58 protein-coding genes (2 of these 58 only partly in view) are annotated in these 55,836 nt (G+C 56.5%); 38 read left to right on the forward strand and 20 right to left on the reverse strand.

All coding sequences use genetic code 11. The annotated features are described in order from the left end of the window. The 3 genes in view from flgA to ACR0KC_RS21000 are tightly spaced (at most 11 nt apart) and all read left to right on the forward strand, a layout consistent with a single transcriptional unit that may run on beyond the window. On the forward strand, positions 1-17 hold the 3' end of the coding sequence (gene flgA / locus ACR0KC_RS20990; protein WP_480571223.1) for a flagellar basal body P-ring formation chaperone FlgA. 397 nt of this gene lie to the left of the window's left edge; only the last 17 of its 414 coding nucleotides appear in the window; its start codon lies off the left edge, out of view; its stop codon occupies positions 15-17. Continuing rightward, entirely contained in the window at positions 17-748 is a 732-nt protein-coding gene (flgH, locus tag ACR0KC_RS20995) for a flagellar basal body L-ring protein FlgH (protein WP_480707597.1), read from the forward strand. Before flgA ends, flgH begins: the two co-directional genes overlap by 1 nt. A gap of 11 nt (positions 749-759) precedes the next feature. Further along, positions 760-1,254, forward strand: a complete 495-nt coding sequence (locus ACR0KC_RS21000) for a flagellar basal body-associated FliL family protein (RefSeq protein ID WP_170408681.1) — start codon at positions 760-762, stop codon at positions 1,252-1,254. A gap of 11 nt (positions 1,255-1,265) precedes the next feature. Here ACR0KC_RS21000 and ACR0KC_RS21005 read toward each other — a convergent pair whose 3' ends face one another. The 7 genes from ACR0KC_RS21005 to ACR0KC_RS21035 form a co-directional block, all read right to left on the reverse strand. Further along, on the reverse strand, positions 1,266-1,625 hold the full coding sequence (locus tag ACR0KC_RS21005) for a hypothetical protein (protein ID WP_480437394.1): 360 nt from the start codon (positions 1,623-1,625) through the stop codon (positions 1,266-1,268). Positions 1,626-1,648: 23 nt separating this feature from the next. Further along, positions 1,649-2,737 carry a flagellar type III secretion system protein FlhB gene (flhB, locus tag ACR0KC_RS21010; RefSeq protein WP_480587506.1) on the reverse strand — a complete coding sequence of 363 codons (1,089 nt, stop codon included), beginning with the start codon at positions 2,735-2,737 and terminating at the stop codon, positions 1,649-1,651. Beyond that, positions 2,734-3,507: a flagellar biosynthetic protein FliR gene (locus ACR0KC_RS21015; protein ID WP_480707570.1), complete on the reverse strand. Its 774-nt coding sequence runs from the start codon at positions 3,505-3,507 to the stop codon at positions 2,734-2,736. The genes flhB and ACR0KC_RS21015 overlap by 4 nt, the downstream gene beginning before the upstream one ends. After that, entirely contained in the window at positions 3,504-5,591 is a 2,088-nt protein-coding gene (flhA, locus tag ACR0KC_RS21020) for a flagellar biosynthesis protein FlhA (RefSeq protein WP_480707571.1), read from the reverse strand. Before flhA ends, ACR0KC_RS21015 begins: the two co-directional genes overlap by 4 nt. Before the next feature lie 9 nt (positions 5,592-5,600). Beyond that, positions 5,601-6,269, reverse strand: a complete 669-nt coding sequence (locus tag ACR0KC_RS21025) for a lytic transglycosylase domain-containing protein (RefSeq protein ID WP_480707572.1) — start codon at positions 6,267-6,269, stop codon at positions 5,601-5,603. A gap of 72 nt (positions 6,270-6,341) precedes the next feature. After that, complete coding sequence (locus ACR0KC_RS21030; protein WP_480707573.1) at positions 6,342-6,770, reverse strand: Lrp/AsnC family transcriptional regulator; 429 nt, start codon at positions 6,768-6,770, stop codon at positions 6,342-6,344. A 56-nt stretch (positions 6,771-6,826) separates the two neighbouring features. Continuing rightward, a complete protein-coding gene (locus ACR0KC_RS21035; protein WP_480772279.1) occupies positions 6,827-8,146 on the reverse strand; it encodes an MFS transporter in 1,320 nt (439 codons plus the stop codon). Between the two features lie 143 nt (positions 8,147-8,289). Between ACR0KC_RS21035 and ACR0KC_RS21040 the strand changes: the two genes are divergently transcribed. From ACR0KC_RS21040 to ACR0KC_RS21070, 7 genes are all read left to right on the forward strand, one after another. Next, positions 8,290-8,904, forward strand: a complete 615-nt coding sequence (locus ACR0KC_RS21040; RefSeq protein WP_480707575.1) for a ribonuclease D — start codon at positions 8,290-8,292, stop codon at positions 8,902-8,904. After that, positions 8,901-9,863, forward strand: a complete 963-nt coding sequence (locus ACR0KC_RS21045; protein WP_170395309.1) for a KpsF/GutQ family sugar-phosphate isomerase — start codon at positions 8,901-8,903, stop codon at positions 9,861-9,863. The genes ACR0KC_RS21040 and ACR0KC_RS21045 overlap by 4 nt, the downstream gene beginning before the upstream one ends. A 4-nt stretch (positions 9,864-9,867) precedes the next feature. Further along, positions 9,868-10,476: an LPS export ABC transporter periplasmic protein LptC gene (locus ACR0KC_RS21050; protein WP_170408672.1), complete on the forward strand. Its 609-nt coding sequence runs from the start codon at positions 9,868-9,870 to the stop codon at positions 10,474-10,476. 3 nt (positions 10,477-10,479) lie between these two features. Continuing rightward, the gene (locus ACR0KC_RS21055; protein ID WP_255611996.1) at positions 10,480-10,971 is read left to right on the forward strand and encodes an LptA/OstA family protein; all 492 of its coding nucleotides are present in this window, start codon (positions 10,480-10,482) and stop codon (positions 10,969-10,971) included. Beyond that, a complete protein-coding gene (lptB, locus tag ACR0KC_RS21060; RefSeq protein ID WP_170395315.1) occupies positions 10,971-11,729 on the forward strand; it encodes an LPS export ABC transporter ATP-binding protein in 759 nt (252 codons plus the stop codon). The genes ACR0KC_RS21055 and lptB overlap by 1 nt, the downstream gene beginning before the upstream one ends. Positions 11,730-11,981: 252 nt before the next feature. Further along, positions 11,982-12,545: a ribosome hibernation-promoting factor, HPF/YfiA family gene (gene hpf / locus ACR0KC_RS21065; RefSeq protein ID WP_039541074.1), complete on the forward strand. Its 564-nt coding sequence runs from the start codon at positions 11,982-11,984 to the stop codon at positions 12,543-12,545. A 59-nt stretch (positions 12,546-12,604) separates the two neighbouring features. Next, positions 12,605-13,069 carry a PTS sugar transporter subunit IIA gene (locus ACR0KC_RS21070; RefSeq protein ID WP_170395318.1) on the forward strand — a complete coding sequence of 155 codons (465 nt, stop codon included), beginning with the start codon at positions 12,605-12,607 and terminating at the stop codon, positions 13,067-13,069. Positions 13,070-13,138: 69 nt separating this feature from the next. On the opposite strand, the gene dalA is transcribed toward ACR0KC_RS21070, so the two are convergent. Continuing rightward, a complete protein-coding gene (gene dalA / locus ACR0KC_RS21075) occupies positions 13,139-13,654 on the reverse strand; it encodes a divisome-associated lipoprotein DalA (protein ID WP_255611997.1) in 516 nt (171 codons plus the stop codon). Between the two features lie 169 nt (positions 13,655-13,823). On the opposite strand from dalA, the gene ACR0KC_RS21080 reads away from it, so the two are divergent. Together ACR0KC_RS21080 and ACR0KC_RS21085 are read left to right on the forward strand one after the other, a co-directional pair. Further along, positions 13,824-14,423 (forward strand): L,D-transpeptidase, encoded by a 600-nt coding sequence (locus ACR0KC_RS21080; RefSeq protein ID WP_170395325.1) that lies wholly within the window; start codon positions 13,824-13,826, stop codon positions 14,421-14,423. Between the two features lie 139 nt (positions 14,424-14,562). After that, entirely contained in the window at positions 14,563-14,745 is a 183-nt protein-coding gene (locus tag ACR0KC_RS21085; RefSeq protein ID WP_010442520.1) for a hypothetical protein, read from the forward strand. Positions 14,746-14,821: 76 nt separating this feature from the next. On the opposite strand, the gene hemH is transcribed toward ACR0KC_RS21085, so the two are convergent. Continuing rightward, positions 14,822-15,871, reverse strand: a complete 1,050-nt coding sequence (gene hemH / locus ACR0KC_RS21090; protein ID WP_480772280.1) for a ferrochelatase — start codon at positions 15,869-15,871, stop codon at positions 14,822-14,824. A gap of 55 nt (positions 15,872-15,926) precedes the next feature. Further along, entirely contained in the window at positions 15,927-16,757 is an 831-nt protein-coding gene (locus ACR0KC_RS21095) for a methyltransferase domain-containing protein (RefSeq protein WP_480772281.1), read from the reverse strand. A gap of 28 nt (positions 16,758-16,785) precedes the next feature. On the opposite strand from ACR0KC_RS21095, the gene ACR0KC_RS21100 reads away from it, so the two are divergent. Genes ACR0KC_RS21100 through ACR0KC_RS21120 form a run of 5 tightly spaced genes read left to right on the forward strand, consistent with a single transcriptional unit; the run spans position 16,786 to position 19,808 of the window. Next, the gene (locus ACR0KC_RS21100; protein WP_480707598.1) at positions 16,786-17,502 is read left to right on the forward strand and encodes a double zinc ribbon domain-containing protein; all 717 of its coding nucleotides are present in this window, start codon (positions 16,786-16,788) and stop codon (positions 17,500-17,502) included. A gap of 37 nt (positions 17,503-17,539) precedes the next feature. After that, a complete protein-coding gene (gene grxC / locus ACR0KC_RS21105) occupies positions 17,540-17,797 on the forward strand; it encodes a glutaredoxin 3 (protein WP_170395334.1) in 258 nt (85 codons plus the stop codon). Continuing rightward, positions 17,797-18,627 (forward strand): carbon-nitrogen hydrolase family protein, encoded by an 831-nt coding sequence (locus ACR0KC_RS21110; RefSeq protein WP_170515687.1) that lies wholly within the window; start codon positions 17,797-17,799, stop codon positions 18,625-18,627. The genes grxC and ACR0KC_RS21110 overlap by 1 nt, the downstream gene beginning before the upstream one ends. Positions 18,628-18,641: 14 nt before the next feature. Beyond that, positions 18,642-19,082, forward strand: coding sequence for a MarR family winged helix-turn-helix transcriptional regulator (locus tag ACR0KC_RS21115; RefSeq protein ID WP_170395340.1), 441 nt, complete (start codon positions 18,642-18,644; stop codon positions 19,080-19,082). 36 nt (positions 19,083-19,118) lie between these two features. Beyond that, positions 19,119-19,808 carry a hypothetical protein gene (locus ACR0KC_RS21120; protein WP_480772282.1) on the forward strand — a complete coding sequence of 230 codons (690 nt, stop codon included), beginning with the start codon at positions 19,119-19,121 and terminating at the stop codon, positions 19,806-19,808. A gap of 71 nt (positions 19,809-19,879) precedes the next feature. Here ACR0KC_RS21120 and ubiG read toward each other — a convergent pair whose 3' ends face one another. Continuing rightward, positions 19,880-20,626 (reverse strand): bifunctional 2-polyprenyl-6-hydroxyphenol methylase/3-demethylubiquinol 3-O-methyltransferase UbiG, encoded by a 747-nt coding sequence (gene ubiG / locus ACR0KC_RS21125; RefSeq protein WP_480707579.1) that lies wholly within the window; start codon positions 20,624-20,626, stop codon positions 19,880-19,882. A gap of 48 nt (positions 20,627-20,674) precedes the next feature. Here ubiG and pip point away from each other — a divergent pair, with 48 nt between their 5' ends. From pip to infB, 6 genes are all read left to right on the forward strand, one after another. After that, complete coding sequence (gene pip / locus ACR0KC_RS21130; RefSeq protein WP_170734143.1) at positions 20,675-21,652, forward strand: prolyl aminopeptidase; 978 nt, start codon at positions 20,675-20,677, stop codon at positions 21,650-21,652. Further along, positions 21,649-22,461 (forward strand): ABC transporter substrate-binding protein, encoded by an 813-nt coding sequence (locus ACR0KC_RS21135; RefSeq protein WP_170734142.1) that lies wholly within the window; start codon positions 21,649-21,651, stop codon positions 22,459-22,461. Before pip ends, ACR0KC_RS21135 begins: the two co-directional genes overlap by 4 nt. Positions 22,462-22,621: 160 nt before the next feature. After that, positions 22,622-23,212 carry a ribosome maturation factor RimP gene (gene rimP, locus ACR0KC_RS21140; RefSeq protein WP_010442531.1) on the forward strand — a complete coding sequence of 197 codons (591 nt, stop codon included), beginning with the start codon at positions 22,622-22,624 and terminating at the stop codon, positions 23,210-23,212. After that, positions 23,212-24,825: a transcription termination factor NusA gene (nusA, locus tag ACR0KC_RS21145; protein WP_223117459.1), complete on the forward strand. Its 1,614-nt coding sequence runs from the start codon at positions 23,212-23,214 to the stop codon at positions 24,823-24,825. Before rimP ends, nusA begins: the two co-directional genes overlap by 1 nt. Positions 24,826-24,847: 22 nt before the next feature. Beyond that, complete coding sequence (locus ACR0KC_RS21150) at positions 24,848-25,471, forward strand: RNA-binding protein (protein ID WP_170395356.1); 624 nt, start codon at positions 24,848-24,850, stop codon at positions 25,469-25,471. 8 nt (positions 25,472-25,479) lie between these two features. Beyond that, a complete protein-coding gene (infB, locus tag ACR0KC_RS21155; protein WP_480707580.1) occupies positions 25,480-27,957 on the forward strand; it encodes a translation initiation factor IF-2 in 2,478 nt (825 codons plus the stop codon). Positions 27,958-28,016: 59 nt separating this feature from the next. Here infB and ACR0KC_RS21160 read toward each other — a convergent pair whose 3' ends face one another. The 5 genes from ACR0KC_RS21160 to ACR0KC_RS21180 form a co-directional block, all read right to left on the reverse strand. Beyond that, a complete protein-coding gene (locus ACR0KC_RS21160; protein WP_170395361.1) occupies positions 28,017-28,847 on the reverse strand; it encodes an alpha/beta hydrolase in 831 nt (276 codons plus the stop codon). A 3-nt stretch (positions 28,848-28,850) separates the two neighbouring features. Continuing rightward, entirely contained in the window at positions 28,851-29,726 is an 876-nt protein-coding gene (locus ACR0KC_RS21165; protein WP_170515673.1) for a tryptophan 2,3-dioxygenase, read from the reverse strand. Positions 29,727-29,789: 63 nt separating this feature from the next. Beyond that, entirely contained in the window at positions 29,790-30,818 is a 1,029-nt protein-coding gene (gene tdh / locus ACR0KC_RS21170; RefSeq protein WP_480707599.1) for an L-threonine 3-dehydrogenase, read from the reverse strand. 14 nt (positions 30,819-30,832) lie between these two features. Beyond that, positions 30,833-32,017: a glycine C-acetyltransferase gene (locus tag ACR0KC_RS21175; protein ID WP_480772283.1), complete on the reverse strand. Its 1,185-nt coding sequence runs from the start codon at positions 32,015-32,017 to the stop codon at positions 30,833-30,835. A 109-nt stretch (positions 32,018-32,126) separates the two neighbouring features. After that, on the reverse strand, positions 32,127-32,690 hold the full coding sequence (locus tag ACR0KC_RS21180) for a helix-turn-helix domain-containing protein (protein WP_170395365.1): 564 nt from the start codon (positions 32,688-32,690) through the stop codon (positions 32,127-32,129). Positions 32,691-32,802: 112 nt separating this feature from the next. Here ACR0KC_RS21180 and ACR0KC_RS21185 point away from each other — a divergent pair, with 112 nt between their 5' ends. Continuing rightward, entirely contained in the window at positions 32,803-33,978 is a 1,176-nt protein-coding gene (locus tag ACR0KC_RS21185; protein ID WP_480707583.1) for an acetyl-CoA C-acyltransferase family protein, read from the forward strand. A 97-nt stretch (positions 33,979-34,075) separates the two neighbouring features. Here ACR0KC_RS21185 and ubiB read toward each other — a convergent pair whose 3' ends face one another. Next, entirely contained in the window at positions 34,076-35,605 is a 1,530-nt protein-coding gene (gene ubiB / locus ACR0KC_RS21190; protein ID WP_480772284.1) for a 2-polyprenylphenol 6-hydroxylase, read from the reverse strand. After that, entirely contained in the window at positions 35,606-36,358 is a 753-nt protein-coding gene (gene ubiE / locus ACR0KC_RS21195; RefSeq protein ID WP_480707584.1) for a bifunctional demethylmenaquinone methyltransferase/2-methoxy-6-polyprenyl-1,4-benzoquinol methylase UbiE, read from the reverse strand. A gap of 86 nt (positions 36,359-36,444) precedes the next feature. Between ubiE and mutM the strand changes: the two genes are divergently transcribed. From mutM to recF, 6 genes are all read left to right on the forward strand, one after another. Then, a complete protein-coding gene (gene mutM, locus ACR0KC_RS21200; RefSeq protein ID WP_480772285.1) occupies positions 36,445-37,296 on the forward strand; it encodes a bifunctional DNA-formamidopyrimidine glycosylase/DNA-(apurinic or apyrimidinic site) lyase in 852 nt (283 codons plus the stop codon). Between the two features lie 66 nt (positions 37,297-37,362). Beyond that, entirely contained in the window at positions 37,363-38,139 is a 777-nt protein-coding gene (locus ACR0KC_RS21205; protein ID WP_170395375.1) for an enoyl-CoA hydratase, read from the forward strand. 227 nt (positions 38,140-38,366) lie between these two features. After that, positions 38,367-38,630 carry a 30S ribosomal protein S20 gene (gene rpsT / locus ACR0KC_RS21210; RefSeq protein WP_010442545.1) on the forward strand — a complete coding sequence of 88 codons (264 nt, stop codon included), beginning with the start codon at positions 38,367-38,369 and terminating at the stop codon, positions 38,628-38,630. Between the two features lie 543 nt (positions 38,631-39,173). Then, a complete protein-coding gene (dnaA, locus tag ACR0KC_RS21215) occupies positions 39,174-40,556 on the forward strand; it encodes a chromosomal replication initiator protein DnaA (RefSeq protein ID WP_170395377.1) in 1,383 nt (460 codons plus the stop codon). A 225-nt stretch (positions 40,557-40,781) separates the two neighbouring features. Next, entirely contained in the window at positions 40,782-41,903 is a 1,122-nt protein-coding gene (dnaN, locus tag ACR0KC_RS21220) for a DNA polymerase III subunit beta (RefSeq protein WP_480772286.1), read from the forward strand. Positions 41,904-41,942: 39 nt separating this feature from the next. Further along, complete coding sequence (gene recF, locus ACR0KC_RS21225) at positions 41,943-43,040, forward strand: DNA replication/repair protein RecF (protein ID WP_170515653.1); 1,098 nt, start codon at positions 41,943-41,945, stop codon at positions 43,038-43,040. On the opposite strand, the gene ACR0KC_RS21230 is transcribed toward recF, so the two are convergent. Further along, complete coding sequence (locus tag ACR0KC_RS21230; protein ID WP_170423365.1) at positions 43,037-43,603, reverse strand: carboxymuconolactone decarboxylase family protein; 567 nt, start codon at positions 43,601-43,603, stop codon at positions 43,037-43,039. The genes recF and ACR0KC_RS21230 overlap by 4 nt on opposite strands. 99 nt (positions 43,604-43,702) lie before the next feature. Here ACR0KC_RS21230 and ACR0KC_RS21235 point away from each other — a divergent pair, with 99 nt between their 5' ends. The 8 genes from ACR0KC_RS21235 to ACR0KC_RS21270 all read left to right on the forward strand — a co-directional run bounded on the left by ACR0KC_RS21235 (position 43,703) and on the right by ACR0KC_RS21270 (position 54,399). After that, a complete protein-coding gene (locus ACR0KC_RS21235; protein WP_480707585.1) occupies positions 43,703-44,275 on the forward strand; it encodes a TetR/AcrR family transcriptional regulator in 573 nt (190 codons plus the stop codon). 102 nt (positions 44,276-44,377) lie between these two features. Further along, positions 44,378-46,795 (forward strand): DNA topoisomerase (ATP-hydrolyzing) subunit B, encoded by a 2,418-nt coding sequence (gene gyrB / locus ACR0KC_RS21240; protein WP_170395385.1) that lies wholly within the window; start codon positions 44,378-44,380, stop codon positions 46,793-46,795. Positions 46,796-47,230: 435 nt separating this feature from the next. Further along, positions 47,231-48,115 (forward strand): MBL fold metallo-hydrolase, encoded by an 885-nt coding sequence (locus ACR0KC_RS21245; protein WP_480791484.1) that lies wholly within the window; start codon positions 47,231-47,233, stop codon positions 48,113-48,115. Positions 48,116-48,252: 137 nt separating this feature from the next. After that, entirely contained in the window at positions 48,253-49,929 is a 1,677-nt protein-coding gene (locus tag ACR0KC_RS21250; RefSeq protein ID WP_480772287.1) for an adenylate/guanylate cyclase domain-containing protein, read from the forward strand. Between the two features lie 190 nt (positions 49,930-50,119). After that, a complete protein-coding gene (locus ACR0KC_RS21255; protein ID WP_480707588.1) occupies positions 50,120-51,376 on the forward strand; it encodes an adenylate/guanylate cyclase domain-containing protein in 1,257 nt (418 codons plus the stop codon). Between the two features lie 170 nt (positions 51,377-51,546). Further along, entirely contained in the window at positions 51,547-52,782 is a 1,236-nt protein-coding gene (locus tag ACR0KC_RS21260) for an adenylate/guanylate cyclase domain-containing protein (protein WP_480707589.1), read from the forward strand. Between the two features lie 98 nt (positions 52,783-52,880). Beyond that, positions 52,881-53,807: a DMT family transporter gene (locus ACR0KC_RS21265; RefSeq protein ID WP_480707590.1), complete on the forward strand. Its 927-nt coding sequence runs from the start codon at positions 52,881-52,883 to the stop codon at positions 53,805-53,807. A 175-nt stretch (positions 53,808-53,982) separates the two neighbouring features. Then, positions 53,983-54,399 (forward strand): c-type cytochrome, encoded by a 417-nt coding sequence (locus tag ACR0KC_RS21270; protein WP_170515595.1) that lies wholly within the window; start codon positions 53,983-53,985, stop codon positions 54,397-54,399. Positions 54,400-54,553: 154 nt separating this feature from the next. On the opposite strand, the gene ACR0KC_RS21275 is transcribed toward ACR0KC_RS21270, so the two are convergent. After that, positions 54,554-55,836, reverse strand: the 3' portion of a protein-coding gene (locus tag ACR0KC_RS21275) for an alkaline phosphatase family protein (protein ID WP_480772288.1). It continues 421 nt past the right edge of the window; the window shows 1,283 of its 1,704 coding nt (coding positions 422-1,704); its start codon lies off the right edge, out of view — the gene reads right to left on this strand; its stop codon occupies positions 54,554-54,556.

The following is a 55,836-nucleotide window of genomic DNA, read 5'->3' on the forward strand; positions in this document are numbered from 1 at the left end:
AAATTGAGGTTAAATGATGCCGAGCCTTTCGAAACCCCTGCTACTTGTCGTTCTGAGTGTTGCGGCGTGTGGACGATTGGACCACCTTGGCAAGCCGCCCAGCCTGACACCAAACACGGAATCGCCTGAGCATGTTGCGATGCTGTGGCCCGGACTACCTTTGCACAGCCAGCCTCAGCGAACCGTTGATCAGTCATCATTGTGGAGTGGCGGTCAGCATTCCTTGCTTGGTGATCAACGGGCGATGAAAAAAGGGGATATTCTGACAGTCGTGATCGAGCTGGATGAAAAGGCCGAAATATCCAACGACACCAACCGGTCGCGGGCCGGGTCAGAAAGTCTTGCGGTGCCGGAACTCTTCGGCCTTCCTCAGCGCGCAGGTGAACGACTACCTGAAGGGGCCTCACTTGATGATGCCGTTTCAATTGACTCGGCTTCGGTCAGCAAAGGCAAGGGATCGGTCAAACGCAAAGAAAAATTGACCTTGCGCGTGGCGGCAACGGTCGTCGACGTGTTGCCAAACGGTGTGCTTTCGATTTCTGGATCGCAAGAACTGCGGGTGAATTTCGAACTTCGGGAACTGCTGGTCTCGGGCTATGTCCGCCCCGAAGATATCTCGCGCCAGAATGAAATCACCTATGACAAGATCGCGTCAGCGCGGGTGTCTTATGGTGGCCGCGGGCAGATCACGGATGTGCAGCAACCACGCTATGGACAACAGATACTTGATACCTTGCTACCGTTCTGAGGGCCGCTCTGATGGGAAAACTACTACCGATCGTTTTTCTAGTTTTCGGCCTGGCTGCCGGTGCGGGCGCCCGGATCCTATTGTCCCCGTCCGGGGAAGCTGAAGATCTTGCGGAGGCTGGGCAAAAACCCAATGAAGACAAGAAAAACAAAACTAAACCCGGCAAAGATGATCAATCAGAAACACATGAGTATTTGAAACTCACCAAACAGTTCGTGGTCCCCGTGGTTTCCGAGGACGAGATATCGGCGCTCGTCACCATGTCCCTCAGCCTTGAGGTGAGGCCGGGGATTGCCGAAGCGTTTTATGAGATCGAGCCAAAATTAAGGGACCGGTTTCTGCAAGTTCTGTTTGATCACGCCAATATCGGCGGGTTTGACGGCGCATTCACGCGGTCAGACAACCTGACGGCTTTGCGCAATGCGTTGCTGGAGGTTGCGAGAAAGGATCTGGGCGAAGATGTCTCGCAAGTTCTGATCATGAGTGTCAGCCGACAGGATACCTGAACGGGTTGGGGTTACGATTCCTGAGCTTTAGATTGTCGCACGCGTCGCTTGTGTTCCTGCAGGCGGCGCGACAGATCGGCAACGGCCAGTTTGCGCCCAAATGCCCCACGCAATTCTTCCATTGCCGCAAGCTTTTGTGATCGCAGGCGCGCCAACTCGGTGTTCAGGTTGCGCCGTGTCAAAGATTCCCAGCCGTGCCACAACAGGTCTGCGCCGGTGACCTGATAGCCATCCGACTGTGAACTCGTCGATTTTACTTCGGCTAATTGAGAATCCAGACGCGTCAATTGCTGAAGCAACTGGGCTTCGCGCTGCAACAAAGGGTGCAATTTTTGGTGTTCCCGTTGATAAACAGCTTCGGCGACGGTCAAAAGGTTGCCCATGCGATCTTGCGTCATCCGACCTGACCCTTCGCTCGTTTGCGCATGGCTTCGGCAAACCGAATAGCAGCTGCAACGGGTCGGTAGTATTCTTCGGTAATTTCCTGTCCGATCCCGACGGTCGCGTGCAATGCGCGTGCTGTTGGTGGATCGGAATGAATAGGAATGCCTGCGTCTCCGGCCGTGGCCCTGATTGTTGCCGCGATTTCATCTACTCCTTTGGCGACGCAAACCGGAGCGCTGCCACTTGCACGCGACCATTTCAGCGCCACCGCATAATGCGTCGGGTTGACGATCACCACATCGGCCTTGGGCACATCCGCCATCATCTGATTGGTTGCTATGTCCTGCGCGCGTTGGCGACGCTGCTGTTTGACGTGCGGATCACCCTCGGAATCCTTGGTTTCATCCTGAATTTCTTTGCGTGACATTCTGTTTTTGCGAAGGTGTTCGGCATGTTGCCACAGATAGTCGATCACGCCGATCGCCAGCGCGATCATTATGGCGATAAACAGAAATTGGCTTAGTAAGTTCATCATCAACAGAATTGAGGATCTCGGAGCGGCTGCACTAGCTGTCAGAATCTCTGGCAGGTGGACGTGTAAAAATAGGGTCAGGCATGTTCCATAGATCAACAATTTAACAAAGCTCTTGGCGAATTCGAACAACCCGCCCCTGCCAAACTTGTTCTTTGCGTTTGAGACGATCGAGATGCGTGAACCGCGTGGTTTCAGCTTTTCCGGCGCGAAGATCAGTGCGCGCTGGGCGATCAGGCTGAGCAACACCGCGACTGCCGGTACGATAAACAACGCGGCGATTGGTGCCATAGTTGATCTCAGAATCCCAGCGACGGTGGATGTCGCGGGTCCGACGGTCAGCAAGCTTGCGAATTGATCTGATTGGTCGATCAAGACCACGAACACAGTCCCCAGATGCTCTGCCGTGAATTGCCCCGTGAGCAAAAGTGCGACGAGCAGTCCCATGTATGCAGCCACAACCGACAGATCATTGGACTTCGCCACCTCGCCTTTTTTGCGGGCTTTTTCCAGCTTTTGCGGGGTCGCCTCAAATGACTTATCACTGTCGTCGTCTGATGCGCTCATCGCAGCCCTCCAAGCGGGTTCTGGAGAAAGGTGAACAAAGCGTCAGACCAGGTTGCCAAGATCAATGGTGCCCCGGCGAAAAGCAGGAAAAGGCCTGCGAAAGTGATTGCTGGGGCACCGACAAAAGCGACCATGAGCCGCGGCATGGCGCGGTTAATTACGCCCAGTGCGAGGTTGTAGATCAGCGATGCGATGACAAAGGGCGTCGCCAGCGCAAAGGCCAGTCCAAAGCTGCGGGCGACTTGCGCAACGCCCCATTGCGACAGATCAGGCGCAGTTGGAAGCGCGCCCATCGGAAACAGCATATAGCTGTGGATCATGAACTGCGCTGCACGGATATGAAGGCCAAGCAATACCGCCAGCGCCAAGCCGGCCAGCGTCAGCAGATACCCCATCGCCGGGACAGGTTCTGCGGCCGCTCCGCCCAGGATCTGAGACAAGGATGTCGCTTGCGCCGCGATTGAACCTGCAGTTTGTAATGCAAGGACAAAAAGGCGCAACCCGATGCCGAGCATAAGACCGATCAAGACTTCGATGGTGATTAATCCAATCATTTTGTGAAAGCCCGGCATAACACCCGATGCGGGTATGGCGGGAATGACAATCATTGTGAAAGCAACTGCCACGCCCAGTTTGACCCGCACAGGGACGCTGCGTTCACCAAAGGCCGGTAGCAGCGAAACCAATGCGGACACACGAAGAAATACGGCGAACAGATGCCACAGGTTTTGCCCCAGATGTGGCAAAAGCTCTGACGGGACTGAGATCACGCGGGCACCGTTCCGACCAAGGCGGGGCGCGCCTCAAGCCCGATCTCTTCAAAAGACAGGACGGGGTTGGCGACGCCGCGCGCGTGCATAATGGTCCTGAGCAATCTGCGTCGGCGGGTCGTGGTTACGACCGCCGGGAACAACCCGTGATCTGCTGATTTTGCGACGCTATCGACAACTCCATCGGCCAGCTTATTGAACAGGTTGGGCGGTAGTGCCACGTCGATACCTGCGTTCGCGGCGTCGATCTGGTAGGTGGCAAATGTGTCCTCCCATTCCGGCGCGAGTTGGATCAGAGGGATCGAGCCGTCCTCGCGCTTCATGTCGGCAACCAGTTGAAAGCCCAGCCGCTGGCGGACCAGTTCGCAGATCCCTTCGGGCTGGGTGGTGGTCAATCGTGCTTCGGCCATGCTTTCAAGGATCAGCGCCATGTTTCGGATCGAGACCCGTTCGTCTAGCAACAGCCGCAGAACAGCATGCAGTGTGTCGATCGGCACCTTGTCTGGGATCAATTCGTCCAGCATTTTGCGGTTGGCTTCGGCTCGGGTCGGATCGCTGAGCCGCGTCATCTCGGACAGCAGGCGGCGAAGGGATTTCAGGGTCAAAAGGCGCGAGAAATTCTGTTTGATGATCTCCAGCAGATGGGTTGCCAGAATTTCAGGAGGGGTGACGATGGTGGCCCCATTCAGTGCGGCGACCTCCTGGTCCTTGGGCAATATCCAGCGCGCCGGGGCACCGTAGACGGGTTCGGTCACATCGGTGCCATCAGGTAGAAAGTCGTGCCCGTCCTGTACCAGTGCGAGCACGAGTTCAGAATTCAGAACACCACGCGCCTGTTCGACCCCTTGTACTTTGATCACATAAGTTCCGGTCGGAAGATCGGCGCGGTCAGTCAATCGAATTTCGGGCAGGATAAGCCCAAAGCTTGAGGCGACATAGGTCCGCATGTTGGCGATCCGCGCGTCAAGGCCGGTACCGGGGTTCAGCACCATGCTGACCAGATCAGGGGCGAATTCCAAGTGAACGTCGTCGAGGTCCAGGATATCACCGATAGCCTGCGAGACCGGAGTATCAGACTCGGCCTCGGGGGTCTGAGCCTCTGCCTCGCTGGCGTTGCGTTGTCTGAGGCCTGAATAAGCCGCATAGCCCAGCACCCCCGCCCCAAGAATGAACGGTAAGAACGGCAAACCGGGCACCAGGGCGAACAGCACCATCAGAACCGCTACGGTGCCCAACGCCGCCGGGTGGCGTCCAAGCTGCGAGAAGATCGCATTGTCGGTTGCACCCTGCGTACCGCCACGCGCCAACAGCAAGGCGGACGCAATCGAGATGATCACTGCTGGTATCTGCGATACCAACCCGTCCCCAACGGTCAGGATTGCATAGGTTTCGAAGGCGGACGATACCGGCATCCCATGCACGATGACCCCCATGACCAATCCCATCACGAGGTTGAGAAGTGTGATCAGCAACCCGGCAATCGCATCGCCTTTGACGAATTTCGACGCGCCGTCGAGCGAACCAAAAAAGGTGGTTTCCTGCTGCTCGCGCTCGCGCCGTTCTTTGGCTTGCTGGTGATCGATGGCTCCAGCCGACATGTCACTGTCGATGGCCAACTGTTTGCCTGGCATCCCGTCCAGCGCGAACCGGGCACCCACTTCGGCCATGCGGGCCGCACCCTTTGTGATGACCATGAAGTTCACGATCAGCAGAACGCCAAACACCACAAGGCCCAGAAAGATGCTGCCGCCCATGACAAACTGGGCGAAACCTTCGATCACGTCACCAGCGGCGTTGGTGCCGGTGTGCCCCTGACCGATGATCAGCTTGGTTGAGGACACGTTAAGCGACAAGCGCAACATCAGTGAGGCCAGCAGGATCGTCGGGAAGGATGAGAAATCCAGTGGCCGTTCGATGAACAGCGTCAATGTGAAGATCAGAATCGCCAGCGCAAAGGATGCCGCCAGCCCCACGTCCAGTACCCAGGCTGGCATGGGCAGGATCATCATCACGATGACCGCCATCAGCGCCAGCGCCAGCAGTATGGTCGGAGAGAACAAGGTGCGGGGATCGATACGGGGCACTATCTGCTCCTAATTGAAAGCGATAAAGGCGGTGGCTGTAGAGGTTTCGGGAACCAGTGACCCCAGCGCGTTCTGGCCGACCGGATGAGCGTTCAGCGGGATGAGTGGGCTGGCAGATGCGGTGAATGGATCGCGTTCGTGGGCTGTGCCCGAGCCATCCAGTTGCGCCAGGACGGTCTGAAAACGGTCAGAATATGAGGCCGCAAGGTGCTGCGTGCGCGAGTGGTAGGCCCCGACAGCGGCAGGCCATGATCCAAGTTCCGCATAAAGCTGGGCCAGAAACCGTGCTGCATAGGTTGCGTTTTCATCCGGATCGAACATCGCGTCGATCGAGCGAAAAGCCTTACCGTGCCAGCGATAGTTGATCTGAAAGCAACCGACGTCAAAGCTGCGTACACCGGATTTGAAGATGTCGAACACGTAAGACTTTGCCTCAACCTCGGAGGCAAACCAATATCCCTGTCCTTCACGATTGACGGTCCATGGCCAGGGTTCCAGAACCCCGTCCAGCGTGCGGCCTGTTTCAACGCGGGCAATTGCCTTTAGAACATCGAGCGGAACGTCTTCGGCCAGCGCAGCCCGTTGCGCTGCGCGGTCACAAAGAGCTGCCGTTGTCGCCGCGTCTGCGGCCTGCGCCAAAAACATAAGCGCCGCAATCAGGAGGTTTTGAATTGGCATTCTGCCGGTCCGGGATTCTGATCAGTCCGGGCCAAGCTATCCAGTTACCTGTTTACAGAGAGTTAGCGTGCCTTAGTTTCGATCAATCTTTCGACCGAAGACCACGCTGGTGTTGGTGCGCGACACGCCAGGGATGCGCGCAAGTTCATCGACCAGAATGTCGAGGTCTTCGATCCGTGGCGCTTCGGCGGAAAGCAGCAGGTCAAATTCGCCATTGATTGACAAACACAATTTGACCTCGGGATAAGCTTCAAGCCGCTTGATGATACGTGTGGTTTCTTTCTGCTGCACTTCAAGCAGAACGATGATCTGAACGCGTGGCGTATCTTCGGTTTCGTGCAGGACGACCGAGTAACCAGCGATGACGCCCCGCTCTTCCATTCGATTGATGCGTTCATGCACCGTTGTCCGTGCGACGCCAAGTGTTGTTGCAATGCGGGTCGTCGAGTCGCGCGCATTGTGCTGTAAGGCGGCGATGATGCGTCGATCAAGCTGGTCCATTACGGCTCCGGATTCAGGCGGTATAGTCCCGGTTTAGGGCAGTTTGGTGCCCGGGCTCAAGGCTGGTGCGGATAACGGGGATGCAGTTCATCAATGACAATCGGATGCGCATGAGGTTTTGGCCCAGACAGGTGGGGGTGATCCTGCGGGAGGTCAGGATGGCCGTGAACCACCGCATTGTCTTCGCGCCGTGGCCAGGCAATGAGCACAAGAACCAGACCCAGAATCGCGGCAGTTACCATTCCGGCCATCGCCACAGTTGCGCCAAATCGGGTCATCAGCCACCCGGCCAGGGGATAAAGCACCAGCCAGCAAGCATGAGACAGAGTGAACTGTGCGGCAAACACGGAGGGTCGATCTTCGGGGTGGGCGGATCGGGTCAGCAGGCGGCCCGAAGGCGTCAGCATGCTGGAATACCCAAAACCAATCAATAGCCATGTCGTTGTCAGCAAACCTAATGTCATCGGCAGAGTGACAGATAGCAGCGCTGCCACCGCCATGGTGCCCGTCGCCAATGATGCGCCACCCAGCATGACGCGACGCTCTGGAATGTGATCAAGAAGGCGTGGCAGTGCAAATGCCGCGAGCATCGAACCGCCGCCGAACCCGGCCAGCGCGACGGCAACGGCGCTTTCAGAAAGACCAAGATCGCCGCGCACGATCACGACCGTGTTGACGATGACCATCGAACTGAGCGCGGCCGCGCTCCAACTCAGCGCCAGCAGGCCGCGCAGGCGCGGGGTCTTAAGGTAAATCCGTATGCCGCGCGTGGTGCGGTCGTAGATGCCGCGCGGCTGGGTTGGTTTGGGTGAGGGTAGGGTTGCAGACACTACAAGCAGGGCCGAGGCGACAAAACCGATACAGGTGCCCAGAAACAGGCTGTCGAAACTGACGAACAGCAGCAAGGTGGCAGCCAGCATTGGGCTCAACAGGCTTTCCAGATCGTAAGCCAGCCGCGACAGGGACAGGGCTTTGGTATAGTCCTGTTCGTTGGTCAGCACATCCGGGATGGTGGCCTGAAACGCGGGTGTAAATCCGGCTGAGGCGGATTGCAGCACAAAGATCAGCACGTAGACCTGCCAGATATCGGACACGAAAGGCAGGCAGAGCGCAACCACAGCGCGCACCAGATCCAGTGCGACCAGCATCCGGCGACGATCCAGCTGCTCGGCAAAGGCAGCAGCAAGCGGGGCAACGGTGACATAGGCGATCATTTTGATCGTAAGAGCGGTACCAAGGACCATCCCGGCGGCCTCTCCGGCCAGATCAAAGGCTAACAGCCCCAAGGCAACCGTCGCCAGCCCGGTTCCGGTCAGCGCCACGATCTGCGCGGCCAGCAGATGTCTGTAAGTGCGGTTTCTCAGGATGCTGAGCATTGTCGGAATTTCTCAATCGCGGTGTCGCATCCATAGTTCTCGTGTTGGCCATAAGGTCAAGGGTGCCGCTTTTCCAAGGACGGCGTTGAGTTTGCGGGCCAAACCGCCTATCTCGGGGCCGAAAGCGCACAAAGGACAATTCCGTGGCGAACCATCTGTATAAAAATGACCTGCCGGACGGGTTGGATTTGGGCCCCATCGTGGCCATTGACTGTGAAACCATGGGGTTGAACCCGCATCGAGATCGCCTGTGCGTAATCCAGATGTCAGGAGGGGACGGCAACAGCCATATCGTTCAGGTCGAGATTGGGCAGACGCAGGCGCCGAACCTCTGTGCGATGCTGGAAAACCCGAATGTTTTGAAGCTGTTCCACTTTGGCCGCTTCGATATTGCTGCGATGTATCACACCTTCGGCGCTTTGGCCGCCCCGGTCTATTGCACCAAGATCGCCAGCCGGTTGGTGCGCACCTATACTGATCGTCATGGTCTTAAGAACCTGTGTCAGGAACTGATTGGCGTCGATATCTCGAAGCAGCAGCAGATGAGCGATTGGGGCGCTGAAACGCTGACTGATGCCCAGTTGGACTATGCGGCATCGGATGTTTTGTACCTGCACCAACTGCGGGATGCACTGGACGGACGTCTGGCCCGCGAAGGCCGCACCGAAATGGCGCAGGCGTGTTTTGACTTCTTGCCAATGCGTGCGAAGCTTGACCTCGCAGGCTGGCCCGAAACTGATATTTTTGCGCACTCATGACTGACACCGAAGCATTCCTCAGAACCGCCCGGCAGGTCGTTACCGACGAAGCCCGCGCATTGGAGGTCCTTGCCGAAAGCTTGGACGAGCATTTCGCCGAAGCCGTGCAACTGATCCTGCAGGCCACTGGCCGCATCATTATCAGTGGTATCGGCAAATCCGGCCATATTGGCCACAAGATCGCGGCGACTCTGGCCAGCACTGGTACGCCCGCCTATTTTGTCCATCCCGCCGAAGCCAGCCATGGTGATTTGGGCATGGTCTCGAAAGGCGATGTGGTCCTTGCGATCTCGAACTCAGGTGAAGCGCCGGAACTGGCGAACTTGCTGGCCTTTACGCGTCGCTTTGGAATTCCGCTGATCGGGTTGTCGAGCAAGCCGGAAAGCACCTTGATGAAACAGGCGGATGTGCATCTGCTGATCCCGTCGCTGGGAGAGGCCTGTGGTTTTGGGATGGTGCCTTCAATCTCGACGACGCTGACACTGGCGATGGGCGACGCGCTGGCGATTGCGCTGATGAAGTACCGGGATTTCAAACCCGAAGATTTCCGCGCTTACCACCCCGGTGGAAAGTTGGGGGCGCAACTGTCTACTGTGCGTGATCTGATGCATGAAGATTTGCCCTTGGTGACCGCTGGCACCCCGATGAGCGAGGCGCTGCTGGTCATGAGTCAGAAGAGCTTTGGTGTTGTGGGAGTCACTGATCAGGCAGGTCGTTTGCTGGGTATTGTGACCGATGGCGACCTGCGCAGGAACATGGACGGGCTATTGAGCAAAAACACCGAAGAGGTGATGACCGAAAATCCAATGACCATTGCGCCAAGTGCTATGGCGGAGGAGGCGGTTGCAATCATGAACGATCGCAAGATCACGTCACTCTTTGTGGTTGATCCTGACACAAATGGCCCAGCCTTGGGTCTGCTGCACATACATGACTGTCTGCGTGTAGGATTGGGTTAGGAAGATGGCTGAAGTTGATCGCCATTCCCGATGGGTGCAGTTCCTGAAGGTACTGCTACCGCTTGTGGCGATTTTGTTGCTGTCTTCTGTCTTTCTTCTTTCTCGCAGCGTCGACACCAATGTCTCGGTGCCGTTCAGTGATCAGGATATTGACGACCGGCTGACAGACCAGGTGGTCACGCGGCCCGACTATAAAGGTGTCACCCGCAAGGGCGAGGAAATCCGCGTCGAAGCCCGAAGGGCCAGTCAGGGTGGCGATGGCGACACACCGACGGCAGCCGAAGTGCAGGGCCGCTTTGGACTAAGCAATGGGGGCGAGATCACACTCGAATCCAACACAGGCATCATCAGGCCAGACAAGGGTACTGCAACGTTTGCAGGGGATGTGGTCATCACCACCAGAGACGGCATCCAGGTCACCACCGACCTGTTGAATACGTCACTGGATGAAATACGTGGTGATAGCCCTGGCCAGATTGACGGAACCGGTCCGATTGGCGACTTTACTGCCGGAAGAATGGTGTTTGGGACCGAAAAAAAGGACGGTCCGGTTCATATTCTTTTTACAGGCGGCGTGAAGTTGATATATGAGCCGCAAAAAGCAGAAAGATAACTTGTGTTCGATTTACGTGTCGCCTTTTTGTGTCTAGCCGTGGCTGTCGGAGCCACACCTGTTTCTGCACAAGAGGCTCAGGTGGCGTTCGGCTCTGTCAATGCCGACCCGACGCTGCCGGTCGAGGTGACGTCCGAGACATTGAACGTGAATCAGGAAGATGGATCGGCCGAGTTTATCGGCAACGTCATTGTCATCCAGGGTGAGATGCGCCTGACGGCAGACCGGGTTCTTGTCATCTATAACGAAGAACGCTCGGCCATCGAACGGATGGAGGCCACCGAAAACGTGGTTCTGGTCAGTCCGCCCGACGCAGCCGAGGGCGATTGGGCAGAATACACCATCGACTCCGGCGTGATTGAGATGAAGGGCAACGTGTTGCTGACGCAGGGCCCAAGTATCATCAGCGGCGACGAGATGATTGCAAATCTGACGACGGGAACTGCGACGATGTCAGGGCGTGTCAAAACCATTCTGCAACAAGGTGGCAACTGATGAACCGGCCCGAACTCTCCATCGCTGAAGGTTCTTCTGGTCTGAAGATCGAAAAGCTACGAAAGTCTTATCGCAAGAAGACCGTCATTCGCGATGTGTCCATGGAATTGAACCGCTCCGAGGTCGTGGCGTTGCTAGGCCCGAACGGATCGGGCAAGACCACCACTTTTTATTCTGTCGCCGGTCTGGTTTTCCCCGAAGCGGGCACGGTCACGATTGATGGGCAGAGCGTCACGACCCTGCCGATGTATCGTCGTGCACGGATGGGGATCGGATATCTGCCGCAGGAGATGTCGATTTTCCGCGGGATGAGCGTTGAAGACAACATCGCTTCGGTTCTAGATATCACGGTTAAACATGCCCATCGCCGCAAGGAGCGGCTGGAAGAGCTGCTATCGGACTTTTCCATCGAACACCTGCGCCGAGCGCCTGCATTGGCATTGTCCGGCGGGGAACGCCGCCGGGTCGAAATTGCGCGCTGTCTGGCCGCCGATCCGAAATATCTGCTGTTGGACGAACCATTTGCGGGTGTCGACCCGATCAGTGTCGGTGATATCCGGCATCTGGTGGCCGATCTGAAAAAGCGTGGCATCGGAGTGCTGATCACGGATCATAACGTCCGGGAAACGCTGGAGATTGTGGATCGGGCTTATATCTTGCATGACGGCCAGGTTTTGATGTCAGGCACGCCCGATGAAGTTGTCGAAAACGAAAATGTTCGCCGGGTCTATCTGGGTGAAAACTTCCGTATTTCATAAGGTTGTGCGGAGATGCGCCTGATGCATGACGGAAATCACGTATATACACACCTGTTTTGATTGACTCTTCCCTCACCTCTTGGCTCAATTGGCATATGGCATTTCTTCGGTTCCAAACTGGATCTCGATCTCCCTTCGTTGAAGGGCCGGGCCAACGGCAACCGCAGAACATGCCGATACCCCCCACCCGATAAAAACAAGTCAGTCGCGTTACGCGACGTCAGAATGGGTGTGAATTGTGAAGGAGATCACATGCGTTACCAAATCAGCGGAAAACAGATCGACATCGGTGCGGCCCTGCAGACCCATGTGCAGACCGAACTGGGCGAGGTCGTGGGCAAATATGCCCAGCGGCCTACAGACGCCAACGTCGTCTTTTCCCGTTCGGCGCATGAATATGTATGCGAAACCACCGTGCATCTGTCGACCGGCCTGACCGCACAGGCCAAGGCGCACGCGACCGAGATTTACGCGGCATTCGAAGGCTGCTGCGACAAGATGGAGACACAACTGCGACGCTATAAGCGCCGCCTGAAAGACCACCACAAGGATCGGTCCGAGCCGGTTGAACTCTTTGGCGCGTCCTCTTATATCCTCGCCTCTGACGAATCGGAGACGGCAGACGAACCCGAATCGCTGCAGCCTATGATCGTGGCTGAGATGGAAACCAAGATCCCATCGCTCAGTGTTGGTGAAGCCGTCATGCAGATGGAACTCGCTGGTGCTCCGGTACTGGTGTTCCGAAATGAGAACAAGGACGGATTGAATGTCGTTTATCGCCGCGAGGACGGCAATATCGGTTGGATCGATCCGTAACAGGCAAGACTAATCGGCCTGCCCCCGAATAGCTGGGGGCACGGCTTAGGAGCAAAATGATGGAGCTTTCGAGCATTCTAAAGCCAGAAGCGGTGCGTGTACTGTCCGCTGCTTCCAGCAAGAAGCGTTTGTTTCAGGAAATTGGCGATGTGGGCGCCGCGACGCTTGGGCTGGATGCTCAGACGATCGTAGACAGCCTGCTTGAGAGGGAGAGCCTTGGCCCAACTGGTGTTGGACATGGTGTTGCACTTCCGCACGCACGGCTTTCCGAACTAGAATCGGTTTCGGGTGTGTTTGTCATGCTGGAAAAGCCCATCGACTTCGGCTCGGTCGATCGTCAGCCGGTCGATTTGGCGTTTTCCCTGTTTGCGCCAGAAGAGGCGGGGGTTGAACACCTTAAGGCGCTGGCGTTGGTCTCGCGCACGCTGCGCGAGCAATCGGTCTGCGCCAAGCTGCGGGCCAACCCTGACCCGGTAAAGCTGTATGCCATTCTGACTGAAGCGCAATCGATGCAAGCTGCCTGATTGGCCCACTTATCAACAAAAAAGCCCCCGATTTGTCGGGGGCTTTTTTTGTTTCTTTATCTGGCGTGATCAGCCGCCGGATCCCATCTCCAGCGTCCACCAGATCTTGCCACCGCCTTCTTGGTGCCAGGCGAATCCCATCTGGGTGGCGCGCGGGTCCATGATCACGGCACGAGGACCGGGTTCCTGCATCCATGCGGCCAGCGTTTCGGTCTCGGTCTCAAAGGTTTCCGAGATCGCTTCACCCAGGAATGTACCGAAGTAACCGGCGCGCGCCGCGCGATCCAACGGAGACGAACCGTCCGAACCGAAATGCCATGGCCGATTCTGTCGCGCCATGTCTTTCGCATGAGTGGCGGCAGCTGCATTCAGTTGCGAGTTCAATTGGACCTGTTGCAGGCCAGATGCCTGCCGCAAGGCATTCACCGAATCCAGCATTCTAAACTGCAGCTTTTCAGGGTTGCCACGAATTTTGTACACGGATGGCAGCGGCCTGCCATCGGCGCCAATAGCGGATGTGCCCGAATCGGTACATGCCGCAAGTGCGACAAAACAAATCGCTAGTAGAGAAAGAATACGTGTCATGATCGGCCTAAATATTGTGTCGAGAAGGGAAATAGCCTGCTTGACCGCCCGGAGCAAACCTACAATGCCCCAACCTTGCGTGATTCTGCCGGTTTGATTTGCGACTGAAGCATTCTGGCCATAAAATGCCTTAGATTTTGCATTTGCTGTTAGCAGAGGACCGATCTCCATGGTCAAGAAACATATTCTTACTTCGACGCGCCGGGGATTCCTGGCCGGTGCAACCGCCAGCTTGGCCTCGCCTGCGTTGGCTCAGTATATTCCGGGCGACCCGCTACGCCCCGCCCCGGAACCGGAAGCTCCGGTACGCCGCAATGTGTCTGGATTCCGCGCGCTGGACTGGCAGCCCTATTTTTCGAACACAAGAAACGGTGCCATTCTGGTGGATACCGTATCCAGAGCGCTGCATTATTGGTCAGATGATCAATCCGTATACAAACTGTACCCCTCTTCGGTGCCTCTGACCGAGGAATTGACCCGTCGCGGACGCACCAGTGTCATTCGCAAGGTGGAAGGCCCAAGCTGGTCACCGACGCCATCGATGAAGAAGCGCAACCCTGAATGGCCGGATTATATTCCGCCGGGTCCTGATAACCCGCTGGGAACACACGCTTTATATCTGAGCTGGAAGTATTATCGCATCCATGGCACCCACGATACGCGTAAAATTGGACGCCGGTCGTCGAACGGGTGCATTGGCTTGTTCAACGATGACATCGCCGAACTGTTTTCTATGGCTAAGGTCGGCACGCAAGTGTTGCTAATTTGACGACATTTTCGCGCACGAACCCGCTTGCGGGACAAGTTGCAATTGCAATCCGCCTGCATTGCTGATTAGAAAAACTCACGAGGTAAGTCTTAGATGCGTGGTTTCGCTATTGGGAATCGCGCAAATTCTGGAGGTTAATATGAAGAAACTCGTTCTCGCTGCTGCTCTGACCGCTGCTGCTTCGACCGCATATGCTGGCAACCTGGAAGAGCCGGTTGTTGAAGCACCTGTTGTTGTCGAAGAGACCCAAGGTTCGTCGCAGGGCATCATCCTGCCGCTGATCCTGCTGGTTGTTGTTGCCGCAGCTGTTGCAGCAAGCTAAGTCGACGAGACTTTATGCACTTAAAAGGCGGTGGTGCAAACCACCGCCTTTTTTCGTGTCTGGTGAAAGCGCGCGATTAGTCTAACCAACCACGCAGATTGTCTTCGATCACCTTGCTCAGCGCGGCGATATGCGAATCATCGTCGTTAAGGCAAGGGATATAGGTGAACGATTCACCGCCTGCCTCTTCGAAGCTCTCTTTGATCTCTTCGTTGATCTCTTCCAGCGTCTCAATGCAATCGGCAGAGAAGGCAGGTGCGATGACGGCGATGTTCTTCTTACCCTGACGCGCCAGATCAGCCACGTGATCGACGGTGTAGGGCTTCAGCCATTCTTCCGGTCCAAAGCGCGATTGAAAGGTCGAGATCAGCTGATCATCCGTCCATCCCAGACGCTCTTTCAGTAGCCTTGATGTTTTCACGCATTGGCAGTGATATGGGTCCCCTTGCTGCAAATAGCGCTGGGGCATCCCATGATACGAGCAGACCAGGACATCCGGTTTTGTCTCCATATCTGCATAGGCGCGCTCGACAGAGCGCGCCAACGCATCGATATAGGCAGGTTCGTCGAAATAGGCCGGAACAGTTCGGCTGGCAGGCTGCCATGTCTCTTTCATCAACGCGCGGAAGAACTGATCATTTGCTGTAGCAGTCGTGGCACCGGCGTATTGCGGGTAGAGCGGGAAGAACAGGATGCGATCACAGCCTTCTTCTACCATCTCTCGGACCTTCGACGGAGTTGAAGGATTGCCGTAGCGCATGCAAAAATCCAGCATCACCCGATCGCCATACCGCTGCTGCATCGCTGCGCGCAGCTTGGCAGTCTGATCTTTGGTGATCGTCATCAACGGGCTTTCGCCCTTATCGTGATTCCAGATTGACTTGTACGCCTCACCCGAACTGAAAGGCCGCTTGGTCAGAATGATGCTTTGCAGAATCGGCTGCCACTTCCACGCCGGGTAGTCGATCACGCGCTTGTCCGACAGGAACTCGTTCAGATACCGCCGCATAGGCCAATAACTGTAGTCATCTGGAGTTCCCAGATTAGCCAGCAGGATGCCGACGCGGCCCATCTTGACCTTGGGATGGTCTGCAGGGGCATGGGTTGGACGAGTGGCATCGAACATTGAAAGCTTCCTGATTTGTGGTGTCTGGCCTGAGATATAGGGAAAAGGCCGGTCGTCAATCGGGCAGTTTGCCCTCATCCGTACCTAGCGCATCAGCCAGCCGCATCTTGGCGGATCCCGGACGCAAAGGTTTGGGTTGGCTGTCATCGGGGGCCCAGCCCGTCAGACAGATCAATTCAAATGTTGCCGCCAGGCGGCCCTGTGGCGATTTGTAATGTCCGGCATAGATGTCTTCCGCTTTGTCAAAAACAGCACGTCGGGTCGCGTGTTTCAGGCGATCGGCCAATGCATTGGTTTCTCCCATTGCACGCAGATCACGCATCAGATGCAGCAGATCGCGGTATTCCGCAGACAGTGTCGCCTTGTCGGCGACGGGCAAAGCCAGCCCGGCCCGCTGCAGCAGCCCCCCCAGATCACGAAGCTCGGCCATGGGAGCAATACGGGGGCTGAGACCGCCAGTCACCTCGATCTCGGCTTGACCCAAGGCCGCGCGTAATTCCTTTAGGGTGTCGCCTCCTAAACATACCGCTAACAGCAATCCGTCGGATTTTAGGGCGCGATGGCATTGGATCAGTTGGCCGACCGGGTCGTTTGCCCAATGCAGTGCCATCGCATGTATCAAGAGATCATGCTCTCCTGGAGTTAGGTCGAGAACATCTTCATCCCTGATCACCCGGGCCTCGGGCCACAACCCCTCCCAGATATGAGGGAAGGGCGTCACGACGGCGGGTGCCTGAAAGGTTTTGTTAACCATGGACAGACGATCCTGCACTTCGTCGACAGCGGCATGGTGCAGGAAAAGCGCGTCGTCCCGCGCGCGGCTGCGGTGAAGCGCAAGGACGGCGCGGTCAAACAGAGAGGGTGTAGTGTCGGACGGAAGCTTCATAAGCCGCAAGTATCGCATTCGTCAGGGGATGCAAACCGCTGTCGAGATGATCTACCCACCGCGTTGCCTGTCCTGCGGAGCACTGACCGAATCCGATTTCGGCCTCTGCGGCGCATGCTGGCGCGACACGCCGTTCATCGGTGGCACCGTCTGCGAAAGCTGCGGCATGCCACTTCCCGGCGCGCAGGACGGACACCGGATTGAATGTGATGACTGCCTCAGGGCACCACGCGCGTGGCAGCATGGTCGGGCAGCGTTGCTGTATCAGGGGCGCGCGAAGGCACTCATACTTGCCTTTAAGCACGGGGATCGGCCTGAGTTGGCCCGCCCTGCCGCACGCTGGATGGCTCAAGCCGGGCACGAGCTGTTGCGCCCGAACATATTGATCGCGCCGGTACCGCTGCACTGGACCCGGCTGATCAAGCGTCGCTACAACCAATCGGCGCTTCTGGCGCAGCATCTGGGCCGGCAAACGGGGTTGAGTGTCTGCCCCGATCTTCTGGTTCGCACGGTCCGCACCCCTGTTCTGGACGGAAAAACTGCGGTTGAGCGATCCCTTGCGTTGTCCAACGCCATATCCCTGCACCGAAAACGTGCTCCCATGATCAGAGGCCGGGATATTCTTCTGGTCGATGATGTTATGACCTCGGGTGCGACGTTGGACGCCTGCGCGCGTGTCTGTCGCGCGTCAGGGGCAAATCATATTTTCGTGTTGGTACTGGCGCGCGTTGCCAAGGATGCCTAATTCGCCCAAGAATGTGCGAAACCCAAAGGGACGGAATATGAAGCCGGTAGAAATCTACACCTCGCCGCTGTGCGGCTTTTGTCATGCGGCCAAGCGGTTGTTGAAACAGAAAGGCGTCGAATTCAAGGAAATAGACGTGCTGATGCATCCGAAACGCAAACCTGAAATGATCCAGCGCGCGGCAGGAAAACGCACTGTGCCGCAGATTTTTGTGGGCACCACCCATGTTGGTGGGTGCGACGATCTTTACGAGCTTGAACGTCAGGGCAAGCTGGACCGCCTGCTGGCGGCTTGATGAAAACCGCTTTGCTGCAGATCACCGCGTCGGATGATCCGACCGAGAATCTGGACATGGTGCGAACCATGATGGCCGATGCAGCTGCGCAAGGTGCGCAGTTCATTCTGACGCCTGAAGTCACGAATTGCGTCTCAACCAGCACCACTCGGCAGCGCGAGGTTTTGCAGCATGAAGAAGACGATATCACTCTGGCGGGCCTTGGCGAACAGGCCGCCAATTTGGGTGTGTGGCTGCTCATCGGTTCACTAGCGATCAAAACGCATGATGCCGATGGCCGCTTTGCCAACCGTAGCTTCATGATCGACCCGCAGGGGCAGATCGTGGCGCGGTATGATAAGATTCACATGTTCGACGTGCAGGTCACGGAATCCGAGACCTTCCGCGAATCGAAGAACTACCGCCCCGGTCAGAAAGCGGTGATTGCCGACACCGATTTCGATAAAGTCGGACTGACCATCTGCTATGATATTCGATTTCCCTACCTGTATGCCGCTTTGGCGCAGGCAGGCGCGCGGATTCTCACTGTCCCGGCGGCGTTTTCGCCGGTCACTGGTGCGGCCCATTGGGAAGCGCTGCTACGCGCGCGGGCCATTGAGACCGGCTGCTGGGTGCTGGCTCCGGCACAAACGGGTGAGCACCCTAAAACTCGTGGCAAGACGCGATATACACACGGCCACAGTATGGTTGTCGCCCCGTGGGGAGAGGTGCTGATCGACGCAGGCACCGATCCGGGCATTCACTTTTTTGATTTGGATGATAGGTCTGTTACAGAGGCGCGACGACGCGTGCCTTCACTAACACATGTCCGCCCCTTTGACGGACCCTGATCCAGAACCGGACCATGACTGACGAAAAAAATGCCCTTGCGGTCACGCTGTTCAGCGAGATCCTGACCGCCGATCAGCTATTGCGCAACCGGCTGAGCCGGGTGCTGCCCAAGGGCATGGAAATCTCGCATTTCTCGGTGCTGAACCATCTGGTGTTTGTCGGCGACGAGCGCACCCCGGCGCAACTTGCCAACACGTTCCATGTGACGCGCGGGGCGATGACCAACACTTTGGCCAAGCTGGAATGGGCCGGTTATATCCACATCCGCCCCGACTGGGACGACGCCCGCCGCAAGATGGTCGCCATCAGCCCCGCAGGCCGACGCGCACGCGATCAGGCGATTTCCTCGATTGCCCCGCTGATCAACCGCGTGGTCGGAGAGCTGGGGCTGGAGCGGGTGCGCAGCACGCTGCCCGTGCTACGGGATTTGCGGTTGCAGTTGGAGGGGGAGTAGGGGCTTTACGCCAACTGCGCCAAAGGATCGTAAAAGATGACGGATGAAATTTGGGTTTCAGACATTACCGTCGGGATGGACCTGCAGAGGCCATTCCGGGCGCTTGTCCCCGATGATTTTCCTGAAGAACCAAGTGAACGCTTCAAGGCCTTCAGGTGGCAACCCGGATCAGGTTATCATGCGAATCTGTATCGTTGGCAGCGCCACGGGGAGCCGCTGGAGCAGCAGGATATCTTGCCGGATTTCTTTCAAGAGGTTGCTCCTGAAGATCATGATTTTGAGCCTCACTACGGGAAGTATTCTCCTGTAATCACTTTGTTTGGAATTCTGGCGATCCGATCAGATGTGGCTGATATCCTCAAAAATCTCGAATTAGGGCAAGGGGGGCTTTATCCCGTCAACCTGTTCGAAAGAGACAAGATCACACCGATTGAGCAGGACTACTCGATCCTGTGGATCGCAAACAAATCCGGCACGCTGAACATTGCTGAGTCAAAAAGTCTTCGACGAGCCCGACCCGACCGGGATGACCTTTTTCGACTTCCTGAATGGAGGGATGCCAAGCCCGGGGACGTTGTCTGCAATGCAGATGCGGCGTCCGGGATCGACATTTGGCGCGACCCGGGCGTACCACATCGCGTTTTTCTAAATGGGCGTCTCAAACGCTCGTTGGACGAAGCTGGTTTTGCCTCAGCGTTTTACCTTCACCGTTTAGCCGTAAAATAATCAAGCGTAGGATGGGTTTTAACCCATCGCTTAAGATCGAAAACGCTTGCAAGATGGGTTGAAAACCCATCCTACCTAGGCTTCACACTCGCCGTCACGTAATTCACGCTCAAATCCCGGTCCGAGATCGACCAGCTCCACAGGATCGGGTTGAAAACGAACCCCTTACGGTCCACCGGGTCCAGCCCGGCCTGGCGCAGCAGGTCGAACAGTTCATCGGGTGTGATGAACTTGTTCCACTCATGCGTGCCGCGGGGCAGCCAACGCATGACGACCTCGGCCCCGAAAATGGCCATGGCATAGGATTTCGGATTGCGGTTGATGGTGGAGCAGATCAGCAACCCGCCGGGTTTCAGAAGTTGTTGCGATGCAGTCAGGAAACCCAACGGGTCGGCCACATGCTCGACCACCTCCATGTTCAGCACGACGTCGAACTGTTCACCTGCGGCGGCCATATCCTCGGCGGTCGTGTGGCGGTAGTCGATCTGCAGGCCCGATTGTTCGGCATGGATGCGCGCGACGGGCAGGTTGCCCTCAGCAGCGTCGGCGCCGACGACTTCGGCCCCAAGGCGGGACATGGGTTCGCTCAGCAACCCTCCGCCGCAGCCGATATCGAGAAGGCGTAGGCCCTCGAATGGCTTCGCGACTTTGAGATCACGGTCAAACTCACCTGCGATCTGCTGTGTGATATAATCCAGACGACACGGATTCAGCATGTGCAGAGGTTTGAATTTCCCATGCGGGTCCCACCATTCTGCGGCCATCGCTTCGAATTTTGCGATCTCTGACGGGTCCACTGTGTTCGGATGCGCTTGCATTCCTGTCTCCGTGTGCTCTTTTACGCTTAAGGACTATATAGGGCCATAATGGACAAGTACCCGGACCAAAAGCGCGCAGTTCAATATCTGTACCCGCCGATCGATCCATTCGATCAGCGCGTGGTCGATATGGGCGATGGGCACCGTATATATGTGGAACAATGCGGTAATCCCAACGGGATTCCGGTGGTGATCCTGCATGGTGGGCCGGGCGGCGGCTGCAGCCCGGCGATGCGACGTTATTTCAATCCGGATGCCTATCGGGTGATTCTCTTTGATCAGCGCGGATGTGGCCGGTCGCGGCCAACCGCGTCGGTCGAAAACAACACGACATGGCATCTGGTGGCGGATATCGAGCGTCTGCGCAAATTGTTCGACATCGAAGATTGGATCGTCTTTGGCGGCAGCTGGGGCGCGACACTGGCATTGATCTATGCCCAAACACATCCAGATCGGGTAAATCGGCTGGTATTGCGCGGCGTGTTTCTGGCCACACAGGCCGAGCTGGACTGGTTTTATGGCGGTGGTGCGGGCAAATTCTGGCCTGAACAATGGGCCAAGTTCACCTCTCTCTTGCCCGAACATGAAGTAAATGACGCAATTGCGGCCTACAACAAGCGCCTGTTTTCGGGCGACCGCGCGACCGAGATCCTGTATGCTCGCGCTTGGTCACATTGGGAAAACGCTTTGGCCTCGATCCACACCAACGGGTCGGTCGGGGAAAGCCCCGGCGAATACGCGCGAACTTTTGCGCGGCTTGAGAATCACTATTTCACGAACAAGGCGTTTCTTGAGTATGACGGGCAAATTCTGGATCAGATGGACCGGATTGCCCATATTCCCGGTCATATCGTTCAGGGACGCTATGACATGATCTGCCCACCGCAGGCTGCATGGAACCTGTCCGAGCGCTGGCCCAATGTCGAACTGAAGATGGTGCGGCAGGCCGGTCACGCCCTGTCAGAACCGGGCATCAGCGCGGAACTGGTTCGGATCATGGATCGCGTGTCGGAGGAAACGGTATGACTCGCATCGACCGTCGCGCATTATTTGCCTCGGGCGCCGCCGCCGCTTTGCTGGCGGCGACAGGAGCGTCTCTGGCCGATACGCCGAAACAGGGTGGCACCTTGCGGCTGGCGGTGCCACGCGACAACAGTCTGGAACAGGTGGCTCGGGGCGCAGTCTTTGACAGCCTGACCGAGATCGCGCCCGATGGTACCCTGCGCGGAGAGCTGGCTACAAATTGGCAGACAGATGCTGATGCGCGGGTCTGGAACTTTGATCTGCGCGATGATGCTGTGTTCCACGATGGCACCAAGCTGGACGTGAACGATGTTCTAGCTGTTCTGGAAGATATTGGTCAGGCCGAGGCCATTGCACCTGATCGTGTGCAGTTGCAATTGGCTGAGGGCAACCCGGGACTACCATTCTTGCTGGCTGGGTCACGGTTTGTCATTGCGCGAGGGGGCGTGACGCCACTGGCTCTGGCCAACGGCACAGGATGCTACCGGGTTGAGCGGGCCGAGGATGAACGTCATTTCCGCGCACGCAGGGTGTCCAATCACTACAAAAGCGGAACGGCAGGATGGGTCGATACGCTTGAGATTATCGTGATCCCGGACGCCGGGGTGCGGGCCGAAGCATTGCGCGATGGATATGTAGATATCGCAGCGCTCCCGGCTGGTGAGGAGCTGACCGCGCAACGCGGGCTGCGATTTCATCCGTCTGAGGCCGAGATGGCGTTGGCAATGGCCTCTCATGTCGGTATGCCGCGCCAGATCAGCCGGGCTGCGCTGGATGATGGGCGCATCGCCGAACGGTGGTGGCTGGCGTAAATTTGATCACGATTTGCGCCGGGGGTTGCAGACTCAGGAACTCCTGCGTATATGCAGTTGCAACAGCGGCGCGTCGGACTTCTGGTCCGGGGCTCCACCGGAAAATTCGACGGGCCGCGCGCCCGTTTTTTTGTGCCCGATAGCAGGGTAGAGAACCTGAATGACAAACGACCTGATAGCCAAAGCTGCCATCGACCGGCGACTGGCCGAGATCATCACCCCTGTGATCGAGGATCTGGGGTATGAGCTTGTCCGCATTCGGCTGATGAGCGGCAAGACCACCACGATGCAGATTATGGCAGACAAGCCCGATGGCGGCATCGAAGTGGATGACTGCGCCGAGATTTCCAATGCGGTCAGCGCCACGCTGGATGTCGAAGACCCCATTTTGGACGCCTACACGCTTGAAGTTTCCAGCCCTGGAATTGACCGTCCTCTGACCCGTCTCAAAGATTTTGAGACGTTCGAAGGGTATGAGGCCAAGATCGAAACCGCAGAACTGATCGACGGTCGCCGCCGCTTCAAGGGCGAATTGGCCGGGATCGAAGGGGATGAGGTTCTGATCAACATCCCTGAGGGGGATGAGACGATCACTATCGGTTTGCAGTTTGACTGGCTGAGCGATGCCAAGCTGGTCCTGACCGATGACCTGATCAAGGAAATGCTGCGCCAGCGCAAAGATGCTGGTGCCCTGAACGAGAACGCTTTCGACGAGATTGAGACCGAAGGGTCCGAAGAGGAGACGAACTGATGGCAATCACCTCAGCCAACCAGCTGGAGCTGCTGCAGACCGCCGAGGCCGTGGCCCGCGAAAAGATGATCGACCCCGGTCTGGTTGTCGAAGCGATGGAGGAATCGCTCGCCCGTGCCGCCAAAAGCCGCTACGGCGCGGAAATGGACATCCGTGTGTCCATCGATCGCAAAACCGGCAAGGCGACCTTTACCCGTGTCCGTACCGTGGTCGAGGATGAAGAGCTTGAGAACTATCAGGCCGAGTTCACCGTCGAGCAGGCCAAGCAGTACATGGAAAACCCCGAGGTCGGCGATGTCTTCGTGGAAGAAGTGCCGCCGGTTGAAATGGGCCGGATTGCTGCTCAGTCCGCTAAGCAGGTCATCCTGCAGAAGGTTCGCGAAGCTGAACGTGATCGTCAGTACGAAGAATTCAAGGATCGTGCAGGCACCATCATCAACGGTGCGGTCAAGCGTGAAGAGTTCGGCAATGTGATCGTCGATCTGGGCGGTGCCGAGGCCGTTCTGCGCCGCAATGACAAGATCGGTCGCGAAAGCTATCGCCCGAACGACCGTGTGCGCGCCTATATCAAAGAGGTTCGCCGCGAGGTTCGTGGCCACCAGATATTCCTGTCGCGCACTGCGCCGGAATTCATGGCCGAGCTGTTCAAGATGGAAGTGCCGGAAATCTATGACGGCATCATCGAGGTTAAGGCCGTGGCCCGTGACCCCGGCTCGCGCGCCAAGATCGCTGTGATCTCGTATGACGGCTCGATCGATCCCGTCGGCGCTTGTGTTGGTATGCGCGGCAGCCGCGTGCAGGCCGTGGTAAACGAGCTGCAGGGAGAGAAAATCGACATCATCCCGTGGAACGAAGATCAGCCGACTTTCCTTGTCAACGCTCTGCAGCCCGCCGAAGTTTCAAAGGTGGTTCTGGACGAAGAAGCTGGCAAGATCGAAGTTGTGGTTCCCGAGGAGCAACTGAGCCTCGCCATTGGCCGTCGTGGTCAGAACGTGCGTCTGGCCAGCCAGCTGACCAATCTGGACATCGACATCATGACCGAAGCCGAAGAATCGGCGCGCCGTCAGAAAGAATTCGAGGCTCGTACCCAGTTGTTCATGGAAACGCTGGATCTGGACGAATTCTTCGCTCAGCTGCTGGTTTCTGAAGGCTTCACCAACCTCGAAGAAGTGGCATACGTTGAAATCGACGAACTGCTGGTCATCGACGGTGTGGATGAAGGTACCGCGCAAGAACTTCAGACACGTGCACGCGAATTCCTGGAAGCTCAGGCCAAGGCGGCGCTGGATGCAGCCCGTGCGCTGGGTGCCGAGGACAGTCTTATTGAATTCGAGGGCCTGACACCCCAGATGGTAGAGGCGCTGGCCAAGGATGATGTGAAGACTCTGGAAGACTTCGCAACCTGCGCCGACTGGGAACTGGCCGGTGGCTGGACCACGGTCGATGGCGAACGCATCAAGGATGATGGTGTACTGGAGCCCTTCGGCGTGACGCTGGAAGAGGCGCAGGATCTGGTCATGACCGCGCGCATCATGCTGGGTTGGGTCGATCCGGCCGAGCTAGAGCAGGCCGAAGAAGACGGTGAAGCAACAGATGAGGAGGTCGAGGCCTGATCTCAGGCCTCGGGTGGCTGACATGGGTCGCGGTGGCGTCCATAAGGATCGGTCGGAAGGCCCTGAACGCAAGTGCATCGCCACGGGCGAGGTTCAGCCCAAATATGGCTTGATCCGCTTTGTGACGGGGCCGGATGGTCAGGTCTTTCCCGATGTCGCGGCGAAATTGCCGGGGCGTGGGGTTTACGTGGCGGCGGATCGCGCGGCGCTGGACAAGGCGGTGAACAAGAAACTGTTCTCGCGCGGGTTTAAGGCACAGGTGAGTGCCGCCAAGGACCTGACCGATGAGGTCGAGAAACAGGTGGCGCGTCGTGTGATCGAGCTGATCAGTCTGGCGCGCAAGTCCGGTGACGCGGTCGCCGGGTATGAAAAGGTCAAGTCGTGGCTGGACCGGGAAGAGGCCCAGGTGCTGATTCAGGCCTCAGACGGATCGGGGCGCGGCAAGTCGAAACTCAGCACGCCGCACTTCGGGAAATACATCGGCTGGCTGACCGCAGACGAGCTTGGGGCGGCATTTGGGCGCCAAACCGTGATTCATGCGGCCTTGGCCTCTGGCGGACTCGCCAAACGTGTTGTAGAGGAAGCGCAGCGCCTGCGTGGCTTGCGCGAAAAGGATGACGGCGGCAAGGGCCGCTCGGAAGGGTAAGAAGCTTTATGAGCGATAGTGACGGCAAAAAGACATTGGGTCTTCGTGGCGGGGCACGCCCCGGAAATGTGAAACAGAGTTTCAGCCACGGACGCACCAAGAATGTCGTGGTGGAGACCAAACGCAAACGCGTGGTCGTTCCCAAGCCGGGCGCGACCAAACCAAGTGGTGGTGCGACACCTTCGGGTGATCCTTCGCGTCGCCCAGCGGGTATTTCCGATGCGGAAATGGCGCGTCGTATGAAGGCGTTGCAAGCCGCCAAGGCACGTGAGGCTGAAGAGGCCGCTGCCCGTGAGGCGCAGGAAAAGGCGCGCGAAGAAGAACGCGCACGCCGCCGGGCCGAACAAGAGGCCAAGGAACGCGAGCAGCGTGAAGCTGAAGAGCGTGCCCGTGCCAAGGCCGAAGAGGAAGAACGCAAGCGTAAAGAGGCCGAGGAAGCAGCCCAGCGTGCTGCCGCAGCCCCGGCACTCGCCGCCGAGCCCAAGGCCGCACGCAGCCCATCCAGCAAGCCTGCACCTGCTGCGGCACCGCGCAAGCAGGATCGCGAGCGTGAGCAGCGTGGCCGTGGCAAGGGCCGTGACGACAATCGCCGCTCGGGCAAGCTGACACTGGGTCAGGCCACCGGTGGCGAAGGCAACCGCCAACGCTCGATGGCTGCGATGAAGCGCAAGCAAGAGCGGGCGCGCCAGAAGGCCATGGGCGGCACGGTCGAGCGGGAAAAGGTGATCCGCGACGTTCAGCTGCCCGAGGCGATCATGGTCTCGGAATTGGCCAACCGTATGGCCGAGCGTGTCGCTGACGTTGTCAAATCGCTGATGCAGATGGGCATGATGGTCACGCAGAATCAGACCATCGACGCTGACACCGCTGAACTGATCATCGAAGAATTTGGCCACAAGGTCACGCGTGTCTCTGATTCGGATGTTGAAGACGTCATCAAAGAGGTCGAAGACAGCGATGATGATTTGCAACCGCGTCCGCCGGTTATCACCATCATGGGTCACGTTGACCACGGTAAGACCTCGCTGCTGGATGCCATCCGCGACGCGCGTGTTGTGGCTGGCGAAGCCGGGGGTATTACTCAGCATATCGGTGCCTATCAGGTGAAAACCGATGGCGGCACCACGCTGACCTTCCTGGATACGCCGGGCCACGCAGCCTTTACTTCAATGCGGTCGCGGGGTGCTCAAGTCACGGATATCGTGGTTCTTGTTGTTGCCGCCGACGACGCGGTGATGCCGCAGACGATCGAGGCGATCAACCACGCCAAAGCAGCCGAAGTGCCGATGATCGTAGCGATCAACAAGATCGACAAGCCCGACGCGAACCCCGACAAAGTCCGCACTGACTTGTTGCAACACGAAGTGATCGTCGAGAAGATGTCGGGTGAGGTTCAGGACGTTGAGGTCTCGGCCATGACTGGTCAGGGTCTGGACGAATTGCTGGAAGCCATTGCACTGCAGGCCGAGATTCTGGAACTGAAAGCCAACCCAGATCGCGCCGCCCAAGGTGCCGTGATCGAGGCGCAGCTGGATGTGGGCCGTGGCCCCGTCGCTACCGTTCTGGTTCAGAACGGCACGCTGCGTCAGGGCGATATCTTTGTCGTGGGTGAGCAGTACGGTAAGGTGCGTGCGCTGATCAACGACAAGGGCGACCGCGTCAAAGAAGCTGGCCCCTCGGTTCCGGTCGAGGTTCTGGGGCTCAACGGCACGCCCGAAGCAGGTGACGTTCTGAACGTGACCGAGACCGAAGCGCAGGCCCGTGAGATCGCTGCTTATCGTGAGCAAGCCGCCAAGGACAAACGCGCCGCCGCCGGTGCCGCGACCACCCTTGAGCAGCTGATGCAGAAGGCCAAGGAAGACGAAAACGTCACCGAGCTGCCTATTCTGATGAAAGCGGATGTGCAGGGCTCTGCCGAAGCCATCGTTCAGGCGATGGAGAAGATCGGCAATGACGAAGTGCGCGTACGTGTTCTACACTCGGGCGTTGGTGCGATCACCGAGACGGATGTCGGCCTGGCCGAAGCCTCCGGCGCTCCGATCTTTGGTTTCAATGTCCGTGCCAACGCATCGGCGCGGAATACCGCGAACCAGAAGGGCGTCGAGATCCGGTATTACTCGGTGATCTACGATCTGGTTGATGACGTGAAAGCAGCCGCATCGGGCCTGCTGAGCGCCGAGATTCGCGAAAAGTTCATCGGTTACGCCGAGATCAAAGAGGTCTTCAAGGTTACCGGTGTTGGCAAAGTTGCCGGCTGTCTGGTCACCGAAGGTGTTGCCCGCCGCTCGGCTGGCGTACGCCTGCTGCGCGACAACGTGGTGATCCACGAAGGCACGCTGAAGACCCTCAAGCGCTTCAAGGATGAAGTGGCCGAGGTTCAGTCGGGTCAGGAATGCGGTATGGCGTTCGAGAATTACGACGATATTCGCGCCGGCGACGTGATCGAGATTTTCGAACGCGAAGAGGTCACGCGTACGCTGGACTGATCCGGATCTAGAAAGAAACTTGAAACAGCGGCCCCACTAGGCCGCTGTTTTCATTTAGGTTAGTCCGTGCGCGACGACAGAAACGTGCCCGATGGCATGATGATGTCGAAGTGATGCTTGCCCTTCTGCAGATCGAAACTTACCGAATGTCCGGCCTTACGCAGCAATTCCGCATAGTCACGGCTTTGGCGGATGAACTCGGGCGTATCCCGCTCGGCGACGGTTACCCTGTAACGCGGTCCCGGTGCGGGCAGGTTGAGGCAGGGTGAGAGATCGTGAACCTCGACCTTGGTCAGCTGCAGTGGATCATTCACCGATGTCAGGCTTATCGGGACAAGGTCATATACCCCGCTGATCAGGATCACATTACGTACCCGCAGACCGGTCTGCGCAAACGCCTTTGAAGACGTCGCCATGACCATCGCGACCAGATGGGCGCCTGCACTATGGCCTGAAAGTGTGATGTTTGATGGATCAAAACCCAGTGTTTCGGCCTGTGACGCGAGCCACAACAAGGCGGTACGGCATTCGTCGACCATCTGCCCCAATCTGGCATCGGGGGCGAGCGTATAATTCAGCGTGGCAAAGGCTTGCCCGTTCTCATGCAATACCGGTGCCATAGGGGCCGACTCACGCTGGCTAAGCGCCTGCCAATAGCCACCATGAATAAAGACATGCAAAGGCGCGTTGGCGCCAGGTGCGGGGAAGAAATCTAGAACTTGCGTCGGGCTGTCGCCATAGGAACGGTTTTCGTGCATCCTAATTTCAGACCGTGCCTGTGCGCTGAGGGCAGAATAGCTGGCTAGATATGGCGTCAGATCACCGCCAATCATTGAGCTAGGGGAATACTCCTGCTCAAGCTCTTCTTGGGTGAATCCGCGATACAGCATGGCCTATTCCCCAGTATACATCAGTTCGGTTCGCACGTCGTAGAGGTCGTGGAAAAACCGCAACTCCAGCGCTTTGCGCAGGAAGGCCACGCCGCTAGATCCACCCGTTCCGGGCTGCATTCCGATCACGCGCTCAACCGCGGTTGCATGATCGAATCGCCACCTCTGGAACAGAGATTCCACATCCATCAGTTTTTCGGCCAGCGCGTAAAGATCCCAGTATTGCTCCGTGTTGCGGAACACTTCGACCCAGATTTTGACGATACGCGGATCGCCGGAGTAGGGCTTTGCGTAATCCCGCTCGATCAGATCATGCGGCACGTCAAACCCTTGCCGGGCCAGCATCCGCAGCACTTCGTCATAGAGCGAGGGTTTGGTAAGAGCCGCGTTCAGCATCTCCATCACTTCTGGGTCATGCGCATGCACTTTCAGGGTCGCGGGATCTTTGTTGCCCAGAATGAACTCGATTTGGCGATAGCCATAGCTTTGAAAGCCTGACGAACTGCCTAATGCGTCTCGAAACGTCATGTAGTCCGCGGGAGTCATAGTCAGTAGCGTCTCCCACGCGGCGATCAATTGCCGTTGGATCGCCTTGATCCGGTCGAGGTTCTTCATCGCCGGACCGAAATCGTCCTGCTGCAAGAACCGGCGGACTTCGACAAGTTGATGGTGCATCAGTTTCAGCCACAGTTCGCTGACCTGATGAATGATGATGAACAACATCTCATCAGGTTGGGCCGGGTCCTGAAAGGTCTTTTGCAGGTTCAGCAGAGTCTTAAGTTGCAGAAAATCCCCATAGCTTTTGCGGTGAGTTTCTGTGAAATCGGTGACCAGAGACTCTTCGATTCCCCGTTCTGTATACCTGTCTTTGTCGCCCATGTGCTCCTCCAGACGCGCGGGTTTATCCCTGTTTAGGGACAAAACCCGCACGGTTCCAGAGCGTTAGGTCCAGTCCAGAACCACCTTGCCTGATTGACCGGATTTCATGGCCTTGAATCCCTGGGCAAAGTCATCGACCGCGAACTGGTGGGTGATTACGCGGCTGACATCCAGCCCGTTCTGCAACATGGCGATCATCTTGTACCAGGTCTCGAACATCTCGCGCCCATAGACACCCTTGATGGTGATAGCTTTGAACACGATGCGCGACCAGTCCACCGGAGATTTTCCGGGCGGAATCCCCAACAGTGCGATCTTGCCACCCATAACCAGCGCTTCAACCATCTGGTCCAGCGCGGCTTGCGAGCCCGACATTTCAAGCCCGACATCAAAGCCCTGAGTCATGGCCAGTTCCGCGATGACATCCTGCAGATCCTCTTTGGACACATCAACTGTGCGTACCGTTGGTACCACGTGTTCGGCCAGTTTCAGGCGGTCGGGGTTGATATCGGTGATCACTACATGCCGGGCACCGGCATGACGGGCAACGGCGGCGGCCATGATGCCGATAGGGCCTGCGCCAGTAATCAATACGTCCTCGCCCAGCAGATCGAAGCTGAGTGCAGTGTGCACGGCATTGCCCAGCGGGTCGAGGATCGCCCCGATCTCATCCGGTACGTCGTTAGGCAGGGGCACCACGTTAAAGGCAGGCAGTTTCAGGTATTGCGCAAAGGCACCCTGTTCATTCACACCGATACCGCGCGTGCCGGGATCAAGGTGGAACTTGCCCGCACGGCTCTGGCGGCTGTCAGGGGTGATCAGATGCCCCTCGCCTGAACAGCGCTGGCCGACCGTCATCCCTGTCACGTTGCGACCCAATTCAACAATTTCACCCGCGAACTCGTGGCCGGTGATCATCGGGATCGGCACGGTGGCCGCAGCCCATTCATCCCAGTTCCAGATATGAATATCCGTGCCGCAAATCCCGGTCTTGTTGATGCGGATCAGAACCTCGTCTGGGCCGATCTCGGGTACCGGGGCCTGCACCATCCACAGACCTTCCTCGGGCTTGGATTTCTCAAGGGCTTTCATCGTGTTGGGCCGCATCAGATTATCCCCAATTCTTTGCCGACCCTGCCAAATGCCGCGAGCGCCCGGTCTAGTTCGTCGCGTGTTAGAGCCGCATTCATCTGCGTTCTGATTCGGGCCTGACCACGCGGCACGACAGGGAAGAAAAAGCCCGAAACATAGACGCCTTCGTCAAACAATCGCGATGCCATATCCTGCGCCATGGTCGCTTCACCCAGCATGACCGGGATGATCGGGTGTTCGCCCGGAAGTAGGTCGAAGCCCAGATTCTCTAACCCGGCGCGCCAGTACTTGGCATTGCCGAACAATTGGGCGCGCAGCATGTCACCTTCTTCAACCAGACGGATTGCCTCAAGCCCTGCGGCAACGATGGACGGCGGCAGCGAGTTTGAGAACAGATAGGGCCGCGCCCGCTGCCGCAGCAGGTCGATCACTGGCTGCGGCCCGGCGATATAACCGCCGATTGCCCCCCCAAGTGCCTTGCCCAAAGTTCCCGTCAGAATATCCACGTCGACGCCGAAGTGGTCCGGCGTGCCCGCTCCGTTTGGCCCCATAAAGCCGGTGGCGTGGCAGTCATCGACCATCACGATGGCGTCGTATTTGTCGGCCAGCTCGCGAATCTTCGGCAGATTGGCCAGATAGCCATCCATTGAGAACACGCCATCGGTTGCGATCATGATATGCCGCGCCCCGTCCTCACGCGCTTGTTTCAGCCACGCTTCGAGGTCATTCATGTCGTTGTTCATGTAGCGATAGCGTTTTGCCTTGCACAGCCGTACCCCGTCGATGATCGAGGCATGATTTAGACTGTCAGAGATGATGGCGTCTTCGGGCCCTAACAATGGCTCAAACAACCCGCCATTGGCGTCGAAGCAGGCAGCGAACAGAATTGAATCGTCCTTGTTCAGGAACTTTGCCAGCTTCTGCTCAAGTTCGCGATGAATGTCCTGCGTACCGCAGATGAACCGGACCGAGGCCATGCCGAACCCCTTGGGCTCCATGACGCCTTTGGCGGCGTTGATCAGCGCGGGGTGATCGGCCAAACCCAGATAGTTGTTGGCGCACAAGTTGATCACCTGCTTGTCGCCCACCGTAATCTCACCGCCCTGAGGCGAGGTGATCATCCGTTCGCGCTTGTACAGACCCTCTGCCTCAATCTGCGCGAGTGTATCCGAAATATGGGACAGGAATGCTTCAGCCATGGCGACCTCCGTTAATCTGAGTCGCACGTCTAACATAGCGGATGAAATTCCCAAATAGGAGAATTACAGTATTTGGGAAAAATATCCGTGAAGGCGGAATCTTGCCCGTTCAGGCGTTTTTTACGATCAGGAAAACGCGGGCCGGGTTTTCAGCGCTTATCGAATGCGTAATATCGGCGGCATACCGGGCGGTATCCCCTTGTTTCAGATCGCTGGATGCCGTTCCCGAAGTGACACGGACGGCGCCTTCCAGCACAGTCAGTTGCTCTCGTGCGCCGCGCGCATGAGGCTGGCTGTTCAGGCTCCCATTGGCCTGAAACTGAATATCATAGACCTCGTGTCCTCCGGCCTCTTCGGGGGGAGAGAGGATGCGAATCCGGCATTTCTCGCCCATATTGTCGATACTGGGCACTTCTGCTTGACGCAGCACTTCGATCTGGTCGGTCGTTTTGGCGTCTTCCAACAGTCCGGCGAAATCCACCTGCAGAGCGCGCGTCAGGTTCCACAGGGTAGAAATTGTGGGGCTGCTTTCACCACGCTCGATCTGGCTGACCATGGAACGCGAGACGCCGCTGAGGTTGGCGACCGCCTCTAGCGACAGGCCTTTGGCGCGGCGCGCCTCTTTCAATCGGGCGGGCAGGCGCGTCAGAATATCGTCTGTGTTTTCCGTCATGACGGAATCCATGGGTGTTGCGCAACGTAATGTCAATTCCGGCGTGACAGTGAGTCTAATATGAAGATCATGCTGCAGGTGCATAATGGGCGCGAGACTTGGAGGAGAAAACATGACGGACATAGTAATACTGGACGGTGCGCGCACAGCCATCGGGACCTTTGGCGGTGCGTTGGCCTCGACCGCTCCGATCGATCTGGCGACCGTGGCGACCGAGGCGGCAATGGAGCGTTCGGGCGTTGAAGGCGCGCAGATTGATCATGTTGTCTTTGGTCATGTGATCAACACCGAACCGCGCGACATGTATCTGTCGCGAGTCGCCGCAATGCAGGCGGGTATGCCGAACGGGACTCCGGCGATGAACGTGAACCGGCTGTGCGGTTCGGGGGCGCAGGCAGTAGTGTCGGCGGTGCAGGCGCTGATGCTAGGCGATGCCGAGTTTGCAGTGGCGGGCGGTGCCGAAAGCATGTCGCGCAGCCCTTATGTCGTACCGCAGGCCCGTTGGGGGGCGAAGATGGGCGATGTCAAATCGCTCGACATGATGCTGGGCGCGTTGAACTGTCCATTCGGCACCGGGCATATGGGGGTGACCGCCGAGAATGTGGCGGATGAACACCAAATCAGCCGCGAACAGATGGACGCGTTTGCGCTGACCAGCCAGACCCGTGCGGCTGCGGCGATTGAGGCCGGGTATTTCGACAGCCAGATCGCGCCGGTGCAGGTCAAGGTCAAGCGCGACATGGTCGACTTCAAGGTCGATGAACATCCCAAGGCCACCACTGCCGAGGCGCTGGCCGGATTGCGACCGGTATTCCAGAAAGATGGGCGGGTGACGGCGGGCAACGCCTCGGGCATCAATGACGGCGCGGCGGCGATGGTGTTGGCGACAGCGGATGCTGCAGAAAAGGCGGGCTTGAAACCCAAAGCGCGCGTGATTGGCTATGCCCATGCCGGCGTGCGACCCGAGGTGATGGGCATCGGCCCGGTTCCCGCAGTGCAGAACCTGTTCGCAAAGACGGGTTTGTCTGCGGATGATTTCGACGTGATCGAAAGCAACGAGGCGTTTGCGGCGCAAGCTCTGGCCGTCAATCAGGAATTGGGTCTGGACGCTGCAAAGGTGAATCCGAACGGTGGGGCTATTGCACTGGGCCATCCGGTGGGCGCCACAGGGGCGATTATCACGCTTAAGGCGTTGTATGAGTTGGAGCGTATTGGCGGATCGAAAGGTCTGATCACCATGTGCATCGGCGGAGGGCAGGGGATTGCCCTCGCCATCGAGCGGCTCTGAGTTGGGTCGGGGCAAGGGGGGCTGTCTGCCCCCCATCGCGCCGGGGCGCGATTCCCCCCCGAAGGTATTTTTGGCCAGATGAAGCGGTCGGGTTGGTTTAGCTGAGTGCGAAGATCACCAGCGTCGCGACTATGCCTGCGGCCGCGCCGATCGCTGCTGGCAGAAGGTTCGCGATGAAACCCGGGGTCTTTGGGTCGTCTTTTTGAGTCTGGGCAATCAGGGCATTTTCCACCAGACCGGGCAAGCGGGGGCCGAAACGGGCAAGCACCAGGGCGGTTTTGCCGAAATCGCGCAGGGCGGCGCGGGGGCCGATGGATTGTTTGATGTAATCCTCGACCACCGGTCGGGCGACCTCCCAGATGTTCATGTGATCATCAAGCGAGCGGGCGACGCCTTCGACCACCACCATGGTGCGTTGCAGCAGGATCAGCTCGGTGCGGGTTTCCATGCCAAAGCGTTCAGTGACTTCGAACAGGTAGCTTAGCAGCCGACCCATCGAGATATGGGTGGCGTCCATGCCGAAGATCGGTTCACCTACCGCGCGCAAGGCGCGGGCGAATTCGTCGACGTCCTGGTTGGCAGGCACATAGCCTGCTTCGAAATGGACTTCAGCCACGCGTTTATAGTCGCGGCGGATGAAACCAAAGAGAATCTCGGCATAGACCCGGCGAGTGTATTCATCGATATGGCCCATGATGCCGTAGTCATAGGCGATAATGTCCCCGTTCGCAGCGACCTTGAGGTTGCCTTGGTGCATGTCGGCGTGAAAATAGCCGTCGCGAAGCGCGTGCAAAAGGAACAGGCGGAGCACGCGCTCAGCCAGATCGCGGCGATTATGTCCGGCAGCGTCCAGCGCGTTGTTATCTCCCAAGGGAATGCCATCAGCCCAGCTGAGCGTCATGACGCGGCGGGCGGATAGCGACCAGACCACCGGGGGCAGCCAGAATCCAGCATCATCCTTGGTATTGGCAGCGTATTCCGAGGCGGCGGCGCTTTCCAGACGCAGGTCCAACTCGCCGCGTACTACGCCGTCGAAATGCTCGATCACTTCCATCGGGCGTAGTCGGCGCGCTCCGGGGGCGCAAAGTTGTACCATACGCGCGGCGAAATAGAACGCGTCTACATCCTTGCGGAAGGCGCGCTCGATACCCGGTCTCAGGACTTTGACAGCAACGTCTTCGCCTGTGCTGGTCAGCTTGGCCTTGTGAACCTGAGCAATCGAGGCAGCGGCGATGGGTTCACTGAACTCACTGAATATCTCTGACGTCGGTTGGCCTAACTCTTTCTCGACCTCTGCCATTGCTTCAGCTTTGGAAAAGGGCGGCAGCTTGTCTTGCAGAACACGCAGTTGCTCGGCCAGTTCATTTCCCACCACATCGGGGCGGGTCGAAAGTACCTGCCCGAATTTGATGTAAGCCGGACCCAATGCGGTCAGGGCACGGGTGGCGGGCGGCATCTCGGGGTCGCCCTTGTAGCCCAGCCATTGGAACGGTTTGCCCAGCGTATGCGCCAGAATACGTACGGCGCGCGGCGCTTCAAACGCGTCCAGCACCACATTCATGGCACCGGTGCGTTCCAGCGTGGCGCCCGTCCGGACCAGGCGAATGATGTTGTGGGGGCCGCGCATCTAGATCTTCCAGCCCGAATGCAGTGCGGCAATGCCCATGCTCAGGTTGCGGTATTTGGCGTTTTCGAACCCGGCGGTGCGGACCATGTTCAGGAATGTCTCCTGATCTGGGAACTTGCGGATCGATTCCACAAGGTATTGATAGCTGTCGTAGTCGTTGGCGATCAGCTTGCCCATACGCGGGATGACATTGAAACTGTAGAGGTCGTAAAGCTTCTGCAGCCCGTCATTGGGTAACTGGCTGAACTCAAGCACCATCAGACGACCACCGGGCTTCATAACGCGATAGGCCTCGTTCAGCGCCTCTTGCGGGCGGGTGACGTTCCGGATGCCGAAGGAGATGGTGTAGACGTCGAAGGTGTTATCCTCGAAGGGCAGCGCCATCGCATCGCCCACCACCCAATTCAGGCTGTCGGACATCTGGTCGGCCTCGGCGCGCTGGCGGCCCTCGACCAGCATCGGCTCGGTCAGGTCCAGCACGGTAGCATGGCCGTGGCCTGCGCGCTTCAGAAAGCGGAACGAGATATCGCCGGTGCCGCCAGCCACATCCAGAAGCCGCTGACCGGCGCGCGGGGCAAGCCAATCCATCATCGCGTCTTTCCAGACCCGGTGGATGCCCATCGACATCACGTCGTTCATCACGTCGTATTTCGAGGCGACCGAATTGAACACGCCCTGTACGCGGCCGGCTTTTTCAGCCTCGCGCACTGTTTCGAACCCGAAATGGGTGGTCTTGTCGTTGGTGTCGGACATTTGCCTTGCCGTTTGTCGAATTTCGCCTCTGTTATAGGGCGATAAGAGGCGGGCACAATGCGGCCCTTTGGAATAGGAGCCCTGTAATGCCCGAATTGCCCGAGGTCGAGACAGTAAGACGCGGTCTGAGCCCCGCAATGGAGGGCGCAGTGATCGAAAGGGCGGACGTGAATCGCCCCGATTTGCGTTGGCCTTTCCCGGCTCGGATGGCCGAGCGGCTAACGGGGCAACGGGTGGATCGGCTGCGGCGACGGTCGAAGTACATTCTGGCGGATCTCAGCAGTGCCGAGACGTTGTTGATCCATCTGGGCATGTCGGGGCGGATGACGGTCTCTGGCGATCCGCTCGGACAGTATGCGCATGAGCATCCGATGGCGCAGAAACATGATCACGTGGTGTTTCATATGGCTAATGGCGCACGCATCACCTTCAACGATCCGCGCCGGTTCGGGGCAATGGATCTGCTGCCGACGGCAACGGCAGAGCAGCACAAGCTGCTATCGGTTCTGGGACCTGAACCGTTGGGTAACGATTTTCACGAACAGCACCTGATAGACGCCTTCAAAGGCAAGAACAGCCCGGTCAAATCGGCGTTGTTGGATCAGGGAATCGTTGCCGGTTTGGGTAATATTTACGTCTGCGAAGCGCTTTATCGCGGCAAGGTGTCGCCACGTCGCAAAGCGGGACAGATTTCTGCGCCACGCGTTGCGGCCCTTGTGCCGATCATCAGAAAAGTGTTGCAGGACGCGATCGAAGCGGGGGGGTCATCGCTGCGCGATTTCCGCCAAGCCGATGGAGAACTTGGATATTTTCAGCACAGCTTTGACGTCTACGGCCGCGAAGGAGAGCCTTGTCGAACCGAGGGTTGTGGCGCTGAAATCAAGAGAATCACCCAGTGCGGTCGCTCATCCTTCTATTGCGCGCAATGCCAAAGATAACTTGATCCAGCGAAATCGCGTGATAAGGAATCGTACCTGAACGGAACAACCGGAAGCTTACACCTCATGGCTTTTGAGACGATCATCGTCGAAATCGAAGACCACGTCGCCCTTATCAAGCTCAACCGCCCCGATGCGATGAACGCGCTGAACACCCAGTTGCTGGGTGAGCTGTGCGAGGCGCTGGAAGATGCGGATAGCAATGACAAGGTGCGCTGCATCGTCATCACCGGCTCGGACAAGGCCTTTGCCGCCGGTGCGGACATTAAGGAAATGTCCGAGATGAGTTTTGTCGATGTATTCGACGTCAATCTGTTTGCAGACGCCAACGATAGGGTTTCCGCGATCCGCAAACCTATCATCGCCGCCGTTGCCGGTTACGCGCTGGGCGGTGGGTGTGAACTGGCGATGCTGTGCGATTTCATCATCGCTGCCGACACCGCCAAGTTCGGCCAGCCCGAGATCAATCTGGGAGTCATCGCGGGGCTTGGTGGCAGTCAGCGTCTGACCCGCTTCGTTGGTAAGTCCAAATCGATGGACATGAACCTGACAGGCCGCTTCATGGACGCTGAAGAGGCCGAGCGCGCGGGATTGGTCAGTCGTGTCGTGCCCGCCAAAAAGCTGATCGAAGAGGCAACCGGGGCGGCGCAGAAGATTGCAGAGAAATCGCAGATCACGGCCATCGCGGCCAAAGAGGCTGTGAACCGCAGCTATGAGCTGCCGCTGAGCGAAGGCATGCTGTTTGAGCGTCGGGTATTCCATTCGATGTTCGCGACAGAGGACCAGAAAGAAGGCATGGCCGCGTTTCTGGAAAAACGTGCGGCTCAGTTCCGCGACAAGTGATCATAATCGTCGCTTAGTGATATTAGGCGGGCAGACCCCGCCTTTTTCCCTCATCACATACTGGAAGAATCAGCTTGGCAAACCTGCCAAACTTGGTTAGAGACCGCCGTCATACATGCGCGTGCGGCCCGCTTGGCCCGACTCACACTCGTGATTTCTGATCCGGTGCGGATATGTCCGTGGCGCGCAACCCAAGATAAACGTACCGAACAAAAGGTCAGAGACACATGGCAAATTCGCCCCAGGCAAAGAAACGCGCCCGTCAGAACGAAAAGCGCTTCGCCGTCAACAAAGCGCGTCGTTCGCGCATCCGTACCCACCTGCGCAAAGTTGAGGAAGCGATCGCATCCGGCGACAAGGACGCAGCTACCGCAGCCCTGCGCGCCGCTCAACCCGAGTTGATGCGTGGCGTCACCAAAGGCGTCTTCCACAAGAACACCGCAGCCCGCAAAATGTCGCGCCTGTCGGCGCGCGTCAAAGCGCTGGGCTGATTCTTTGGGAAAACGCGTCAAGCGTTGATTTACGAAAAAGGCGTCGCTGATTGCGACGCCTTTTTCATTGTTGCCGGAAAGCCGCGTCTTCACGAAGCCGAGAGATTCTTTCGCCCAGAACCCCGAGTCAATATCAGAGTTTCGTTGCCCGGACCCTTGGGCTCTTGCTACGACTTAGTCAGCGATTCACTCGCTTGGGGGGACAGGCTGTTCCAAGGATCTGACCGACGGGCATCGGAAAGATTTAGGAACGAATGTTCGAAAGCTGGCTTCGGTCAGTTGGACGATCTGCTCTGGGTCTCGGGTTAGCCGAAGATCCTGGCCCTGTCGATAAATTGGAATATCATGCGCATCCCGGATTCCGGGTGTGCCCCCATTTTGGGGCCGTGCTGTATTGGACTGCGATGATATTCGAGCGTACCCGCCAGACCATCAGGTTTGGCGAAACGTTCCCTTGTGTGTGAGCGCCATAAAGGCCCGTAATTCGGGACACATTAAAAAAGGCCTTAAGGCCAATAATGAATGGGATGCGTGAGGCGCCGAATGACACAAGAGAAATGGGGACAACTGCGTAGCAAATTGATGAAGGCGGTTGGGAAGAACAATTTTACCACCTGGATTGAACCCTTGGAGTTTCAGGAGTTGCAGGATGGTGTAGCGGTGTTCTCGGTGCCGACCAACTTCATGGGCAACTATGTCAGTCAGAATTTTGCGGACCTTATTCTCTATGAGCTGAACACATCGGGCGAAAAGGTTCAGCGCTTGGCGTTTCGCACAGCGGCCAATTCGTCAGCCCGTCCCACATTGGTGGAAGAGTCCAAGCCATCTCCCGCGCCAGAAACCCGGCCCGCTGTTACAGATACAGCCAATGATGCACTTGAAGCACTACAGGCTGCGCCACTGGATGCACGGTTTACCTTTGATAGCTTTGTTGTTGGCAAACCCAACGAACTTGCACATGCCGCAGCTCGCCGCGTATCCGAGGGCGGCCCGGTAACTTTCAATCCGCTCGTGCTCTACGGCGGTGTTGGACTGGGTAAAACCCACCTGATGCACGCGATTGCGTGGGAGTTGAAAACCAAGCACCCCGAGTTGAATGTGCTTTACCTGTCAGCAGAACAGTTCATGTATCGCTTTGTGCAGGCCTTGCGTGAACGCCGCATGATGGATTTCAAGCACTTGTTCCGTTCGGTCGATGTGCTGATGGTCGATGACGTGCAGTTCATCGCTGGCAAGGATTCGACGCAGGAAGAATTTTTCCACACGTTCAACGCGCTGGTGGATCAGAACAAGCAGATCATCATCTCGGCCGACCGCGCGCCGGGCGAGATCAAGGACCTTGAAGACCGCGTAAAGTCACGCCTGCAATGTGGCCTTGTCGTCGATCTTCATCCCACAGACTACGAATTGCGTCTGGGAATCCTGCAGAACAAAGTGCAGCAGTACAGCAGCACTTATCCCGATCTGACCATTGCTGATGGTGTATTGGAGTTCCTTGCACACCGCATCTCGACCAATGTGCGCGTGCTGGAAGGGGCGCTGACCCGCCTGTTTGCCTTTGCCTCGCTGGTCGGGCGCGAGATCGATATGGAGCTGACGCAGGATTGTCTGGCCGATGTACTGCGCGCCTCCGAGCGCAAGATCACCGTCGAAGAGATCCAGCGAAAGGTCTCGGATTATTACAACATCCGCCTCAGCGATATCATCGGCCCTAAACGCCTGCGGTCCTATGCGCGTCCGCGTCAGGTGGCGATGTATCTGTGCAAGCAACTGACCAGTCGGTCGCTACCTGAGATTGGCCGTCGATTTGGCGGGCGCGACCACACCACGGTCATGCATGGCGTGAAGCGCATCGAAGAGCTGAAGTTGACCGATGGCCAGATTGCCGAAGATGTTGAGATGCTGCGCCGGGCCTTGGAAGCCTAAACCGCACTGAATCCTTGAAAAACACCCCGGGCTATTGCGTTCGGGGTGTTTTCTTGTGCGCTATTGTCCACGGTTGAGAATGATCTGGTGTGTTTCACGCGCGCTGCTCTTGACCACCGAGGCAATCCGACCCAGAAATCCGTAAAAAATCCTTGTGCCTCAGGGCTGAGACGCTAACGTGCCAGTCCCGCCTATTTCGGCACGCAAGTCAAAGGAACAGAGGGTATGAAGATCAGCATCGAACGCGGCACCCTTCTCAAGGCCGTTTCGCAGGCCCAGTCAGTTGTCGAACGTCGCAACACCATTCCCATACTTGCCAACGTGCTGATCGAGGCCGAAGGCGATCAGGCGCTGTTTCGTGCCACCGATCTGGACATCGAAGTGGTCGACAAGGCCCCTGCGCAGGTCGAGAAAGCGGGCGCCACGACTGTTGCGGCCACAACGCTACATGAGATCGTACGCAAACTGCCCGATGGGGCGCTGGTGACCCTGACCGCAGATAGTGCAGCTGGGCGGTTGACCGTGGAAGCGGGGCGCTCGAATTTTTCTCTGGCCACGCTGCCGAAAGAAGATTTCCCGGTTATGGCGTCTTCAGAATACCAATCGAACTTTACGGCGTCGGCGGCATTGTTGCGCCGGCTGTTCGATAAATCGAAGTTTGCCATTTCCACGGAAGAGACGAGATATTATTTGAACGGCGTTTACATGCACGTTGCGGATGGTTCCGAGGGCGGCAAGGTACTGCGTTGCGTGGCGACTGATGGTCACCGCTTGGCACGGATCGATGCGGATCTGCCGGATGGTGCAGCGGATATGCCGGGCGTGATCGTGCCCCGCAAAACCGTGGGCGAACTGCGCAAGCTGCTGGATGATGACGAGATGGACATCGCCGTCTCGGTCAGTGAAACCAAGGTGCGGTTTGCAACGCCTGACATCACGCTCACCTCGAAAGTGATCGACGGAACGTTCCCAGATTACACACGTGTCATCCCGCAAGGTAACACGCGCAAGTTAGAAGTCGACGCGGCTGAATTCGCGCGGGCCGTGGATCGTGTGGCGACAGTTTCGTCCGAGCGGTCGCGGGCCGTCAAACTGCAATTGGATGCGGATAAGCTGGTTCTGTCAGTGAATGCACCCGACAGTGGTGCGGCTGAGGAAGAGCTTGCAGTTGCTTACGGGGATGAGCGCCTGGAGATCGGGTTCAACGCTAAATACCTGCTCGAAATCGCGTCTCAGGTGGATCGTGAAAATGCGGTGTTTATGTTCAACTCGGCGGGTGATCCGACACTGATGCGCGAAGGCAACGACCAAAGCGCAGTATACGTCGTAATGCCGATGCGCGTCTGATTGCCTCGACGGGGTGATCTCTAACGAAAGAGAGGGGTCATGGGACTGGCCCTGACCGAGCTTACGGTCTCGCATTTTCGGTCTCATAAGCTGGCGCGCCTGTCGTTGGACGGGCGGCCGGTGGCGATCCATGGGCCAAACGGGGCCGGTAAGACCAACATACTGGAAGCGGTTTCTCTGTTCTCACCCGGGCGCGGGATGCGGCGGGCAAGCGCCGCTGAGATGACACGGCGCCCCGAGGCGCTGGGGTGGAAGCTGATTGGGCTATTGAATGCGCAAGGACAGAATTTCGAGATTGAAACTTGGTCCGAAGGTGGTGCGGCGCGGCAGGTGCGGATTGATGAGAAGACCTCAAGCCAGATTGAATTGGGAAAGCTGGCGCGGGTAGTTTGGTTAATCCCATCGATGGACCGTCTCTGGATCGAAGGGGCCGAAGGGCGGCGGCGGTTCCTCGACCGGATCGCGCTGAGTTTTGATCCGGCACATGCCGAGGCATCTCTGACCTATGAAAAAGCGATGCGCGAGCGGAACCGGTTGCTGAAAGAACAAGTTCGCGATGCCCATTGGTACGCGGCGCTGGAAGGGCAGATGGCCGAGATGGGGCATCGCATCCACGCCGCGCGGTTGAGTGCGTTGGAGTATCTGCGCTCAGCACAGGATAAAGCTGAGACGGCCTTTCCGTCAGCGGATCTTGAATTGGTTCAAACCGAAGGTGCAATGCCTGAGACGGCGGAAGACTTGCGAGAAGCTTTGGATGAAAGCCGGTTTCGCGATCTGGCCGCCGGGCGGACTTTGGTCGGCCCGCATCGATCAGACCTGTATGGTGTATATTCCGCCAAGGGCGTTCCTGCCAAAGATTGCTCGACCGGTGAGCAGAAAGCACTGCTGGTATCGCTGATCCTATCAAACGCGCGAGCGTTGGCGGAGATGGTTGGAGCACCTCCTATTGTATTGCTGGATGAGGTGGCCGCGCATCTGGATGCGGGTCGGCGCGCTGCGTTGTATGATGAGATTTGTGCGCTGGGCGCACAGGCCTGGATGACGGGCACCGGGCCTGAGCTATTTGCGGAATTGGGGGATCGAGCCCAAACGCTGGTCGTTACCGAAGGCGACGAGGGCTCGGTCGTCAGCGTTTAGGCAGGCTCGCCGACTTTGCGTTCCCAAAGGAAGCCGCGCATCACTTCGTCGACCGGGGTTTTGGCCATGTGGTTGACGTAGTTCGACATGGTTTTTTGTGCCAGACCCAGTACGACATCCAGGACCGCACGGTGGGAATAGCCAGCGTCAAAGAAGGCCTGCAGCTGTTCTTCAGTCGGGTTTCCACGGGTTTCCATCACTTGCAGGGTAAAGGTGCGTAGCGCTTCCAGCTTGGCCGTGGGCAGCGGAGTTTCGTTGCGCAGCGCCTCGGTGATCTCGTCAGAGACTTTCATCATCTTTGCGATGCCGGTATGCGCAGGCACGCAGTAATGGCATTCGTTTTCGACATTGATGGTTTGCCAGACAACGGTTTTTTCGTCGTTGTTGAAATCGGTCTGCAGAAACAGGCCGTGCAGAACCTGATAGCCTTCCAGATGCTGGGGGCTTTCAGCCATTACTTTATGAAGACCGGGCAGGCGGCCGAATGCAGCCTGAGATTTCTCAAGCAGCGGCTTGGACCCTTCCGGGGCGGTTTCTAGGTCGTGAGACGGGAAATTGGCCATGTCAAAACTCCTGTTTCTGGCGCGATGAGTCGTATTTAGGGTTTCTTGAGCGATCACTCAAGTATATATTTGAGCGAACGTTCAAAAATTGGTGAAACGATGCCCCGCAAACCCTCATATGACCGAGACGCGCTTATCGCGCAGGCGCGAGATATTTTCTGGCGTCACGGCTGGGCGGGGACGTCGCTTAAGGATCTCGAGCGAGAGCTGAAGCTCAAACCGGGTAGCTTCTACGCGGCGTTCGGGTCGAAAGATGCGCTCTACGCCCTGGCGTTAGAGCGGTATACTCAGGAAGGGGTTGCCAATATGAACGCTTTGGCGCAGGAATTGGGCCCGCTTGGTGCTCTTAAGGTGCAACCTCGTCGTGTGATCGAGGCGTCGGAGCTGCCAACAAAAGCCTGCATGTTGGCGAAGACTTATGCGGAATTGCAAGCCAAAGACCATGATTTGGCTGATCAGGCGCAGAGCCATATGGCTGACATGAAAGCTTGTTTTGCGAACCTCTTTCGCCGCGCGCAGAAGGCCGGAGAAATCGCGCCAAGTCATGACCCGGATCGCTTGGCGGCGCGCTATCAATCCGACCTTCTGGGGTTGCGATTGTCAGCCGAACGGGACGATGTGAACGCGGCAGAAATCGCCGAGGATATTGCAGCAGACCTTGATCGGCTTTGATCCGCAAATTAAGCGGATCAGAACCACAAAATATAGGGGGAGCACGTGACAATCCCCACCAGAAAACGTATAAGTTACCAAAATAATATAGGTACTAACGGCATGTCCGAAGACGCACAGGCACCCCAAGAATACGGCGCTGATTCCATCAAAGTTCTCAAAGGCTTAGAGGCAGTTCGCAAACGTCCCGGTATGTATATCGGGGATACGGACGATGGTTCGGGTCTGCACCATATGGTGTACGAGGTTGTCGATAACGGAATTGACGAGGCACTGGCCGGTCATGCCGACCATGTGACTGTAAAAATTCACGCGGATTCCAGCGTTTCGGTCAGCGACAACGGACGTGGAATCCCGGTGGATATCCACCCCGAGGAAGGTGTTTCAGCGGCTGAAGTCATCATGACCCAACTGCACGCTGGCGGTAAGTTCGACAGCAACTCGTACAAGGTGTCAGGCGGTCTACATGGGGTGGGCGTCTCGGTGGTGAATGCGCTATCCGATTGGCTGGAACTGCGCATTTGGCGGGCCGGCAAGGAACATGTGGCGCGTTTTGAAGGTGGAGAGACGGCGGAACATCTGAAAGTCGTTGGCGAGTGTGGCGATCGCACGGGAACCGAGGTACGATTTCTGGCCTCGACCAACACGTTTTCGAACCTCGAATACTCGTTTGAGACGCTGGAAAAGCGCTTGCGCGAGCTGGCTTTCCTGAACTCGGGCGTGCGGATCATCCTGATCGACGAGCGCCCTGCTGAGCGGCTGGAAACCGAGCTGTTCTACGAGGGCGGCGTCAAAGAGTTTGTCAAATATCTCGACCGGTCCAAGACCCCGGCGATGCCCGAACCGATTTATATCAAGGGCGAGCGTGACGATATCGGCGTGGAAATCGCGATGTGGTGGAATGACAGTTATCATGAGACCGTGCTGCCCTTCACCAACAACATCCCGCAGCGCGATGGCGGCACCCATGTGGCTGGCTTCCGTGGTGCACTGACCCGGACGATCAACAACTATGCTCAGTCCAGCGGGATCGCGAAGAAGGAAAAGGTCAGCTTTACCGGTGACGATGCACGCGAAGGCCTGACCTGCGTGTTGTCTGTGAAAGTGCCCGATCCGAAATTCTCGTCCCAGACCAAGGACAAGCTGGTCAGCTCTGAGGTTCGCCCGGCGGTCGAAGGTCTGATGAACGAGAAGCTGGCTGAATGGTTCGAAGAGAACCCGAATGAGGCTAAGGGGATTGTCGGTAAGATCATCGAGGCGGCTTTAGCGCGCGAGGCCGCCCGTAAAGCTCGCGAATTGACCCGCCGCAAGACTGCGATGGATGTGAACTATCTGGCTGGTAAGCTGAAGGATTGCTCTGAAAAAGATCCGTCCAAGACTGAAGTTTTCCTGGTCGAGGGGGACTCGGCTGGTGGTTCTGCCCAGACCGGTCGGGATCGGCTGACTCAGGCTGTTCTGCCTTTGCGTGGCAAAATCTTGAACGTGGAACGGGCGCGGTTTGACCGGATGTTGTCGAGCCAAGAGATCGGTAACCTCGTGATGGCGTTGGGCACCGGCATTGGCCGCGACGAATTCAACATCGAAAAACTGCGTTACCACAAAATCGTCATTATGACGGACGCAGATGTTGACGGCGCGCATATCCGCACCCTCTTGTTGACCTTCTTCTACCGGCAAATGCCAGAGTTGATCGAGGGCGGGTATCTCTACATCGCTCAACCACCGCTATACAAGGTTTCTAGAGGTAAATCAGAGGTTTACCTGAAGGACCAGGCTGCGCTGGATGATTATTTGATCAATCAGGGCGTCGAAGGCGCAGTACTTAAATTAGGCTCGGGCGAGGAAATCATCGGCCAGGACCTGACCCGCGTAGTGGATGAAGCGCGCCAGCTGAAGCGTGTGCTGGACGCCTTCCCAACGCATTATCCACGCCATATTCTGGAGCAGGCTGCTGTAGCCGGTGCTTTCGTGCCCGGCGCTGTTGATGCCGATTTGCAGGGCGTGGCCGACAAGGTCGCGGCGCGCCTTGACTTGATCGCACTGGAATACGAACGCGGCTGGCAAGGCCGCATCACACAGGATCACGGCATCCGCCTCGCGCGCATCCTGCGCGGTGTGGAAGAAGTACGCACACTGGACGGCCCCATGTTGCGTTCGGGTGAGGCCCGCAAAACCGGCAGTTTCACCCAAAGCCTGCAAGAGGTCTACAACACCCCCGCAACGTTGGTGCGTCGCGATCGGGGTCAAGTCATACACGGCCCGCTCGACCTGCTGCGCGCGATTCTGGAAGAAGGCGAAAAGGGCTTGTCGCTGCAACGCTACAAAGGTTTGGGAGAGATGAACCCCGATCAACTCTGGGAAACAACGCTGGACCCGGACGCGCGGACCCTGTTGCAGGTACGCGTGGATGATATGGTCGAGGCCGATGATCTGTTCACCAAACTCATGGGTGATGTGGTAGAGCCACGCCGTGAATTCATTCAAAAGAATGCTCTGAGTGTGGAGAATTTGGATTTTTGAGCGGTTGTAGGTTTGCGCATAGCACTTCGCGCACCCTATAAGTTTGCGTAGTTCGCCCATAGTTTTGCGTAGCGCGATTGTCTGCCTTGGCGATGAATTCAATCAGTTTTTGGCGTAGCCGTCACAGTTATGGCCCTTCGCGTTGCCCAATGCCGCAAAGCGTCTCCCTAAGGAATATTGGGTTCCATGCGACCTTTTTGCTTGGATTCTCGCGATGGTCTGCAATGCGCAGAAAGCGGACTTTGCAAATTTGTTCGGACGGCCGTAATCGTACAATGACTTTGTAGGTCGTTTACGACGCATTTTTGTTATTGTTCTCCTAAATGCTCCATCACCCAGCTGCGTTCTGCTCTAAGGCATCACAATATGTCTGTTTGCAAGATTGCACGCTAGATGAAAGCTCTAACAACCTTGTTTCAATTGCCCTGAGAGGCGATGGTCTTCCAACATTCAGGCAACCAAAGGATTGAAGCAATGCTCTGCAAGATTGGCGATGTAGAGGTTTGGCGAATTCTTGAGATTCATGCCCCATTCATGAAGCCAGAAGAGTTGTTTCCAACCGCCGGACCAGATGTCAAAACAGTTATCGAAAGCCTTGCTCCCGGCAGCATCGACCACAGCACTGGACGACTAATTTTGCCCATACAAGGTTTCCTTCTGAAAACGCCCTCACATAACATTCTGGTGGACAGCTGTGTCGGCAATAACAAAACCAACCAAAATCATCCAGCATGGCATCAACGCTCCGACGGTCGGTTTATGGCAGCCCTGAAAGCCGCTGACGTGAGCACTCATGAAATCGACTATGTGCTGTGCACGCATCTTCACGTAGACCACATAGGCTGGAACACGCAGCTAGAAGATGGCCGTTGGGTGCCTACCTTTCCAAACGCGCGCTATTTGATGCCAAAGGATGATGAAGAAACTCAGCGTTTGCAGAGTGGCAACACCTACGTCGAAAGCGTTTTGCCTGTAGTGGAAGCTGGTCAGGTGGAACTGGTGGAGGCTGGGCACAAGTTGGGCGATCACGTGACCTTGTTCCCAACGCCAGGGCATACGCCGGGCCATATTTCAGTGCTCGTAAAGTGCGGGGGCGACGAGGCGGTAATCACTGGTGATGCGCTTCATACCACCGCGCAATGCCGAAATCCCGACTGGCATTTCAAGTTCGATTCCGATGCCGAAATGGCAGTGACGTCGCGTAGATTGCTGCTTGAGCATTGCTCGGAAACCAGTTGCTTGGTTTTGGGGTCTCACTTCGCGTTGCCTTCAATAGGGCATGTGAAAGTCGATAACGACGGTTTTCGTTGGAACGAATGAGATTTGGCGTCCCGTAATCGCTGATACCAAATGCAGAGAGATCCATTAACGAGCCCCGAGCGAACCTCGTATACTGCCAGTTGGAGTAAAGAGCCGCATCATCTATCGTCGAACTTATGTCGAAGAAAAGGCAACAGTTGCAACGAAGGTTGGCTGCAATACTAGCCGCAGATGTTGTTGGGTATTCGGCGCTCATGCACAAAGATGAGCAAGCCACGCTGCAAATGCTTGATTACCTGGAAAGCGACATCGTAATCCCAACGATAGCAGGTCAATCCGGTCGGATCGTCAAGAGCATGGGCGATGGTTGGTTGGTGCAATTTAACAGCGCGGCACAAGCTGTGACCGCGGCAATTCAGATACAGGAGCAATTGGCTGAGCACTCGCTATTGAACATGCGAATTGGTGTTCATGTGGGCGATATCACAGAAAAAGGGGACGACATCCTGGGCGACGGCGTCAACATTGCCGCAAGACTTGAGAGCATTGCGCCATCCGGCGGCATAGCTATTTCCGAACCCGTACACTTGAACCTTGATCGCACTCTGGCGGAAGCTTTCCAAGCTGTGGGAAAGAAGAGGCTCAAGAACATCCAGCGCAGCCTGGATGTGTGGATTTACGGTGGACCACACCTGGCTGCATCGCAAAGTTCACAATCTTTCGCAGAGACGAGCTTGCCAAAGCTCTTCATTCATCCTGTGACATGCAACGACCAGCGCACTGATTTGAAGGAAATGGCTGCATCTCTCACGTCGGATTTCGGTTCTTATTTTCGAACGATCAACTGGTTAAACGCGGCGATATCCTCAACGGAACCATCGGAGGGATATGCACTTCGCGGCGTGCTGCGTGGTCACGGTGACCGTTTGCGCTTGGAAGCCCGTTTACATGACTCTTCAGGTTCAGAAATCTGGACTCAGAAGTTCGACGGTGTGCTTGAAGCTATCTTTGATTGGCAAGACGAGGTCGTAGAAAAGCTGTTGGACGCCGTAAGCGGAATATTGATCCAGTTCGAGACCGCAAAGCTCTCCGCTTTGCCTGAAAACGAACTGACCGCCGAGCAATGTGTAGTAATGGGTATGATTGCTTGGACGGGCTCGGAAATCGATAGCTATGAGGGCGCAATTTCGTACCATGCGCGAGCGATTGCGGCCAAACCGGACCTTGCAGCTGCATATGCGGAAGCAATCTCAATGATGAATGGCGCCCGAACTTATGGCCTTCGTTCCGAGCTGGCTCCCTACTACGAATTGCTCCCTGGGTGGGTCGAAGCGGGGCGGCATATGGCCGGGCAAAACTCGACGCTTGATCTCAGCGTAGCCGTTGCTGACTACAATGTGGACGGGAATGCGGATCGCTTGTCTGTAGCACTTGAGCAAATTCAGCAAAGGGCACCGCTAGACGCTCGCCTCCACTCGTTCATGGGATGGGGTTACAATTGGTCAGGAGACCCTGAAAGGGCGCTTAGTTGTTTTCAAACGGCACTCCGACTGGGTCGCTACAGTGCGGTTTTCGTTAGTGCGTCCGGAGGTGCCGCAACTGCCTGTGTAATGTTGGGCCGAGACCGGGACGCGATATCCTATGCCGAAGCTGGACTACGCTATTCACAGGACTACCCCGCGCTTCACAGTGCAAGAGCCGCGGCACATGCAATGCTAGGTGAATCGGAAGCAGCGTCCAAGGCTCTAGCGCAAATGCAACGACTGGAACCAAGCGATACGATCTCGAAATGGCGTAGCAATGTGGATTACGGCGGCTCTGAAGGCGGAGAACGTTACTTCAACGCACTGCGTTTGGCAGGTATGCCAGATTAACCGGCCATGGCGATCAGACCGATTATCAGGATCCCCAAACTTCGCTGTGTTACCTTTTACATAACGAGCAATTAGTGATCACATTGGATTGCCAATGGTCCTTTCGGTGGCCATTGAGTAGTTCCATCGTTGCGTCGGGAAGAGAACTGGTTGACGGTGGTGATCTGACCCAAGCATTCGGGAATTGGCCGTGCCGCAGCTCATTTCGCGTATAAACGCATGTTTGAGAGGTGCCTTTAAGTGGTACGCAATTTCAGGCACGGAAAAAAACACCAGGAATGAACGCCAGGCTATCTACATCTTTGCTGTCGTAGCCTTGGCTGCCAACGCTACGATACTTGGGGCAGCCCTATTTTATTTTTTCTATGATGCACAAGCGACGTGGCTTGGAAACCTAGTCTGCATACTCTTTTCTGTGAGCTTATCCTTGCCCATAATCGCGCGAAGAAACCGTTTTATAGCGGAAATCCTCGCATCGTTTTTGGTTTGTATCTTCGGTACAGCATTAAGTTATATTTACGGTGCAGACGCTGGGTTCAACATGCATCTCCTGATTGGTGTGCTGTTTCTCACTTTGGAATGCAGTACGAAGAGACTTGGCAAACTGGTCTTAGTTACCGCGCCGCCGTTTGCCCTCTTTGTTCTCATTCCAGTTTTGTTTCCACATCCTGTGACCTACCTGCCGATCAGCACTGAACTGGTAGACTTTATGTTCCGTGGAAACGTTGCGTTGGTCATTTGCATGACATTGTTTACTTTCATCCTCATCATGAGGCGCACCGAACAAGCCGAAGATGCGCTGGAGCTGGAACACAAACGCTCGGAGTTGCTGCTTGAAAACCTGCTTCCCGCTGAAATTGCGAAGCGATTGAAACAAAGCCCAAACAAGATCATCGCTGATGAACATCCTAGTGTAACGATTCTGTTCGCCGACATTGTGAACTTCACGCCGCGTGCAAGCGCCATGGAACCAAAGGCGCTTGTGGCTTTGTTGAACACTATCTTTTCCGAATTCGACAAATTAGCGGCTCTACACAGTCTGGAAAAAATCAAGACGATTGGCGACGCATACATGGTTGCGGGCGGATTGGAGCAAGCGAATCCATATCACTTAAAATCGGTGGCCAACATGGCGCTGGACATGATGGAAGCTGTAGCGCGCATATCAGTTGGGACAAAAGAGCCAATCGAAATCAGGATTGGCCTACATTCAGGCAAGGCGGTTGCTGGAGTCATCGGAACCAAGAAAGTATTTTATGACGTATGGGGTGAAACTGTGAACATCGCTTCAAGGCTGGAAGGCCAAGGGGAAGCGGCTCGAATTCTGGTCACTGCATCGACGCAGTCATTGCTGCAAGATGACTATCTCTTTGAGCGCCGGGGTGTAACTGAAATCAAAGGCTTGAATCCTACTGAGCTGTTTTGGCTTGTTGGCAAGCGAGAATAGGTATTCTTCAAAAAAAATTGCAGGCTTCGGTTAGTCATGCTCATCGCAGAAAATGTCGGCTATGAGCCCATATCTACCAAATGCCATAGTTTGGATGAATGGACGATCAGAGGGGGACTTGAGACATCCCCGGCTCGTGGTAAACACAAGCATCAGCCGGGAAAGTTGTCATGAATTTAGCTCGTAGCCTTTCGAAGTTGTTTCTCGACAAGGGGCTGGAGGGACTGTCTGACAGCGAAAAATCGAAACGTTACGCATTCAATGTCATCCTTCTTATTGGTATTGCCACGGCACTCGGCTACGCAGTTTTTTATGCGATTTATGACGCCGAAGGGTTGCGTGCAGGTTGGCTTGGATCGCTCATTTGTGCTGCGATATTGCTTGTCACCCCCACTATCGCGGCGCGCAGACTAAGGTTGGCGATTTGGGTTTCGGTGACGATGGGCATTTCGGTGTTCATGTTCATGACATACCACATGGGAACTGCAACAGGCCTGTATCTCTTTCTGAATGCGTTCATGATTGGCGTTCTTATTGTCAACGGACGTGACAATTTGACGGACACTGTCGTGACATGGGGGGCCGCTACCGTTGCTATGGTTATTTCTGTTCTGTATTTTCAGGAGCCATCCGGTGTAGCGCGCGTTGACGCGCAATTTCAACTGATCGTTTTGGTCGGCGTCGTGATAGGTTTGTCTGTGATTCAGGCGGCTGGTGTTTTGGTGCTGTCGTCACGGGTTGCGCGCGCAGAGGCAGCGCTTGCTGCCGAGCACGAACGGTCAGAGGCATTGCTCAAAAATCTATTGCCCGATGCGGTCGCAATGCGACTGAAGGCATCACCGGGAGAAGTGATTGCCGACGATCTTGGTGATGTGACTATCCTGTTTGCAGATATCGTAGGCTTCACGAAGCGCGCATCATCGACGGCCCCCAAGGACCTTATCAAATTCCTGAATGACGTTTTCACGCGTTTTGATGATTTGACGGAAAAGTATGGCATGGAAAAAATCAAGACGATTGGTGACGCCTATATGGTCGGCGCAGGCATTCTGACGCCGCGAAGAGACCATGCGCAAGTCGCGGCCAACATGGCTTTGGACATGTTGGAATTGATGGAACGTCGCAGCGAGCAAACCGGAGAACGTGTAGGTCTTCGGATTGGGTTGCATTCGGGGCCAGCCGTCTCGGGTGTTGTCGGAACGAAAAAGGTTTTCTTTGATATATGGGGAGACACCGTGAACACAGCCAGTCGCATGGAAAGCGGGGGCGCAGAAGGTCGGATTCAAGTTTCGCAGGCGACGAAAGAACGCTTGGGCACCGACTTCGTTTTTCAGGAGATACCGATTTACGACGTGAAAGGGAAAGGACCAATGCAAACTTACTGGCTGGTCTCCAGAGCGGGCTGATCTGCCGGATCACAGCTTCCGCGCTGTTTCCAATCTACAAAGCAGTCTTTCGTAGAATCTCTGAAGACGAAGATGTAAATGCGTGATAGCTCCAGATTATGGCAACGACATCTGCGCGAAATCGACCATCCATCCCTTACGCATTTGCCGTTTTTGGTGTTCTTTTTGCTTCAATCTGTTTCGGCCTGGTTCCCTACTTCAGCCGCAGCCTAACCGAACAGGGCGTTGCACCCTATGCGGTCGCATTCTACCGCTACATTGTTGCGGCCCTTCTTCTGCTTCCTGTTCTCATTGTGCACCGAAAAGAATGGCGAGAGATCACTTGGGGTCTTTCAGCCGGAGCCGTAATGGGGCTTGGTTGGATCGGATATGTAACGGCGCTGGAGAAGCTGCCCGCATCGACAGTGGGTGTGCTTTACATGACCTATCCGGTGTTCACCTTAGTTGTCGCTTGGGCTGTGTTTGGCGATGCACCCACGCGACGCGCCATGTTGGCCGCTAGTCTGATTGTGGTGGCAGCTGTCTTTGCTGGCTCGCCTGCGTCAGTGGCTGGGGAACATCTACCAACGCTGCTGCTATCCCTTGCTGCCCCTTTTGGGTTTGGCTTCGGAATCTGCGTCCTGGTACACAGGTTGTCACGGATTGCGCCGTTGGCACGTATCGCGTCAGTTTCTCTGGGGTCTGTTCTTGGCCTCGCCCCGCTCATCCTTGGTGCTGAGGTTGGAGAGCTTCTCCCAAGCGAACAATCCGATTGGCTATTCATTGTTGGTATTGGTCTGGTGACCGCTTTCGTGCCTCAGCTCATCTACACGATTTGCTCGCCTGTTATTGGAGCTTCCCAAACTGCGGTCGTCGGAAGTATCGAATTACCCACGATGTTTGCCGTTGGATATCTTGCTTTTGGCGAAGCCATCTCTTTTCCTCAAGCTTTTGCATGTGCCTTAGTGCTGGGCGCAATTGCGATCACAAGAAGTAAAAAGACGCGCACCGTATCGACCGTGCTTACAAAATTACCGAGGCGGTAGCATTGGGCTCGGCGCTGCTGTTCTCTGAGGTAAGCATCACTGGTTACTTGCTGCCCGAAGCGGGTAGCGAACGTTATGTGTTAAAGGACCGACGTTGACCGGCGGAAGATGTCGGTCCATTTTTGTTGTAGTGTACTCTCGTTTAGCAAAGGACCTCCGGATTATGAGGTACTTTATGATCGTTGCAAGCATGGGCATTTCTTCGGTTGCAACGATATCTGTGGCCGATGAGTTTTCGAACCTTGGCAAAGACCTCTTTGTTGAGCATTGCGCCAGATGTCACGGAATCGATGCATCTGGAAAAGGACCTGACGCAGCTGATTTGAAAACAGTGCCTGCTGATTTAACAAAGATTTCCGAACGCAGAGGGGGTGTGTGGCCCATGTTGGAGGTCATGTCGATCTTGGACGGTTATTTGAAAGTTCAAGAACCTCGCGATGACATGCCTATTATCACCGAATTGAATGACGGCCCTACTGTCGAATTCGATACGGGGAATGGTTTGGTTACGCGTATTCCTTCCAGACTTATCGATATTGCTGAGTATTTGGAGAGTATTCAGTCTCCGAAGCCGGAACGATATGTTCCGTGAAGGTCTGCTCCGCATTTGTGTACGCTAAAGAGTGCTGCGTTGGGCGGTTTCCGTAGTCGCCAAGAAGCAACGAATATGAGGATCGCGTTGTGGACGATGCCGTCGCGGTTTTGCCTAGCTTGCTTCAATATCAGGACTCGCGCTTCACAGCGGTCTAATCCAAGACTTCTTGTAACACTTCACCGCTCGCACCATTAGGACGTGCCGTGCTCAATAATGCAGACAGAGTGGATGCAAGAGCAGTCGTGCAAACACGGCGTGCGACCCGTTGCGGTTTTAAGTTCGTTCCAGCAAAGATAATCGGCACATGTGTGTCACCGCGCCACGGTGACCCGTGGGTGGATGTGACGGACAGACCATCGAAGTCTGCGATGAACCAGCCGGGTTTGAAGACTACGTATATGTTCCCGGATCGGGTGGGGAGGTAGTTGTTGCGGACCAAGCGCATGATGTCGGTATCGGGTAGGAGGTTTGCTTCGATAGCCGTACTGGGGACGGCGAATGCCACATCGGGAAAGGATAGAAGCTCTTCTGCAATAGCTGACTCCAGCGTGGGTAAATCAATATCACTGCGAGCCAATACTTCGGGGGCGATATTGAGATAGGGGTGATTATAACCTTCAAGCAATTTCCCGGTGATCCCAAACCGCTCCTTAAGCTTGGCTATCTGTTCCGTCGGGTCCCATGTGTCCGGAGCAACAAGGCCAGTTCGGATGCCAACACTCTCCAAATAGCCCGGCGCATCGGTGGTGCCGTGGTCCGCCGATAGAACGATCAAAACGTTTTCCAGCCCAATCCGTTCGTCGATAAACGCGAAGAGATTCATGAGAGTCTGATCGAGGCGGTATATCGTATCCTCGGCTTCAAGACTGGAAGGGCCAAACACATGGTTGACGTAATCCACGGACGAGAAGCTAACCGCCAGATAATCCGTTACCGCGTCTTGCCCGATACCCTCGGCATCAATCAATCGTTTGGCAAATTGCGCCGTCAGATCGTCGCCAGCGGGACTAAGTGTCAAAAAGGTCGTAAAGTAGGGATTTTCCAGCGGGTCAAACCCATTTTGCGTCGAAGAGTAGCGATGAGGAAAGGTTGTGCCGAACCCGGCGACATCCGTCTCCCATGGTTGGTTGTCGCGGTCGCCAAAGAGATAGGTTTCCTTTGGGTGCATCAACTCCCAAGAGGTTCCTTCAAAGGAGGCGCTCGGCGATGCGTCATTCCATGCGGAAACCCAATCCGGGTATTTGTCGTAGTAATAGGAGCTTGTGACAAAACGATTTGCGGCTTTTGAGAACCAGAAGGCTTTGCCGCTTTGTCCCGCCATTGTAATAGCCCCACGATCTTTGATTGAAACTCCAAAGACTTTGGCCGCACCAGCAGTGGAGGCGCTTAATTCGTCCGAAAGCGTCGTAACAAGCATAGCGCGTGGTGACCGCC

This window comes from Ruegeria sp. CF3 (genome assembly GCF_056537365.1).

Bases quoted from the DNA above. Each gene is read 5' to 3' on its own strand.
- flhB (WP_480587506.1), bottom strand. From the start codon at position 2,737: ATGAGCGCATCAGACGACGACAGTGATAAGTCATTTGAGGCGACCCCG.
- nusA (WP_223117459.1), top strand. From the start codon at position 23,212: ATGGCAATCACCTCAGCCAACCAGCTGGAGCTGCTGCAGACCGCCGAG.
- hpf (WP_039541074.1), top strand. From the start codon at position 11,982: ATGCGTTACCAAATCAGCGGAAAACAGATCGACATCGGTGCGGCCCTG.
- dalA (WP_255611997.1), bottom strand. From the start codon at position 13,654: ATGACACGTATTCTTTCTCTACTAGCGATTTGTTTTGTCGCACTTGCG.
- ACR0KC_RS21080 (WP_170395325.1), top strand. From the start codon at position 13,824: ATGGTCAAGAAACATATTCTTACTTCGACGCGCCGGGGATTCCTGGCC.
- ACR0KC_RS21025 (WP_480707572.1), bottom strand. From the start codon at position 6,269: ATGCCAATTCAAAACCTCCTGATTGCGGCGCTTATGTTTTTGGCGCAG.
- ACR0KC_RS21110 (WP_170515687.1), top strand. From the start codon at position 17,797: ATGAAAACCGCTTTGCTGCAGATCACCGCGTCGGATGATCCGACCGAG.
- ACR0KC_RS21115 (WP_170395340.1), top strand. From the start codon at position 18,642: ATGACTGACGAAAAAAATGCCCTTGCGGTCACGCTGTTCAGCGAGATC.
- ubiE (WP_480707584.1), bottom strand. From the start codon at position 36,358: ATGTCCGACACCAACGACAAGACCACCCATTTCGGGTTCGAAACAGTG.
- ACR0KC_RS21030 (WP_480707573.1), bottom strand. From the start codon at position 6,770: ATGGACCAGCTTGATCGACGCATCATCGCCGCCTTACAGCACAATGCG.
- gyrB (WP_170395385.1), top strand. From the start codon at position 44,378: ATGTCCGAAGACGCACAGGCACCCCAAGAATACGGCGCTGATTCCATC.
- grxC (WP_170395334.1), top strand. From the start codon at position 17,540: ATGAAGCCGGTAGAAATCTACACCTCGCCGCTGTGCGGCTTTTGTCAT.
- rimP (WP_010442531.1), top strand. From the start codon at position 22,622: ATGACAAACGACCTGATAGCCAAAGCTGCCATCGACCGGCGACTGGCC.
- ACR0KC_RS21270 (WP_170515595.1), top strand. From the start codon at position 53,983: ATGATCGTTGCAAGCATGGGCATTTCTTCGGTTGCAACGATATCTGTG.
- dnaN (WP_480772286.1), top strand. From the start codon at position 40,782: ATGAAGATCAGCATCGAACGCGGCACCCTTCTCAAGGCCGTTTCGCAG.
- ACR0KC_RS21100 (WP_480707598.1), top strand. From the start codon at position 16,786: ATGCAAACCGCTGTCGAGATGATCTACCCACCGCGTTGCCTGTCCTGC.
- ACR0KC_RS21050 (WP_170408672.1), top strand. From the start codon at position 9,868: ATGGCTGAAGTTGATCGCCATTCCCGATGGGTGCAGTTCCTGAAGGTA.
- ACR0KC_RS21205 (WP_170395375.1), top strand. From the start codon at position 37,363: ATGGCTTTTGAGACGATCATCGTCGAAATCGAAGACCACGTCGCCCTT.
- ACR0KC_RS21265 (WP_480707590.1), top strand. From the start codon at position 52,881: ATGGCAACGACATCTGCGCGAAATCGACCATCCATCCCTTACGCATTT.
- ACR0KC_RS21000 (WP_170408681.1), top strand. From the start codon at position 760: ATGGGAAAACTACTACCGATCGTTTTTCTAGTTTTCGGCCTGGCTGCC.
- ACR0KC_RS21135 (WP_170734142.1), top strand. From the start codon at position 21,649: ATGACTCGCATCGACCGTCGCGCATTATTTGCCTCGGGCGCCGCCGCC.
- ACR0KC_RS21235 (WP_480707585.1), top strand. From the start codon at position 43,703: ATGCCCCGCAAACCCTCATATGACCGAGACGCGCTTATCGCGCAGGCG.
- ACR0KC_RS21150 (WP_170395356.1), top strand. From the start codon at position 24,848: ATGGGTCGCGGTGGCGTCCATAAGGATCGGTCGGAAGGCCCTGAACGC.
- pip (WP_170734143.1), top strand. From the start codon at position 20,675: ATGGACAAGTACCCGGACCAAAAGCGCGCAGTTCAATATCTGTACCCG.
- ACR0KC_RS21085 (WP_010442520.1), top strand. From the start codon at position 14,563: ATGAAGAAACTCGTTCTCGCTGCTGCTCTGACCGCTGCTGCTTCGACC.
- recF (WP_170515653.1), top strand. From the start codon at position 41,943: ATGGGACTGGCCCTGACCGAGCTTACGGTCTCGCATTTTCGGTCTCAT.
- lptB (WP_170395315.1), top strand. From the start codon at position 10,971: ATGAACCGGCCCGAACTCTCCATCGCTGAAGGTTCTTCTGGTCTGAAG.
- ACR0KC_RS21230 (WP_170423365.1), bottom strand. From the start codon at position 43,603: ATGGCCAATTTCCCGTCTCACGACCTAGAAACCGCCCCGGAAGGGTCC.
- ubiG (WP_480707579.1), bottom strand. From the start codon at position 20,626: ATGCAAGCGCATCCGAACACAGTGGACCCGTCAGAGATCGCAAAATTC.
- infB (WP_480707580.1), top strand. From the start codon at position 25,480: ATGAGCGATAGTGACGGCAAAAAGACATTGGGTCTTCGTGGCGGGGCA.
- ACR0KC_RS21165 (WP_170515673.1), bottom strand. From the start codon at position 29,726: ATGGGCGACAAAGACAGGTATACAGAACGGGGAATCGAAGAGTCTCTG.
- ACR0KC_RS21095 (WP_480772281.1), bottom strand. From the start codon at position 16,757: ATGAAGCTTCCGTCCGACACTACACCCTCTCTGTTTGACCGCGCCGTC.
- flgH (WP_480707597.1), top strand. From the start codon at position 17: ATGCCGAGCCTTTCGAAACCCCTGCTACTTGTCGTTCTGAGTGTTGCG.
- ACR0KC_RS21245 (WP_480791484.1), top strand. From the start codon at position 47,231: ATGGTCTTCCAACATTCAGGCAACCAAAGGATTGAAGCAATGCTCTGC.
- ubiB (WP_480772284.1), bottom strand. From the start codon at position 35,605: ATGCGCGGCCCCCACAACATCATTCGCCTGGTCCGGACGGGCGCCACG.
- ACR0KC_RS21175 (WP_480772283.1), bottom strand. From the start codon at position 32,017: ATGGCTGAAGCATTCCTGTCCCATATTTCGGATACACTCGCGCAGATT.
- ACR0KC_RS21260 (WP_480707589.1), top strand. From the start codon at position 51,547: ATGAATTTAGCTCGTAGCCTTTCGAAGTTGTTTCTCGACAAGGGGCTG.
- ACR0KC_RS21185 (WP_480707583.1), top strand. From the start codon at position 32,803: ATGACGGACATAGTAATACTGGACGGTGCGCGCACAGCCATCGGGACC.
- hemH (WP_480772280.1), bottom strand. From the start codon at position 15,871: ATGTTCGATGCCACTCGTCCAACCCATGCCCCTGCAGACCATCCCAAG.
- tdh (WP_480707599.1), bottom strand. From the start codon at position 30,818: ATGAAAGCCCTTGAGAAATCCAAGCCCGAGGAAGGTCTGTGGATGGTG.
- ACR0KC_RS21120 (WP_480772282.1), top strand. From the start codon at position 19,119: ATGACGGATGAAATTTGGGTTTCAGACATTACCGTCGGGATGGACCTG.
- ACR0KC_RS21045 (WP_170395309.1), top strand. From the start codon at position 8,901: ATGACTGACACCGAAGCATTCCTCAGAACCGCCCGGCAGGTCGTTACC.
- ACR0KC_RS21180 (WP_170395365.1), bottom strand. From the start codon at position 32,690: ATGACGGAAAACACAGACGATATTCTGACGCGCCTGCCCGCCCGATTG.
- rpsT (WP_010442545.1), top strand. From the start codon at position 38,367: ATGGCAAATTCGCCCCAGGCAAAGAAACGCGCCCGTCAGAACGAAAAG.
- dnaA (WP_170395377.1), top strand. From the start codon at position 39,174: ATGACACAAGAGAAATGGGGACAACTGCGTAGCAAATTGATGAAGGCG.
- ACR0KC_RS21035 (WP_480772279.1), bottom strand. From the start codon at position 8,146: ATGCTCAGCATCCTGAGAAACCGCACTTACAGACATCTGCTGGCCGCG.
- ACR0KC_RS21160 (WP_170395361.1), bottom strand. From the start codon at position 28,847: ATGCTGTATCGCGGATTCACCCAAGAAGAGCTTGAGCAGGAGTATTCC.
- ACR0KC_RS21070 (WP_170395318.1), top strand. From the start codon at position 12,605: ATGGAGCTTTCGAGCATTCTAAAGCCAGAAGCGGTGCGTGTACTGTCC.
- mutM (WP_480772285.1), top strand. From the start codon at position 36,445: ATGCCCGAATTGCCCGAGGTCGAGACAGTAAGACGCGGTCTGAGCCCC.